The 57671-nt window shown below is 69.0% G+C and carries 50 protein-coding genes and 2 pseudogenes (1 of these 52 running past the window's edge); 11 read left to right on the forward strand and 41 right to left on the reverse strand.

Features of this window, described 5'->3' with window-relative positions; genetic code table 11:
• The 7 genes from A8G15_RS12120 to A8G15_RS12150 all read right to left on the reverse strand — a co-directional run.
• Positions 1–1346: condensation domain-containing protein (locus A8G15_RS12120; protein WP_245687817.1), on the reverse strand; the 1346-nt coding region annotated here is incomplete at its 3' end.
• A gap of 384 nt (positions 1347–1730) precedes the next feature.
• A complete protein-coding gene (locus A8G15_RS12125; protein ID WP_068159396.1) occupies positions 1731–2078 on the reverse strand; it encodes a hypothetical protein in 348 nt (115 codons plus the stop codon).
• A 241-nt stretch (positions 2079–2319) separates the two neighbouring features.
• Positions 2320–3171, reverse strand: coding sequence for an HpcH/HpaI aldolase/citrate lyase family protein (locus tag A8G15_RS12130; protein ID WP_068159397.1), 852 nt, complete (start codon positions 3169–3171; stop codon positions 2320–2322).
• A 6-nt stretch (positions 3172–3177) separates the two neighbouring features.
• A complete protein-coding gene (locus A8G15_RS12135; protein WP_068159399.1) occupies positions 3178–3681 on the reverse strand; it encodes a MaoC family dehydratase in 504 nt (167 codons plus the stop codon).
• The gene (locus A8G15_RS12140; RefSeq protein WP_068159401.1) at positions 3678–4838 is read right to left on the reverse strand and encodes an acyl-CoA dehydrogenase family protein; all 1161 of its coding nucleotides are present in this window, start codon (positions 4836–4838) and stop codon (positions 3678–3680) included. The genes A8G15_RS12135 and A8G15_RS12140 overlap by 4 nt, the downstream gene beginning before the upstream one ends.
• Entirely contained in the window at positions 4835–6892 is a 2058-nt protein-coding gene (locus A8G15_RS12145; RefSeq protein WP_082899837.1) for an acetyl-CoA carboxylase biotin carboxylase subunit, read from the reverse strand. Before A8G15_RS12145 ends, A8G15_RS12140 begins: the two co-directional genes overlap by 4 nt.
• A gap of 11 nt (positions 6893–6903) precedes the next feature.
• The gene (locus A8G15_RS12150) at positions 6904–8508 is read right to left on the reverse strand and encodes a carboxyl transferase domain-containing protein (RefSeq protein ID WP_068159403.1); all 1605 of its coding nucleotides are present in this window, start codon (positions 8506–8508) and stop codon (positions 6904–6906) included.
• A gap of 101 nt (positions 8509–8609) precedes the next feature.
• Here A8G15_RS12150 and A8G15_RS12155 point away from each other — a divergent pair, with 101 nt between their 5' ends.
• A complete protein-coding gene (locus A8G15_RS12155) occupies positions 8610–9257 on the forward strand; it encodes an SACE_7040 family transcriptional regulator (RefSeq protein WP_068159405.1) in 648 nt (215 codons plus the stop codon).
• Positions 9258–9373: 116 nt separating this feature from the next.
• Positions 9374–12751, forward strand: coding sequence for a patatin-like protein (locus tag A8G15_RS12160; RefSeq protein WP_068159407.1), 3378 nt, complete (start codon positions 9374–9376; stop codon positions 12749–12751).
• Positions 12752–12886: 135 nt separating this feature from the next.
• On the opposite strand, the gene A8G15_RS12165 is transcribed toward A8G15_RS12160, so the two are convergent.
• The 5 genes from A8G15_RS12165 to A8G15_RS12185 all read right to left on the reverse strand — a co-directional run bounded on the left by A8G15_RS12165 (position 12887) and on the right by A8G15_RS12185 (position 18870).
• Positions 12887–13150 carry a GlsB/YeaQ/YmgE family stress response membrane protein gene (locus A8G15_RS12165; protein ID WP_082899850.1) on the reverse strand — a complete coding sequence of 88 codons (264 nt, stop codon included), beginning with the start codon at positions 13148–13150 and terminating at the stop codon, positions 12887–12889.
• 119 nt (positions 13151–13269) lie between these two features.
• Positions 13270–14382: an NDMA-dependent alcohol dehydrogenase gene (locus A8G15_RS12170; protein WP_068159571.1), complete on the reverse strand. Its 1113-nt coding sequence runs from the start codon at positions 14380–14382 to the stop codon at positions 13270–13272.
• Positions 14383–14968: 586 nt separating this feature from the next.
• On the reverse strand, positions 14969–16615 hold the full coding sequence (locus tag A8G15_RS12175; protein WP_068159572.1) for an AMP-binding protein: 1647 nt from the start codon (positions 16613–16615) through the stop codon (positions 14969–14971).
• 160 nt (positions 16616–16775) lie between these two features.
• A complete protein-coding gene (locus tag A8G15_RS12180; protein WP_068159410.1) occupies positions 16776–18152 on the reverse strand; it encodes an MFS transporter in 1377 nt (458 codons plus the stop codon).
• A gap of 169 nt (positions 18153–18321) precedes the next feature.
• Positions 18322–18870: a hypothetical protein gene (locus A8G15_RS12185; RefSeq protein ID WP_068159574.1), complete on the reverse strand. Its 549-nt coding sequence runs from the start codon at positions 18868–18870 to the stop codon at positions 18322–18324.
• A 155-nt stretch (positions 18871–19025) separates the two neighbouring features.
• On the opposite strand from A8G15_RS12185, the gene A8G15_RS12190 reads away from it, so the two are divergent.
• Positions 19026–20048, forward strand: a complete 1023-nt coding sequence (locus tag A8G15_RS12190; RefSeq protein ID WP_068159412.1) for an ABC transporter substrate-binding protein — start codon at positions 19026–19028, stop codon at positions 20046–20048.
• Here A8G15_RS12190 and eutC read toward each other — a convergent pair.
• The 10 genes from eutC to A8G15_RS12240 all read right to left on the reverse strand — a co-directional run bounded on the left by eutC (position 20031) and on the right by A8G15_RS12240 (position 30578).
• Positions 20031–20798 carry an ethanolamine ammonia-lyase subunit EutC gene (eutC, locus tag A8G15_RS12195; RefSeq protein WP_068159413.1) on the reverse strand — a complete coding sequence of 256 codons (768 nt, stop codon included), beginning with the start codon at positions 20796–20798 and terminating at the stop codon, positions 20031–20033. The genes A8G15_RS12190 and eutC overlap by 18 nt on opposite strands.
• The gene (locus tag A8G15_RS12200) at positions 20795–22210 is read right to left on the reverse strand and encodes an ethanolamine ammonia-lyase subunit EutB (RefSeq protein WP_068159414.1); all 1416 of its coding nucleotides are present in this window, start codon (positions 22208–22210) and stop codon (positions 20795–20797) included. The genes eutC and A8G15_RS12200 overlap by 4 nt, the downstream gene beginning before the upstream one ends.
• A gap of 109 nt (positions 22211–22319) precedes the next feature.
• Positions 22320–22856 carry a DUF779 domain-containing protein gene (locus A8G15_RS12205; protein ID WP_068159416.1) on the reverse strand — a complete coding sequence of 179 codons (537 nt, stop codon included), beginning with the start codon at positions 22854–22856 and terminating at the stop codon, positions 22320–22322.
• Positions 22857–23042: 186 nt separating this feature from the next.
• On the reverse strand, positions 23043–24566 hold the full coding sequence (gene exaC / locus A8G15_RS12210) for an acetaldehyde dehydrogenase ExaC (protein WP_068159418.1): 1524 nt from the start codon (positions 24564–24566) through the stop codon (positions 23043–23045).
• A 102-nt stretch (positions 24567–24668) separates the two neighbouring features.
• Positions 24669–25961: a sigma-54-dependent transcriptional regulator family protein gene (locus A8G15_RS12215; protein WP_068159420.1), complete on the reverse strand. Its 1293-nt coding sequence runs from the start codon at positions 25959–25961 to the stop codon at positions 24669–24671.
• A 36-nt stretch (positions 25962–25997) separates the two neighbouring features.
• Positions 25998–27476 carry a mycofactocin dehydrogenase MftG gene (gene mftG / locus A8G15_RS12220; RefSeq protein WP_082899838.1) on the reverse strand — a complete coding sequence of 493 codons (1479 nt, stop codon included), beginning with the start codon at positions 27474–27476 and terminating at the stop codon, positions 25998–26000.
• A gap of 1 nt (position 27477) precedes the next feature.
• Entirely contained in the window at positions 27478–28890 is a 1413-nt protein-coding gene (mftF, locus tag A8G15_RS12225) for a mycofactocin biosynthesis glycosyltransferase MftF (protein ID WP_068159422.1), read from the reverse strand.
• Positions 28887–29573, reverse strand: coding sequence for a mycofactocin biosynthesis peptidyl-dipeptidase MftE (gene mftE / locus A8G15_RS12230; RefSeq protein WP_068159425.1), 687 nt, complete (start codon positions 29571–29573; stop codon positions 28887–28889). The genes mftF and mftE overlap by 4 nt, the downstream gene beginning before the upstream one ends.
• Positions 29574–29583: 10 nt before the next feature.
• A complete protein-coding gene (locus A8G15_RS12235) occupies positions 29584–30015 on the reverse strand; it encodes an SRPBCC family protein (protein ID WP_068159427.1) in 432 nt (143 codons plus the stop codon).
• Positions 30015–30578, reverse strand: a complete 564-nt coding sequence (locus A8G15_RS12240) for a CGNR zinc finger domain-containing protein (RefSeq protein WP_082899840.1) — start codon at positions 30576–30578, stop codon at positions 30015–30017. Before A8G15_RS12240 ends, A8G15_RS12235 begins: the two co-directional genes overlap by 1 nt.
• Before the next feature lie 69 nt (positions 30579–30647).
• On the opposite strand from A8G15_RS12240, the gene A8G15_RS29855 reads away from it, so the two are divergent.
• Positions 30648–31625: a GNAT family N-acetyltransferase gene (locus tag A8G15_RS29855; protein ID WP_082899841.1), complete on the forward strand. Its 978-nt coding sequence runs from the start codon at positions 30648–30650 to the stop codon at positions 31623–31625.
• A gap of 112 nt (positions 31626–31737) precedes the next feature.
• Here the strand turns inward: A8G15_RS29855 and A8G15_RS12250 are convergent, their stop codons facing one another.
• From A8G15_RS12250 to mftA, 7 genes are read right to left on the reverse strand one after another with little or no spacing between them, the layout of a single operon-like run.
• Positions 31738–33696: a mycofactocin system FadH/OYE family oxidoreductase 2 gene (locus A8G15_RS12250; RefSeq protein ID WP_082899842.1), complete on the reverse strand. Its 1959-nt coding sequence runs from the start codon at positions 33694–33696 to the stop codon at positions 31738–31740.
• Between the two features lie 3 nt (positions 33697–33699).
• The gene (locus A8G15_RS12255) at positions 33700–34512 is read right to left on the reverse strand and encodes a mycofactocin-coupled SDR family oxidoreductase (protein WP_068159428.1); all 813 of its coding nucleotides are present in this window, start codon (positions 34510–34512) and stop codon (positions 33700–33702) included.
• 34 nt (positions 34513–34546) lie between these two features.
• Entirely contained in the window at positions 34547–36442 is a 1896-nt protein-coding gene (locus tag A8G15_RS12260) for a mycofactocin system FadH/OYE family oxidoreductase 1 (protein WP_245687818.1), read from the reverse strand.
• Between the two features lie 24 nt (positions 36443–36466).
• Entirely contained in the window at positions 36467–37675 is a 1209-nt protein-coding gene (gene mftD, locus A8G15_RS12265; RefSeq protein WP_068159433.1) for a pre-mycofactocin synthase MftD, read from the reverse strand.
• 21 nt (positions 37676–37696) lie between these two features.
• A complete protein-coding gene (gene mftC / locus A8G15_RS12270) occupies positions 37697–38941 on the reverse strand; it encodes a mycofactocin radical SAM maturase (RefSeq protein WP_068159434.1) in 1245 nt (414 codons plus the stop codon).
• A gap of 31 nt (positions 38942–38972) precedes the next feature.
• A complete protein-coding gene (gene mftB / locus A8G15_RS12275; protein ID WP_068159436.1) occupies positions 38973–39272 on the reverse strand; it encodes a mycofactocin biosynthesis chaperone MftB in 300 nt (99 codons plus the stop codon).
• Between the two features lie 2 nt (positions 39273–39274).
• Complete coding sequence (mftA, locus tag A8G15_RS12280; RefSeq protein WP_068159438.1) at positions 39275–39370, reverse strand: mycofactocin precursor MftA; 96 nt, start codon at positions 39368–39370, stop codon at positions 39275–39277.
• A gap of 138 nt (positions 39371–39508) precedes the next feature.
• On the opposite strand from mftA, the gene mftR reads away from it, so the two are divergent.
• The 3 genes from mftR to A8G15_RS12295 are packed head-to-tail and all read left to right on the forward strand — an operon-like array spanning position 39509 to position 41593.
• Positions 39509–40138, forward strand: a complete 630-nt coding sequence (gene mftR, locus A8G15_RS12285) for a mycofactocin system transcriptional regulator (protein ID WP_068159441.1) — start codon at positions 39509–39511, stop codon at positions 40136–40138.
• Positions 40135–40944 (forward strand): mycofactocin oligosaccharide methyltransferase MftM, encoded by an 810-nt coding sequence (gene mftM, locus A8G15_RS12290; protein WP_068159443.1) that lies wholly within the window; start codon positions 40135–40137, stop codon positions 40942–40944. The genes mftR and mftM overlap by 4 nt, the downstream gene beginning before the upstream one ends.
• A gap of 16 nt (positions 40945–40960) precedes the next feature.
• Complete coding sequence (locus tag A8G15_RS12295; RefSeq protein ID WP_068159445.1) at positions 40961–41593, forward strand: GyrI-like domain-containing protein; 633 nt, start codon at positions 40961–40963, stop codon at positions 41591–41593.
• 75 nt (positions 41594–41668) lie between these two features.
• On the opposite strand, the gene A8G15_RS12300 is transcribed toward A8G15_RS12295, so the two are convergent.
• Together A8G15_RS12300 and A8G15_RS12305 are read right to left on the reverse strand one after the other, a co-directional pair.
• The gene (locus A8G15_RS12300; RefSeq protein ID WP_068159448.1) at positions 41669–43330 is read right to left on the reverse strand and encodes an ABC transporter permease; all 1662 of its coding nucleotides are present in this window, start codon (positions 43328–43330) and stop codon (positions 41669–41671) included.
• On the reverse strand, positions 43327–44232 hold the full coding sequence (locus A8G15_RS12305; RefSeq protein WP_068159454.1) for an ABC transporter ATP-binding protein: 906 nt from the start codon (positions 44230–44232) through the stop codon (positions 43327–43329). The genes A8G15_RS12300 and A8G15_RS12305 overlap by 4 nt, the downstream gene beginning before the upstream one ends.
• Before the next feature lie 254 nt (positions 44233–44486).
• On the opposite strand from A8G15_RS12305, the gene A8G15_RS12310 reads away from it, so the two are divergent.
• Positions 44487–45704, forward strand: coding sequence for a lipase family protein (locus tag A8G15_RS12310; protein ID WP_068159456.1), 1218 nt, complete (start codon positions 44487–44489; stop codon positions 45702–45704).
• Between the two features lie 49 nt (positions 45705–45753).
• On the opposite strand, the gene A8G15_RS12315 is transcribed toward A8G15_RS12310, so the two are convergent.
• Genes A8G15_RS12315 through A8G15_RS12325 form a run of 3 tightly spaced genes read right to left on the reverse strand, consistent with a single transcriptional unit; the run spans position 45754 to position 49003 of the window.
• Positions 45754–46419: a MadR family response regulator transcription factor gene (locus A8G15_RS12315; protein WP_068159459.1), complete on the reverse strand. Its 666-nt coding sequence runs from the start codon at positions 46417–46419 to the stop codon at positions 45754–45756.
• Positions 46416–47810 carry a MadS family sensor histidine kinase gene (locus A8G15_RS12320; protein WP_068159463.1) on the reverse strand — a complete coding sequence of 465 codons (1395 nt, stop codon included), beginning with the start codon at positions 47808–47810 and terminating at the stop codon, positions 46416–46418. The genes A8G15_RS12315 and A8G15_RS12320 overlap by 4 nt, the downstream gene beginning before the upstream one ends.
• Positions 47807–49003: an iron-containing alcohol dehydrogenase gene (locus A8G15_RS12325; protein WP_068159585.1), complete on the reverse strand. Its 1197-nt coding sequence runs from the start codon at positions 49001–49003 to the stop codon at positions 47807–47809. The genes A8G15_RS12320 and A8G15_RS12325 overlap by 4 nt, the downstream gene beginning before the upstream one ends.
• Positions 49004–49217: 214 nt before the next feature.
• Here A8G15_RS12325 and A8G15_RS12330 point away from each other — a divergent pair, with 214 nt between their 5' ends.
• The gene (locus A8G15_RS12330) at positions 49218–49694 is read left to right on the forward strand and encodes a hypothetical protein (protein WP_245687819.1); all 477 of its coding nucleotides are present in this window, start codon (positions 49218–49220) and stop codon (positions 49692–49694) included.
• On the opposite strand, the pseudogene A8G15_RS12335 reads toward A8G15_RS12330, so the two are convergent.
• Positions 49675–50181, reverse strand: a pseudogene (locus tag A8G15_RS12335) (gamma-glutamyltransferase); the annotation flags it as partial. The gene A8G15_RS12330 and the pseudogene A8G15_RS12335 overlap by 20 nt on opposite strands.
• A 41-nt stretch (positions 50182–50222) precedes the next feature.
• Here A8G15_RS12335 and A8G15_RS12340 point away from each other — a divergent pair.
• Positions 50223–51596: a recombinase family protein gene (locus A8G15_RS12340; protein ID WP_068159467.1), complete on the forward strand. Its 1374-nt coding sequence runs from the start codon at positions 50223–50225 to the stop codon at positions 51594–51596.
• 38 nt (positions 51597–51634) lie between these two features.
• Here A8G15_RS12340 and A8G15_RS12345 read toward each other — a convergent pair whose 3' ends face one another.
• The gene (locus A8G15_RS12345; protein WP_156665361.1) at positions 51635–52285 is read right to left on the reverse strand and encodes a hypothetical protein; all 651 of its coding nucleotides are present in this window, start codon (positions 52283–52285) and stop codon (positions 51635–51637) included.
• Positions 52286–52469: 184 nt separating this feature from the next.
• On the opposite strand from A8G15_RS12345, the gene A8G15_RS12350 reads away from it, so the two are divergent.
• The gene (locus A8G15_RS12350) at positions 52470–52727 is read left to right on the forward strand and encodes a hypothetical protein (protein WP_068159470.1); all 258 of its coding nucleotides are present in this window, start codon (positions 52470–52472) and stop codon (positions 52725–52727) included.
• Between the two features lie 233 nt (positions 52728–52960).
• Here the strand turns inward: A8G15_RS12350 and A8G15_RS29860 are convergent.
• The 5 genes and pseudogenes from A8G15_RS29860 to mdo all read right to left on the reverse strand — a co-directional run.
• A pseudogene (locus A8G15_RS29860) lies at positions 52961–53402 on the reverse strand (gamma-glutamyltransferase); the annotation flags it as partial.
• A 54-nt stretch (positions 53403–53456) separates the two neighbouring features.
• Positions 53457–53696, reverse strand: a complete 240-nt coding sequence (locus tag A8G15_RS12360; RefSeq protein ID WP_068159475.1) for a hypothetical protein — start codon at positions 53694–53696, stop codon at positions 53457–53459.
• Between the two features lie 89 nt (positions 53697–53785).
• The gene (gene madC / locus A8G15_RS12365; protein ID WP_425415087.1) at positions 53786–55303 is read right to left on the reverse strand and encodes a MadC family VWA domain-containing protein; all 1518 of its coding nucleotides are present in this window, start codon (positions 55301–55303) and stop codon (positions 53786–53788) included.
• Between the two features lie 10 nt (positions 55304–55313).
• Positions 55314–56399: a MadB family AAA-type ATPase gene (locus A8G15_RS12370; RefSeq protein WP_068159478.1), complete on the reverse strand. Its 1086-nt coding sequence runs from the start codon at positions 56397–56399 to the stop codon at positions 55314–55316.
• 111 nt (positions 56400–56510) lie between these two features.
• On the reverse strand, positions 56511–57671 hold the 3' portion of the coding sequence (gene mdo, locus A8G15_RS12375) for an NDMA-dependent methanol dehydrogenase (protein ID WP_068159481.1). Its footprint extends 111 nt past the window's final position; only the last 1161 of its 1272 coding nucleotides appear in the window; the start codon falls outside the window, past its right edge; the stop codon is at positions 56511–56513.

Here is a 57671-nt window from a genome sequence, read left to right on the forward strand (position 1 = left end):
TCCGCACCCAACAACGGGACGCTGCGGACCGGCAGTGACGGGTCGGCGTCGACGAGCGCGGCGAGGAAGTCCAGGAAGCGCGCGTGGTGCGCGGCGTTCTCCTCCGGCGTGTAGCGGTCGGGATTCGCCTCGAAGTCGATGTTGAGGCGATTGCCGTTGACGTTCTCGTAGAAGTTGATGCCGAGATCCTCGACCGTGCCGGTCGAGAGGATGGTGAGTTCGCCCAGGATGGGACCGAACGGGATGCCGCTGTGGAACAGCATCACGTTCACCAGGGGGCCGAACAGCCCTCCGTTCGGATCCGCCGAGTCGCGGCGGATGTCCTCGTGGCGGAACAGTTGGTGCCGCAGCGCGCCGGTCACCGCGACCTGGACCTGGGTGATCAGCTCGCCGACGGTCGTCTCGTGCCCGACCCGAACGGTCAGCGGAACGATGTTGGACAGCATGCCGCCCGATTGCCGGGTCAGCGCGGTGGTCCGGCCGGTGACGGGCAGGCTGAGGACTACGTCCTCGCGCCCGGTCATCTGGGAGAGGAAGGCGGCGACGGCAGCGATGAGATAGGTGGACCGGATGGTGTCGTGACGCTCCACGGCAGCATCGAAACGTGTGGCCAAGGTCTCGGACAGCGTGGCCGACGACAGTTCCTTGCGGGCGGCCGGCGGCGCGATCCGCGCGCTCAGACCGACGCCGTCGTCGAGGCCGGCGATGCGCTCGGCCCAGTACGCCCGGTCGCGTTCGAAGCGGGCGCTGTCGCGGTAGGCCAGCTCGGCCTCGCGCAGGTCCGGAAGGTCGCCGACCACGAGCGGTTCCGCCTCGCGGCCCTCGACCGCCGCCGTGTAGAGCTCCGCGACGCGCTTCATGAAGTTCATGGCGCCGAAGCCGTCGAGGACGACGTGGTGCACCCGGGCATACCAGTAGTAGCGAGAGTCCTCGAGGCGCAGTGCGGCAGCGACGATCAGGCGGTCCGCGACGATGTCGATCGGGCGGCTGTACTCGGCGCGCATCCACTCCGCGGCCGCCTGCTCCGGGTCCGGAGTGTCCCGCAGGTCGATGAGCTGGAGGGGTGTGTCGAGGGACGGATCGACGATCTGGTGGGGCACACCGTCGATCTCGAGGAGCCGCACGAATCCGGACTGGAGATCGCCTGCGGCGATCCGGCTGACCCGTTCGAGCACCTCGGTGTCGAGGTCCCCGCGGAGGTCGACGTACTGCGCGTTGTTGATCGCCACGGACGGGTTACGGTGCTGCGCGTACCACAGTCCGAGCTGCGCCGGAGAAAGCGGGAATGCGCTTCCCTGCAACGCCTGATCAGCGCTGTCGATTCCGTCGATTTCTCGCGGGTCCAACCGTTACCTCGTTTCCGGAACATCTTCGAGTTCCCCACACCACAAACGCCCAGTTCCTCACCCGTACAGACACAGGAACCGACCGCTACTCGCACAAAAGCAACCGATGCTTATCGTCTATAGCCGGTCGGTCCTACTCCGTTTCACCAGCGCACCTGCGCCTACCCCGTACGGACCTCCGGCCCCTCCCCCCGTGCGCCGAAGACCGCCCCCTTCTGCCGGGGGCGGTGAGGTGGGCATTCGGCGCACGCACATCGCCCCAATCTACCGTCTAGTCACACGCCGCCGAAAACGACCGCACGGGACCCGACGCTGCGCGCCGAACCCCGCGGGAGTGAATCTACCGAGCAGTAGCGACACCGGTCGCGTTTTCCGATCAACCGGTCACCACAGGACCGCGATGACCACGTTGAGAATGCCCAGACCGCCGATCGTGTGTGCGAGCGCACCCGTCGATCCGGGGTTCTGCTTCTCCTTCTTCAGGCCGACGATCGCGAGGACCAGGATCGCGACGGCGACGACGAGCTTGATGCCGATCTTCATGTGGTTCAGGTCTGCGCCGTCGGCTTCGTTGAGCCCGACGAGGGCGAGGCCGCTCACGAGCTGGAGGATCGCGCCGTGCAACATGCCGGTCACGACGCGCGGATCCTTCACCACGGCGAGCCAGGAACCGATGATGCCGGCGAGGCCGATGAAGTGCAGGATCAGGAAGATGTTGATGGCGACGTCCATGCCCGCCATCCGAGCACCGGCCAGGGTGTTTTGTCCAGTTAGGCCACGCTCAGCACGTGGCCGGTGTCACTCACCGCCGCGGCGGCGGCCGAGCGTGTCCGGATCGGCGGCACGACGCGTGATCCACGACACGCGAGGGCGCCGCGGCGTCGCCCGGAACCCGCCGGTTCCGGAAGCGACGACGCGGCGCCTCGATGTCACTGCACCCGGCTGCCGGGTTCGGTGGTCGCTGCTTCTTCTGTCAGCGGGCGCCGTCACCACCCGACGGGGCATGCCCCTTGACGCGGGCCTCGACCGAGCGGTGCAGGATCTGCTCGGCGTGCCGGAGGACCGGCGCGTCGACCATCTTTCCTTCGAACTGGAACACGCCGCGTTCCTCGGGCACTGCGGCCAGAACCCGGCGTGCCCACTCGACCTGCTCCTCCGTCGGCGCGTACGCCTGCCGGATGACCTCGATCTGTCCGGGGTGGATCGCGACCTTCGCGTCGAACCCCACCGCGACGGCGTCGAGTGCCTCGGCGCGCAGACCGTCGTGGTCCTTGATGTCGAGATACACCGAATCCAGCGCCCACCGGCGGTAGGTCTTCGCCGCGAGCAGCGACGACGAACGCACGTGCCGCGCGACGTCGCGGTACGAACCGTCCGCGTGCCTGCTGGACTGCCCGCCCAATCCGACGACGAGGTCCTCCGCACCCCACATGACACCGATCGTGCCGGCCGCCAACGAGATCTCCGCGACGGCGAGGGCGCCGGGCGGGGACTCGATCAGCGCGATCACCTCGCGCGGTGCGAGGGACGTGACCTGCTGCGCGGATTCGCACTTGGCGAGCATCACGCGGGTGTACGCGGTCTGTGCGAGCGCCTTCAGGTCCTCGTCGTGTTCCTCGGTGCCGACGGGGTTGACGCGAACCACGGTCCGGTCGGGATCGAGCGGTGTGTCGACGAGGCAGCGTCGCGCATAGTCCTTGTCGGCATGCGCGACGCCGTCCTCGAGGTCGAGGATCACGACATCGGCGATCGCGGCGGCCTTCCCGTAACGCTCGGGACGGTCCGCCGGGCAGAACAGCCACGCGGGACCCGGAATGGTGCTCATGCGTCGTCAGCCTTCCTGTGCCGGATCGTCCGGCCGCTTGTGGACGAGAGTCTGCCGCACCGCGAGGGCAACGACGTCGCCGTGCTGGTTGCGGGCGGTGTGTTCGAACGTCACGATGCCCTGTCCGGGCCGGGACTTCGACTCGCGCTTGTCGGTGATCAGGGTCTCCGCGTACATGGTGTCCCCATGCCGGACCGGGTGCGGGAACTTGATCTCGGAGAAGCCCAGATTGGCGACGATCGTGCCCTGGGTGAGCTGCGCGACGGACAGGCCGATCAAGGTGGACAGAGTGAACATCGAGTTGACCAGCGGCTCACCGAACTCGGTGCCGGCACTGTAGGCGGCATCGAGGTGCAGGGCCTGGGTGTTCATCGTCAACGTCGTGAACAGGACGTTGTCCGCTTCCGTCACGGTGCGGCCGGGCCGGTGTTCGTACACGGCACCGAGTTCGAACTCCTCGAACCACAGTCCACGCTGGACGACCCGCTTGGCGTTGTCCGGAGCGCTCACAGGCCCAGCTCCCGCGCCACCAGCATCAGCTGGACCTCGGTGGTGCCCTCGCCGATCTCCAGGATCTTGCTGTCGCGGTAGTGCCGCGCCACCGTGTACTCGTTCATGAAGCCGTAGCCACCGTGGATCTGGGTGGCGTCGCGCGCGTTGTCCATCGCCGCTTCGGACGCGATGAGCTTGGCGATCGCGGCCTGCTTCTTGAACGGCTTGCCCGAGAGCATGAGCGCGGCAGCGTCGTAGTAGGCGGTCCGGGCCGTGTGCGCCCGCGCCTCCATGCGCGCGATCTTGAAAGCGATCGCCTGGTTGCGCCCGATCGGCCGTCCGAACGCCTCGCGTTCCTTGGCGTACTTCACGGACTCGTCGACACAGCCCTGGGCCGCACCGACGGACAGTGCGGCGATCGCGATGCGGCCCTCGTCGAGGATGCGCAGGAAGTTCGCGTAGCCGCGACCGCGCTCACCCAGCAGGTTCTCGGCCGGCACCCGCACATCGGAGAACGTCAGCGGATGAGTGTCCGAGGCGTTCCAGCCCACCTTGTTGTAGGCGGGCTCGGCGGTGAAGCCGGGGGTGTCGGTGGGCACGACGATCGTGGAGATCTCCTTCTTGCCGTCGCGTTCGCCGGTGACGGCGGTGACGGTGACGATCTCGGTGATGTCGGTGCCGGAGTTGGTGATGAACTGCTTGTTGCCGTTGATCACCCACTGGTCGCCGTCGAGCTTCGCGGTGGTCTTCGTGCCGCCCGCATCGCTGCCCGCGCCGGGCTCGGTCAGGCCGAACGCGCCGAGCGCACGACCCGCGGCGAGCTGCGGCAGCCATTTGTTCTTCTGCTCGTCGTTGCCGAAGCGGTGGATCGGCATCGCACCGAGCGAGACACCCGCCTCGAGGGTGATGGCGACGGACTGGTCGACCTTGCCGAGTTCCTCGAGCGCCAGGCACAGCGCGAAGTAGTCGCCGCCCTGGCCGCCGTACTCCTCGGGGAAGGGCAGACCGAACAGGCCGAGCTCGGCCATGCCCGCGACCACCTCGTAGGGAAACGTGTGGTTGGCGTCGTGTTCGGCGGCGACCGGCGCGACGACGGTGCGTGCGAAGTCCGCGACCGTGTTCTTCAGGTCCCGGTAGTCGTCGGGAAGCTGTTCGGTGGAGAGGTAGCTGCTCATGTGCGGTCCTGGTTCTCGGCTGTGTCGATGGGGACTGAGGAGTCGGTGGGGGCGGGAACGATGCGAGCGAGGAGCTGGTCGACCTTCACCTGGTCACCCGCCGCAACCAGAAGTTCGACGGTGCCGTCGACCGGAGCGGTCAGGGCGTGCTCCATCTTCATGGCCTCCACCACCACGACGGTGGTGCCGGCGGTGACGGTGGCTCCGGCCTCGACGGGCGCGGCGATGACCGTGCCCGGCATCGGGCTGGTCAGTTCCGCTTCCCCCGCGTGCGCATCCGCGCCGCGGATGTTCGGTTCCCGGGACTCGCGCACCGGCCAGGTGCCGCCGTTGCCGGCCAGCCACACGTGGTCGTCGTCGACGGCGACCCGGAACACCGAACGCCGCCCGTCGAGGGTGACGGTCAGGACCGCCCCGTCGAGCTCGGCGGTCAATGTGCGCGCGGCACCGTCCTCGATGCGGGCCGTCGCGGCAGCGGGAGTGCCGGTGATGTGCACGTGATCGGTGCGGGTCGGGGTCTGCAACCGGACGGTGGTCGGCGCCGCGGCCCCGATACGCCAGCCGCTGGGCCGGTCCCACGGATCGACCGGCGCCGCGGTCGTCGCGACCGGCCAGCGCCGCAGCCAGTGGTGAGCGGCGGCAGCGACGAGCACCTCGTCGGGAGTGCCGGGAGCTTCGTAGTCCCCGAGCCTCCGGTCCAGCAGGCCCGTGTCGAGCGCGCCGGCCTTCACGTCCGGGTCGGCGAGCAGGAACCGGGCGAAGTCGATGTTGGTGACGACGCCGAGCACCGCGGTCTCGGACAGCGCGCGGTCGAGCCGGCGCAGCGCGGACGCCCGGTCCGGGCCGTGCGCGATCACCTTCGACAGCATCGGGTCGTAGTCGCTGCCGACGACGGTGCCCTCACGCAGCCCGGAATCGACGCGGACGCCCGTACCGGATGCTTCCTCCAGGCCGAGGACGGTGCCGCCGGTCGGCAGGAACCCACGCGCCGGGTCCTCGGCGTAGACGCGGGCCTCGATTGCGTGCCCGGTCAGGGTGATGTCGTCCTGCGCGAAGCCGAGCGGCTCGCCGGCGGCGACGCGCACCTGCCATTCCACCAGGTCCAGGCCCGTGACCAGCTCGGTGACCGGGTGCTCGACCTGCAGACGCGTGTTCATCTCCATGAAGAAGAACTCGTCGGGTGCGTCGGCGGAGACGATGAACTCCACCGTTCCCGCGCCGGTGTAGTCGACGCTGCGGGCGGTGTTGCACGCCGCCTCGCCGATGCGGGCCCGGGTCGCCTCGTCGAGCAGCGGCGACGGCGCCTCTTCGATGACCTTCTGGTGGCGGCGCTGCAGGCTGCATTCGCGTTCGCCGAGATGCACGACGTTGCCGTGGGTGTCGGCGATGATCTGCACCTCGATGTGGCGGGGCCGCTGCACGAACCGCTCCAGGAACAGCGTGTCGTCGCCGAACGCGGAGGCCGCCTCACGACGCGCCGACGCCAGCGCGCCGGCCAGCTGACCGTGTTCGGTGACCAGGCGCATGCCCTTGCCGCCGCCGCCGGCGGACGGCTTGATCAGCACCGGGAAGCCGATGTCGCCGGCGGCGGCGGTCAGTTCGTCGTCGGTCAGGCCCGGCCGGGAGATGCCGGGAACGACGGGCACGTCGAACGCGGACACGGCGTTCTTCGCGGTGATCTTGTCGCCCATGGTCTCGATCGCCTTGGCGGGCGGGCCGAGGAAGATCAGCCCGGCGTCGGCGCAGGCCTGCGCGAACGCCGAGTTCTCCGACAGGAAGCCGTATCCCGGATGGATGGCCTGTGCACCGGAGATGCGCGCCGCCTCGATCACCTTCGCGATGTCGAGGTAGCTGTCGCGGGCGGCGGCCGGGCCGAGCCGTACCGCGGTGTCCGCCTCCCGGACGTGGAGGGCTCCTGCGTCGGGGTCACTGTAGACGGCGACCGAACGAATACCCATGCGGCGCAACGTCCGGATCACCCGGACCGCGATCTCACCGCGGTTGGCGACCAGAACGGTATCGAACATGCCGGTCCCACCGGCGGTGTCGCTCATGCTCATCTCACTCACATCCGGAAGACGCCGTAGGAGACCGGCTCGAGCGGCGCGTTCGCACACGCCGACAGGGCCAGGCCGAGAACTTCTCTGGTATCGAGGGGATCGATGATGCCGTCGTCCCACAGTCGCGCCGTCGAGTAGTAGGGGTTGCCCTGCGCCTCGTACTGATCGCGGATCGGCGCCTTGAACGCCTCCTCGTCCTCGGGCGACCACGGCTTGCCCGACGCATCGAGCTGCTCGGATCGGACGGTCGCGAGGACGGAGGCGGCCTGCTCGCCGCCCATCACCGAGATCCGGGCGTTGGGCCACATCCACAGGAATCGCGGCGAGTACGCCCGGCCGCACATCGAATAGTTGCCCGCGCCGTAGGACCCGCCGACCACCACGGTCAGCTTCGGCACCCGCGCGCACGCGACCGCGGTGACCATCTTCGCCCCGTGCTTGGCGATTCCGCCTGCCTCGTAGTCGCGGCCGACCATGAACCCGGAGATGTTCTGGAGGAACAACAGCGGAATGGACCGCTTGTCGCACAGCTCGATGAAATGCGCTCCCTTGAGCGCGGATTCGCCGAACAGCACGCCGTTGTTGGCGACGATTCCCACCGGGTGGCCGTGGATCCGCGCGAACCCGGTGACCAGGGTCTTGCCGTACTCGGCCTTGAACTCGCGGAAACTCGAACCCGGCCCGGCCGGGTCTCCGTCGACGACCCGTTCGATGACCTCGCGCACGTCGTAGGGGGTCCGCGAATCGGTCGGCACCACGTCGTACAGGTCGGACGGGTCGGTCGCGGGTGCGAACGTCGGCGCCACGTCCCACGGGCGGGGGCTGCGCGGCCCGAACGTGGCGACGATGTCGCGCACCTTGTCCAGGGCGTCGCGGTCGTCCTCGGCCAGATGATCGGTGACACCGGACACCTTCGAATGCAGGTCGCCGCCGCCGAGTTCCTCCGCGGTGACCACCTCGCCGGTCGCGGCCTTCACCAGCGGCGGGCCACCCAGGAAGATGGTGCCCTGGTTGCGGACGATGACGGCTTCGTCGCTCATCGCCGGGACGTATGCGCCACCGGCGGTGCACGAGCCGAGGACCGCAGCGATCTGCGGGATGCCCTTGGCGCTCATCGTCGCCTGGTTGTAGAAGATGCGACCGAAGTGCTCGCGGTCGGGGAAGACCTCGTCCTGACGGGGCAGGAACGCTCCGCCGGAGTCGACGAGGTACAGGCACGGCAGGTTGTTCTGCAGCGCGATCTCCTGCGCGCGCAGGTGCTTCTTCACCGTGATCGGGTAGTAGGTGCCGCCCTTGACCGTCGCGTCGTTCGCGACGATCACGCATTCGCGGCCCGAGACGCGGCCGATGCCGGCGATCATGCCCGCTCCGGGGCACTCGTCGTCGTACATGCCGTTCGCGGCCAGCGGCGCGATCTCGAGGAACGGGCTGCCCGGGTCGAGGAGAGCGTCGACACGGTCGCGGGGCAGGAGTTTGCCACGTGAGACGTGGCGTTCACGGGACTTCTCGTTGCCACCGAGGGCTGCGGTCGCAAGGCGTTCCCGCAGCTCACCGACGAGCGCGGCGTGCTGCTCGCGGTGGGTGGGGAGAGTCGTTCGAGGGGTTGTCACAGCATCGTCCTCGTCACTGGAGTTAATCTTCGATAACTGAAATCGAGGTTAACTGTGATTAACTGAGTTGTCCAGATGTATCGGAAACGGAAGGGGAACCGATGTCGGAACCCGACGTGCGGGACGCCCCCGAGACCCCCGCGATCACACCCGAAGAGCGACCCGCGACCCGGCGCAGCCAGGCGAAAGCGGACAGGCGACGGCAACTGCTCCAGGCCGCGGCGCGGCTCGTCGCCGAACGCGGCTTCGCGGGCGTGCGGCTCGAGGATCTCGGTGCCGCGGTCGGCATCAGCGGTCCGGCGGTGTACCGGCACTTCCCCAACAAGGACGCGCTGCTGGTCGAACTGCTGGTCGACATCAGTCGTCGACTGCTCGCCGGCGGAACTGCGGTCGCCGCCGATACCACCGACCCCGTCCGCGCACTCGTGCGTCTCGTCGACTTCCACCTCGACTTCGCGCTCGGGGAACCCGATCTCATCCGTGTCCAGGACCGCGAACTGCAATCGCTGCCCGACGATGCACGCCGCGAGGTACGGCAGACACAGCGGCGCTACGTCGAGATCTGGGTGGATGTGCTGCGACGCATCGATCCGGCGCTGCGCGAATCGGACGCGCGGACGATGGCACACGCGACCTTCGGGCTCATCAACTCCACACCCCACAGCGCGATCCCCTATTCACCCGTCGCGGCACGGGTGGTGTTGCGGCGGATGGCGCTGGCCGCACTGCGGACCGGCACCGGGGACTGACCACGCACCTCGGCCACGGGGCGGGCAGAGAAATCGGGTAGTCGACTACTCGTGTGCCCCGGCAGTGCCGGCGGGAGACTCGAATCGGCGTCGTCTCCCCGCGAAAGGTCGGCCCCGTGTCCACTCCGCCCCGCCCCTCCGAGAACCTGGTGAGTCGCCTGCGATCGGTTCCGACGATGCAGGCGCCTCCGCGGGTGCCCACCAACGGGTCGTCCCGCGCCACTTCGACCGCTACCGCCGGCGACCGGAAGACCGCTGCCTCCGGCAAACCGGCATCGCCACATGTTCGGCAACTGCGGCTGGCCGTCGCCATGCGTGGCGGCGTCAGCCTGGCCGTCTGGATGGGCGGCGCATGCAGCGAGCTGGTGCGTCTGCGCCTGGGTTCGCTCCCCCACGGCCCGGAGACCGCCGGTGCAGGCGTGTACCGCGAACTGCTGAAAGCGTGCGGCTACGACCAGCCGGTCGATATCGATGTGATCGCCGGCACGAGCGCCGGTGGGCTCAACGGCGTTCTGCTCGGCTGGCACCTCGCCCATGGTGCGAGCTTCGGCGACGACGTCCGCGACATGTGGCTCCGGCTGGCGGATCTCGGCGATCTGTCCCGCCGTCCGCTGTTCGACGGCAACACCTCCCTGTTGCGCGGTGACGACTATTTCTTCCCGCAGGTACGGGCCGCGCTCGAAAAACTCCGGCGCCTGAGCTCGCCCGACGCGCGGGCGCAGCATCCGTTGCGACTGCTGGTCACCGCCACCCGGCTGCGACCGCGCACCGACGCCGTCTTTCCGGGTACGGGACCACGGCTCGGCGCCGCGGAGTCGCGCTCGTTCTTCCGGTTCCGCTACCAGGGGACCGAACGTGAGTACCAGGACTGCAACGACTTCCTCGACGCGGAACGGATGGCCTACGTCGCGCGCACCACATCGTCATTCCCGGGCGCCTTCGAGCCGGCGACCGTGAATCCCTGCGATCCAGGATCGAGCGATCCGGACGCAGCGGGGGTCAACGTTCACGGCGTGAGCTCCGAAACGCGCGTTACCCCGGCCGATCCCGACGACCAGAGGCTCGAGCTCATCGACGGCGGGGTTCTCGACAACGTGCCGCTGACCTGGGCTGTGCGCGCGGTCGCGGGGATGCCCGCCGAGCAACCGGTGAACCGGTGGCTGCTCTACCTGCAGCCGGATCCCGGTAACCACGTGGAGAATTCGCCGCACACCGACTCGGCGACCCGCCTGGTGAAGTCGTTGCTTCAGACGACCCGGCTGAAGGGCAACGCCGAGTCGATCCTCGACGACGAGGAGAACCTCCGCCAGCTGGCCGCCGCGGAGAGCCGTGAGCAGGCGGTCCTCCTCGGCATCGATCCCGCTCTCACCTCGGCCGGGCGTACCGGCCAGGTTGCCGCGAAGATCGGTACGTACCGGATCAGAGCCGGCCTCGCCGAACTTCGCAGGCTGCAGCGCCTGGCGAGCGCCCCCTTGAGCGTCGTCGGACTCGACCCCCTGCCGATCCCCGACACGGAGCTGAGTCTGCGCGCCGCGTTCGACGCCTACGACCGATCCGACGGCGGACCGCTCACGCACACGGCCGAAGCGAACCCGGGAGATCTCGTCCTGCCCGAACACGCGGACGAGGTGCACGTGGGACGGGGCGCGCGAAGTCCGCTCGTCGCAACTCGGTCGGCCACCCTGTTGCTGCACGTCCTACGGCAACTCGAAGCGACTCGGGATGCCCGGATCAGCGAGGAGGAACTGAAGGATCTGCGCCACGAAATCTACGATCTTCGGTCCCGTTGCGAAAAGGCGGTCGCACGGCGGGACCGACTGCTGCTCGAGACGATCGCACACGAACCCTGGCGCACCCCGGAGTCGTTGCTCGCCAAGGTTTCACACCATCCGGACGCCGAACACGTGGAACAGCGTCGAGGAGACGCCGAACCACCCGACGGGACGTGGAAACCCGAGCCGTACCGCGACCTGTGGGACGACGTCGTCCAGAAGGCGGTCGCGGTGGCGAACCTTCTCCACAAGTCCCTCCCGGAGAAAACCCGGGTCGAGCCGTTGACGGCGGTGCTGCGCGGAGCCACCGGCACGAACGCCGCCGACCGCGCCCTGCGCCGGCTCGAGATCACCACCGGCGCGTCGCGTCCCGACCCGCTGGGAGCCTCGATCGCACCCCGGCTCGTGGTCGCCTCCGCCGCCGAAGCCAGCCCGCTCGAGGAACGGATCTACGGCAGGCAGTTGCAGGCGCCCGAAAGGATCGACTGCAAACTCAACGGCAACCAGGTGGGCAACTTCGCGGCGTTCCTCAGCGCACGGTGGCGTCAGAACGACTGGTTGTGGGGACGGATGGACGGAGCACAGAGCCTGGTGAGCCTGATCACCAGCCGAGACCGCGTGTGCAGGATCGATGCCGCAACGTTGAGGAAGATCTTCTTCACCGATCTGCCCGAAGACCCCCACTACCGTCGGCTGCTCGAACAGGAGTGGCGGAACGGGATGTACGCCGGCGATCCGGTCCGCCTGGCCGGGCGTGCGATCACGACCCGGCTGCACTGGGACATCCTCAGGCACGAACTCGAGCATCTGCGGAAGCTGGACAACCGAAAGCTCGGCAAGGACCGGCCCCCGAGTGCCTCCGGGAGGGAATTGCGTTCGCCGGAAAACGATTTCGCCGACGATCCGGAGCCGCAGCTGAAACTGCTCGCGTCCGTCGGCGGCGAATCGGTACCCGATCTGCTCCGCCGGCCCGATCTGCGCCGGACCCAGCTCCAACTGGCGTTGGTGGCACTCGGGGCGGTGTTCCCCGACGGCTGGAAGGGCAAGTTGAGTTTCGGCGTGTCCAGTGTCACCGCCGGGCCGCTGGCGATCCTGCCGCTGCTACTGGCCGTCCTGGCCCCGTGGGGAATGGTCGTGTCGATGCTCGCGCTCGGGGCACTCACGGTGCTGCTCACCGGGCAGACGATGTCGCCCGCACAGATCCCGTCCCTGCTCGGCATCGTGATGGTCGCCGTGTACCTGGCTCCGAGATTCTGGAAATGGCGCGACCCCCGATTCTTCGTGGGGGCGCTCGGGGTCGCGAGCATCGTGACGTTGCTGGTGGTGGGACGGAACTGGAAACCGTGGATCCTCGGCCAGTCCTGGACGAACGAATCGCTCGCCGTCACGTTCGCCATCGCCGGTGTTGCGGCGATCGCGGTGGGCGCGCCGATGGTCGCAACGATGGCCGGCGCCGTGTCCCACGCCCTGCGAGCGCACGAGCGCAGCTTCCGCTGGCTCCTGCCGGTCGGCGCCCTCGCCCTCGCCGCCGCGGTCACCCTCGGTCTGACATGCGTGTTCCTGAGGTTGTTCGGGCCCGACTCCGTCAGGACGGACCCGATAGGAACGTATCCCGTGTGGGTCGCCGCCGCCCTGGTGTGGGCGTTGCTCGCAACCGGTTTCTGGGGATTGCTGGGCGCACTGTCCGTACCCCGGGCCGGCCCGGCACCCGACCGACGCTGAACTGCGCCGCGCCCGGTCTGTGCAGCGCGGCCGCGTTCCAACAACATCGCCGCAGCACTCCCGTGGGAGCGCTGCGGCGACGTGTGTGATCCCACCCGCCGGCAAGACCGGGCGAGCGCGGTACTGCGACCTGCCTCAGCGGTTTCTGGTCAGCGAGGTGTAACCGAGCGTCAGCACGGCGGCTGCGGCGATGGAGATGATCCAGCGGATCCAGTCGATCCCGCCGGTGTCGCCCTTGTCGAGCAGCCCCTCCCACACCCAGTAGCCGATCAGGGCGCCCGCGATACCCAGCACGATCGTGATCACCCAGCCCATTGCCTGCTTGCCCGGGATCACGAGGCGGGCCAGCACGCCGATGACCGCACCGAAGATGATCGTGCCGATGATGTTCCCAATCATTGCGAGCTCCTTTTCGTCCGACATGAGCCGTACGGACGGTATGTCACCGATGATCATGAAGATAGCGACACGACCGGATCGGCTGGAAGGAACCGGGTAAATCGTTCCCGGACCGTGCCCTATTCCGCGTGCACGATGACGCCCCGGATGTTCTTTCCGTCGCGCAGGTCCTGATAGCCCTGGTTGACCTCCTCGAGGGTGTACCGCGTGGTGATCAGCTCGTCGAGTTTCAGCTGCCCGGCGTCGTACAGCCGCAGGAGCCGCACGATGTCGTACTGCGGGTTCGCCGACCCGAACAGCGATCCCTTGATGGTCTTCTGGAACAGCGTCAACTCGCAGCCCGAGACGTGCACGGTGAGTTTCTCGGGGTTTGCCAGGCCGGTGATCACCACGGTCCCGCCCTTGCCGATCACGGACGTCGCCGCCGAGACGACCTCCTCGTCCACGGTTCCGACGAGGATCAGGGCCTCGTCGGCCCCTTGACCCCAGCTCAGTTCGTTCACCTTCGCAGCGGCTTCTGCCGCGTTCGCGAATGCGTGGGTGGCACCGAACTTCAGCGCCTGGTCGCGCTTCATCTCCACCGGGTCCACCACGACGATGTACTTCGCGCCCGCGTGCAGGGCACCCTGGACGGCGTTGATCCCCAGGCCACCGATTCCGTAGATCACCACGATGTCACCGGGCCGCACATCCCCCGCGTACACGGCGGTCCCCCATCCGGACGGCACACCGCAACCGACGAGCACCGCGGTCTCGAGCGGCAGCCAGTCGTCGACCTTGACGACCGAGTGCTGGGAGACGGTGGCGCGTTCGGAGAAGGTCCCGAGCATGCACATGGCACCGAAATCGGTGCCGCCGGAGTGGAACCGGAACGATCCGTCGGGCATGGAACCCTCGAGGATGGTGGCACCCATGTCGCACAGGTTCTGCCGGCCCGTCGAGCAGTATCGGCAGGTGCCGCAGTTGGGGATGAAACTGCACACGACGTGGTCGCCGGGCTCGACCTTGGTGACGCCCGGGCCGACCTCCTCGATGATGCCGGAGCCTTCGTGGCCGCCGACGATCGGGAATCGGGGCGGAAGGTCTCCGTCCGTCAGGTGCAGATCGGAATGACACAGGCCCGCTGCGGTGTATTTGATCAGGACCTCACCCGGGCCCGGTCCGTCGAGGTCGAGTTCCATGATCTCGAACGGTCGTCCGGTTTCGAGCAGCACTGCCGCCTTGGTCTTCATCGTCATCTCCTCGGATCGACGTCGGATCGACTCCCCGAGTTCAGTGTGTCACGGATCACATGTACTGCCCGCGGGACGGGGATACCGGGATGCACGAACCCGGCACGTCCGCCCGGCTCCCAGCACTGACGTCCGACCACGGGCGCCGGCGCCCGAAGACGACTTGCCGTGCGCACCGCCGCTCCGCGTCGGGCGTCTTGCGATCGGTTTCGCGGGGGGGCGTTTCGCCGGTGGCTCGGAATCGCCGAGCGGTGGCGGTTCGGCACGTTGGGGCGATGTACCGAACCGAGGCCGATCCTGCACCTCTCGGACCGATCCCCACGACCTTCGTCGGCGCCTTGGCCGCGCAGGACTCATCACGCACAGGGAAGGCGGTCATGGGGAACTAAACAGCCTGCCGCACAGTTGCGTTCAGGACACCGATCGGCGGAGCCCTGTTCGTGTTCGTGTTCGAGTAGGCGGCCCGGACGTTCCGGGCTCGCACCGCGTTCGCCGTCGTCGCAGCAGTGTCCTGTTCCCAGCTTGTCCTGGGCGATCGTCCACCTCGCGTTGCGAATGGCCGCGTACTTCGAGGCGGCGGAACCGCCTAGCGGCCGATCAGATCCAGCGACACCTGCCGCATCTCGACCTTCCGGATCTTCCCGGTGACCGTCATCGGGAACTCGTCGACGATGTGGACGTAGCGCGGGATCTTGTAGTGGGCGAGCTTGCCGGTGCAGTACTCCCGCAGCGAATCCACGTCGAGGGGTTCGGCGCCCTCACGCATCCGGATCCACACCATGAGTTCCTCGCCGTACTTGTCGTCGGGAACGCCGACGACCTGGGCGTCGAGGATGTCCGGATGGGTGTAGAGGAACTCCTCGATCTCGCGCGGGTAGATGTTCTCGCCGCCGCGGATCACCATGTCCTTGATGCGGCCGGTGACCGAGACGTATCCGTCGGCGTCCATGACACCGATGTCGCCGGTGTGCATCCACCGCGCCGCATCGATCGCCTCGGCGGTCTTCTCCGGCTGGTTCCAGTAGCCGAGCATCACCGAGTACCCGCGCGTGCACAGCTCGCCCGGTTCACCGCGCGGCACGGTCAGCCCGGTTGCCGGGTCGACGACCTTGATCTCGAGGTGCGGTCCGACGCGGCCGACCGTCGCGGTGCGCTGATCGATGCTGTCGTCGCTGCGGGTCTGGAGCGACACCGGGGACGTCTCGGTCATCCCGTAACAGATGGACACCTCGGTCATGCCCATGCGTTCGATGACCTGCTTCATCACCTCGACCGGGCACGGAGAACCGGCCATGATGCCGGTTCGCAGGCTCGTCAGGTCGTAGCCGTCGAAACCGGGGTCGGCGAGTTCGGCGATGAACATCGTCGGCACGCCGTAGAGCGACGTGCAGCGCTCCTCGGCGACGGCCGCGAGCGTCTGCGCCGGCTCGAAGGACGGCCCCGGAATCACCATGGTCGCGCCGTGACTCGTGCAGGCGAGGTTGCCCATGACCATACCGAAGCAGTGGTAGAACGGCACCGGGATGCACACCTTGTCGTCCTCGGTGTAGTGGCACAGCTCCCCGACGAAGAAGCCGTTGTTGAGGATGTTGTGATGGCTGAGGGTGGCCCCCTTGGGGAAACCGGTTGTCCCCGAGGTGTATTGGATGTTGATCGGGTCGTCCGGAGACAGGCCGGCCTGTGCGGCGTCGAGACGGGTACGGTCGGCGGACAGTGCGGCCCGGCCGGCCTCCACGATGTCGTTCCATTCCGGGTATCCGAGCAGGACGACCTGTTCGAGTTCCGGGCAGTTGCCACGCACCTGGGCGATCATTCCGGCGTAGTCCGAGGTCTTGAAACTCGGTGCGGCGACCAGCATCCGGATGCCGGCCTGGGTGAGCACGTACTGCAGTTCGTGCGACCGGTAGGCGGGGTTGATGTTGACCAGGACGGCGCCGATCTTGGCGGTGGCGTACTGCACCAGCACCCATTCGGCACAGTTCGGAGCCCAGATGCCGACGCGGTCGCCCTTGCCGATGCCGGCATGCAGGAGACCGAGCGCGAGTGCGTCGACCTCACCGGCGAGTTCGGTGTAGGTCCAGCGCCGGCCGGTGGGGCGGTCGACGAGGGCGTCGCGGCCTCCGTGTCGGGCGACCGTGCGATCGAAGTTGTCTCCGATCGTGTCGCCGAGCAGCGGAACCTCCCACGCCCCCGAGGCGTAGCTGGGAAGTTCGGGTGTGGGGATGCCGGTCATCGATTTCTCCTGGGGTGTGCGCAGCCCGGGTGGGTGGGACTCGTCCACCATCCTCACCCTTTCCGGGCCACCGGTGTTCGGATTCCGGACAGCTGCCGCGATCACGGCAGCAGAGAACGGCGCCCTCCCCGGGGGGTGACGGGGAGGGCGCCTGCGCGATCTACAGAGCGCGATCGCGGGTCTCGACGAGCGCCCTGGTGCAGACGAGGCTCAGGACGCCGAGGACGGCGAGCATCAGGCCGATGGCGATGCCCCCGTAGGAGGCGGCCAGCGGTGCGGCGAGCATCGGCGGGATGGCGCCGCCGAGGACACCGGCGAGGTTGTAGCCGAGGCCGGCACCGGTGTAGCGGTAGCGGGTGTGGAACATCTCCGGGAGCAGCGCGCCGCAGGGACCGTATGCGATGCCGAAGATCGACAGGGTGACGATCATGCCGATCACGAACGCCGCGGGTGAGCCGGTGTCGAGCAGCGGGAACAGCGCCAGTGCCCACACCACGGAGAAACCGCAGGAGATCATGATGACCCGGCGACGGCCGACCCGGTCCGAGTACAGGGCGGACAGGACGATCGCGGCGCCGAACACGAGCGACGAGACGATGCCGACGACGAGCACGAACGGTCGCGAGAACCCGAGGGTCTTCGTCGCGTAGCTGGTCAGGTACGCGGTGCCCATGTAGAAGAAGGCGAACATGATCGCCAGCGCACCGGCCGAGAGCAGGATCTCCTTGGTCTGGTAGCGGAGCGCGTCGAGGAACGGGAGGGTGCGCTTCTCGGCCGTTCCGGTGGGCGCAGCCGCGCGGGCCGCCTCCTCCGCACGGAAGACCGGGGTCTCCTCGATGGCGAGCCGCATGTAGAGGCCGATGGCGACGAGAACGATGCTGAACAGGAACGGGATTCGCCAGCCGTAGGTGAGGAACGCTTCGTTGGTGTCACCGAGCGCGAGGCCGGTGAACAGGAACGTGCCGCTGGAGAGGGCGAAGGCGATGGCCGGTCCGAGCTGCGGGAACATCGCGTACAGGCCGCGTTTGCCGGGCGGGGCGTATTCGGCGGTGAGCAGGGTCGCGCCCGCCCATTCACCGCCGACGGCGAAGCCCTGGGCGAACCTCAACAGCACCAGGATGATCGGGGCGGCGACGCCGATGGTGTCCGCTCCGGGCAGCAGCCCGATGAGCAGTGTCGACACGCCCATGAGCAGCAGCGTGGACACCAGGGTCTTCTTGCGGCCGATCCGGTCACCGAAGTGTCCGAACAGCATGGCGCCGACCGGCCGGGCGATGAACGCGACCGCGAAGGTCGCGAACGCGGCGACGGTGCCGGCGGTCGCGCCGAGCGCAGGAAAGAACACTGTCGGGAACACGAGCGCAGCGGCGGTGCCGTAGATGAAGAAGTCGTAGAACTCGATCGTGGTACCCATGCAGCTGGCGATCGCGACTCGCCGGATGCCGGGGCCGCTCGTGGTGGGTGCGGGCGCCGCGGCTGGGCGCCGGCTTCCGGGCGCGACCGGGGGTTCGCTCCCCGGTGTCGACACAGTGGTCACGGTTGTCCTCCGTTGATTTTCCGTCCGGGCCGCGGCGGCGTCCGCTGCGACTGGATGGAAAGGTAGTGACCCGCCTCACTCCGCACTACCCCCGAAAGGGGGGTGTATGTGAGGCGGGTCACATAGTTCGCTTAACGAAGGACAGCGCCCCGGCGAAGGGCGCCGTGCGTCAGTTGCCCGAGGCGCCGGCCAGTTCGGCGCGCATCTCGTTCCACACCGTGGCGTAGGAGTCGATGTTGCCCGCGGTCGCCCACGTCAGGGCGCCACCCTTGACCTTGCCGAGCGCCTCGGCGAACAGGTCCTGATACCGGGACAGGCGCGGCACGAATGCGGAGACATCGTCGAAAACGTTCTGCGCCTTACGATCCAGCGCGACGAGCGCGTCGACGAAGCCATCCGCCTCCACGTCCGCGAGGAGCTTGCCGAACTCCTCGTCGAGCGCTCCGAACTGCTCGAACAACTCCGCGATGGAGTCCTCGTCGATGGACACCCGCTCGGCGTCGAGCTGATCGTCGAGCTCCGACCGGCCCTTGTCGCTCAGCGAGATGGCACCGCGGTTCTCGGTGGCCTTACCCTGCTCGATCAGCGCGTCGTAGGCGGCCTGCCCCGCGCTCACCCCCACCCCGAGGTGAGCGGCGATCACCTCCGCGGTGACGGCCTTCTTGAGCGACACCGTCTGCAGCAGCGCCAGCTCGTCGACATTTCCTGCGAACGCCATATCCCACTCCTCATCGCCCGGCCCGCGGGCGGGATCCGTCCCGTCCGGTCGGACGGTGCCTCGATTGTTGCCCACCGGGTCCGGTCACGGGGAACCCGACCTCGGCGCGGGGACGGCTGCTGCGCTGCGAGGTTCTGAAGATAGGCTGCCCAACCATGCGCATACGCTCCACCCGTCGCGGCCGGTTCGCCGCCGCGGCCCTCCTGCTCACCGTCACTCTCGCCGCGTGCGGCAGCACCGACTCCGGCGCCGGTGGCTCGGCCGCCGGGAACACCGAGGTCGCCACCGGCGGCCGGCTGTTCGCGACCGCCGACGAGGAGACCGCGAAGCTCGGCAGCGACGCGGCGCCGGGCGAGTTCCCGCGCACGGTCACCCACGCACTCGGCGAAACCGAGATCCCGGCGAAGCCGGAACGCGTCGTGGTCCTCGACAGCGGCGAGCTCGACGCGGTGTTGTCGCTGGGCATCACCCCGGTCGGCATGGCCGCCCCGGAAGGCGCTGCCGGGCAGCCCTCCTACCTCGCCGACAAGCTCGAGGGCGTCGCCGACGTCGGCACGACCAACAACCTCGACCTCGAGGCCATCACCGCGTTGAAGCCGGACCTGATCCTCGGCAGCAAGCTGCGGGCGGACAAGCTGTACCCGCAGCTGTCGACGATCGCCCCGACCGTGTTCGCGATCCGCCCCGGCTTCCCGTGGAAGGAGGACTTCCTGCTCGTCGCGGATGCCCTCGGTGAGGAAGAAGCCGCCGAGGCGCAGCTCAACGCCTACCAGAGCCGTGCCGACGAGGTACGCGAGTCGATCGACGGCGATCCGAGCATCTCGCTGGTGCGGTTCATGTCCGGCAAGACCCGCCTCTACGGGAACCTGTCGTTCATCGGCGTGATCCTGCAGGACACCGGCCTGCGTCGCCCGGAGATCCAGAACATCGAGGAACTCGCCGTGGAGGTGAGCCCGGAAACGATCACCCAGGCCGAGGGCGACTGGGTCTTCTACTCCAGCTACGGCGCCGAGAACGCGCAGGCCGAGGTCCTCGACGGTCCGCTGTGGGCGAGCCTCGGCGCGGTGCGGAACGGACAGGCGGTGGCGGTCAGCGACGAGACGTGGTTCCTGGGTCTCGGTCCGACCGGCGCCATGCGGGTTCTCGACGACCTCGAACAGCTACTCGCCGCCGGCTGACCCGGCGGTCGTCTCTCCCGGGCCGATCGCGCGGGAGGTGTCCTTGAGATCGACCCCGGATCGGCCGAGCCGCCGCGCGCCGGCGACCAGCCCCGCGACGACCCGCGCCGCCGCCTCGTAGCCGAGACCGACCGGCGGGTGGATGTTGGACACACAGTTGCGTTCGGCGTCCACCCGCCCCGGCCTCGGCTCGTGGGTGAGATACACGCCGAGACTGTCGGCCACCGACAGTCCCGGGCGCTCCCCGATCACCACGAGCACGGTGCGCACGCCGAGCGCGGCACCGATGTGGTCGCCGAGCGCGACCCGCGCCGCCGTCGCGATCACCGGGGGCGCCACCGTCAGATGCCGTGGCAGGGCCGCGACGATCGCGGTGACCAGCGCCGTGCCGTGCTCGGCCAGCGCCCGCGGGGACAATCCGTCTGCGAGAACGAACCCGACGTCCGCCCCGGTCACGGGAACGTCGCCGAGGTCGTCGGGGATCCTTCCCAGATCGGGGCGTCGCAGGTACTCGCCGCGGTCGCGCACCCGGCTGCGCACCACCAGCGGATCACCGATCCCGATGGTGCCCACCTGCGCGGCAAAGGTTTCCACGTCGAGGGGCTGATGGACGGCGTCGCGGGCGGCGGCGTGCGCGGACCGGAATTCGAGCAACTGCGCGGTCGGGACACCGTCGCCGACACGCCCCAGGCCGATGCGCGCCTGCGTGGCCGCGCGCAGTGGCCCCCAGAAGTCCCCGCCCGCGCTCATGCCGCGCCACCGGTGAGGGCACGCAGCGGGGACGCGGCCGGATCGACGGGCAGGATCCGCCCGTCGTCGTCGGCCATGCCGAGCCCGCGCAGCCAGTGCTCGAACTCGGGGGCCGGCCGCAACCCGAGCGCCCGCCGCACGTACAGGGCGTCGTGGAACGAGAGGGACTGGTAGCCGAGCATCACGTCGTCGGCTCCGGGCACCGTGATCACGAACGACACCCCGGCCACACCGAGCAGCGTGAGCAGGGTGTCCATGTCGTCCTGGTCCGCCTCGGCATGGTTGGTGTAGCACACGTCCACCCCCATCGGCAGGCCCAGCAGTTTGCCGCAGAAGTGGTCCTCGAGACCGGCCCGCACGATCTGCTTGCCGTCGTAGAGGTATTCCGGCCCGATGAATCCGACGACCGTGTTGACCAGCAGCGGATCGAACTCCCGCGCGACCGCGTATGCCCGGGCCTCGAGCGTCTGCTGATCGACCGGACGGCCCCCGGTGCCCAGATGCGCACCGGCGGACAGGGCCGACCCCTGACCGGTCTCGAAGTACATGACGTTGTCGCCGGCGGTGCCGCGCCCGAGGGAGCGCCCCGCCTCGTTCGCCTCCCGCAGCAGCGCCAGGTCCACCCCGAAACCGGTGTTCGCGCCCTCGGTGCCGGCGATCGACTGGAACACCAGATCGACCGGGGCACCGGCCTCGATCAACCCGAGGGTCGTGGTCACGTGCGAGAGCACGCACGACTGGACCGGAATCTCGAAACGTTGCCGCATCTCGTCGAGCAGGTGCAGCAGGTCCGCGGTGGCCCGCGGCGAATCGGACGCCGGGTTGACGCCGACGACCGCGTCGCCGCAGCCCATGAGCAACCCGTCGAGGGTCGCCGCGGCGATGCCACGCGGGTCGTCGGTCGGATGGTTGGGCTGCAGGCGGGTCGCGAGGCGACCCGGCAGGCCGACGGTGGTGCGGAACGCGGTGGTGACGGTGACCGCCCGCGCCACCGCCACCAGATCCCGGTTGCTCATGAGTTTGCTGACCGCGGCCACCATTTCGGGCGTGAGACCCGGCGCGAGCGCATCCAGGACGGCAGCGGCGTCGGGTCGCGCCGCGATGTCGAGCAACCGGTCGCGCAGGCCGCCGACCGTCAGGGACGCCACGCCGTGGAACGCATCGCGGTCGTGCCTGTCGAGGATCAGCCGGGTGACCTCGTCCGACTCGTACGGCACCACCGGCTCGGCGAGGAACCTGTCGAGCGGGACGTCGGCGAGCGCCCACTGTGCGGCGGCGCGCTCGGCGTCGGATTCTGCTGCGCACCCGGCCAGTTCGTCGCCGGAACGCAACGGGGTGGCCTTGGCGAGCAGGTCGACGAGCCCGTCGAAGCGGTAGGTCGTGCCGGCGAGTTGCTGGGTGTAGATCGTCACGTCCGGTCCGGTCCTCCGCCTCGTCGGGCCGACGGCCCCGTCGGTGCCGCCGCGCCCTCACCGTACGGACGTCCGGTACCCGCCGCGTCAGCACGCGGTCACGGATCGGTTACGAGGTGGCGTTTCGCCCGGGGGGCACCGGGCAGGCGTCGGCGGCGTCGGCGGTGACGGTCGGCTCGGCCGCCGGATCGGGGCGGATGCCCGCCTCCCAGTCCCTGCCGAGCAGCAGCGGTACGCCGGAGAGTGCGGTGTTCTCGTCGTCGGTGAACACGACGCCGCGGCTGAGGAACCGGACCCCCTCGGGTGCTTCGACGCTGAACCCCGAGCCCCGGCCCGGGACGACGTCGAGCACGAGCCTGGTGTGCTTCCACGCCTCGAACTGGGAACCGGAGATCCACACCGGCACGGCATCGCGGCCATCGGGAAGGTCGGGGGCGGTATCGCCCACGCCGAGCCGGAGGTCGAGCACACCGAGCAGCACGTCGCGGTCACCGATGATGAACTCGCCGTCCGGGTAACACATCGGCGCCGAACCGTCACAGCAGCCGCCGGACTGGTGCATCATCAACGCCCCGTGGCGATCGGTGAGGCGTCGCAGAAGGGCGACGGTGTCGGCGGTCGCGACGACGCGCGGCGGAGCGGGCATGTGTGCATTCCCTTCTGACGTTTCCCTACGTTGTTCGCTGCCCACCACCCGTTCGCTACCCACCACCACCCGTTCCCGAGCGAATGTATCCCTCGTCTCCTTCAACCGACGGAACGATACATTCGCTCGGGAAACCCGGTGCGCGGGCGGGAAACCCGGTGCGCGGGCAGGTGGATGGGCGGTCGATCAGAAGAAGCCCTGGGCCTTCGGCGCGTAGGACACCAGGAGGTTCTTCGTCTGCTGGTAGTGGTCGAGCATCATGTGGTGGTTCTCGCGGCCGATACCGGACTGCTTGTAGCCGCCGAACGCCGCGTGCGCCGGGTACTGGTGGTAGGTGTTCGTCCACACACGGCCGGCCTGGATGGCGCGACCGGCCCGGTAGGCGACGCCGCCGTCGCGGGACCACACGCCGGCACCGAGCCCGTAGAGGGTGTCGTTGGCGATGGAGATCGCGTCGTCGAAATCGCTGAACGAGGTGACCGACACGACGGGACCGAAGATCTCCTCCTGGAAGATCCGCATGGTGTTGTTGCCGCTGAACACAGTCGGCTGCACGTAGTAGCCGCCGGACAGGTCGCCGCCGAGGTCGGCGCGTTCACCACCGGTGATGACGGTGGCGCCCTCGTTCTTGCCGATCTCGATGTAGGAGAGGATCTTCTCGAGCTGGTCGTTGGAGGCCTGCGCACCGATCATCGTGTCGGTGTCGAGCGGGTTGCCCTGACGGACCGCCTTCGTGCGGACCGCGGCGAGCGAGAGGAAATCGTCGAAGATGTCCTGCTGAATGAGCGCGCGGGACGGGCAGGTGCACACCTCGCCCTGGTTGAGCGCGAACATCGTGAAGCCCTCGAGCGCCTTGTCCTGGTAGTCGTCGTTCGCCGAGAGAACATCGGAGAAGAAGATGTTCGGGCTCTTGCCGCCGAGCTCGAGGGTGACCGGGATCAGGTTCTGCGACGCGTACTGCATGATCAGGCGCCCGGTGGTGGTTTCGCCGGTGAACGCGATCTTGCGGATGCGCGGGCTCGACGCGAGCGGCTTGCCCGCTTCGACACCGAAACCGTTGACGATGTTCACCACCCCCGGGGGCAGCAGGTCACCGATGACCGAGATCAGGTACAGGATCGACGCCGGGGTCTGCTCGGCCGGCTTGAGGACGACCGCGTTCCCGGCGGCGAGCGCAGGGGCGAGCTTCCACACGGCCATGAGGATCGGGAAGTTCCACGGGATGATCTGGCCGACGACGCCGAGCGGCTCGTGGAAGTGGTATGCGACCGTCTCGGAGTTGATCTCCGAGATCGAACCTTCCTGCGCGCGAATGGCTCCCGCGAAGTAACGGAAGTGGTCGACCGCGAGCGGAATGTCCGCGTTGAGGGTCTCGCGGATCGGCTTGCCGTTGTCCCACGACTCGGCGAGCGCGATCGACTCGAGGTTCTCCTCGATACGGTCGGCGATCTTGTTGAGGATCACCGCGCGCTCCGCGACCGAGGTCTTGCCCCACGCCGGGGCAGCGGCGTGCGCGCCGTCGAGCGCGAGTTCGATGTCCTCCTCGGTGGACCTGGCGACCTCGGTGAACGGCTGCCCGGTGACGGGGGTGACGTTCTCGAAGTACTGCCCCTTGACCGGCGCGACCCACTGGCCGCCGATCCAGTTGTCGTACCGGGACTGGAAGGACATCAGGGCGTCGGGTGAACCGGGGCGGGCGTACACGGTCATCGGTGGCTCTCCTGCGTGTCGTCGGGCCGCACGTGTGCGGGGCGATCGGGTCATCCCCCTTGCGGGGTGTGATCCGGAACACTAGGAGCGCCGGGGTTGCAACTACGTTGCGAGTTGCCGATCCAACAGATCCACTTTGGCCTTGACCTGCGCATACATCGCCGAATTCGGATCGAGGGTGGTGAGGTACGCGGACCAGGCGGCGAGGTCGGCGCGACCGTGCACCGACGTGGTCCACCGCGCCAGCAGGTGTGCGTCGCCGGTGCGCAGCAGTGCCGCCTGCATCCGGGTGCGCAGTTCGTCGCGGATCTCCTCGACGCCGGGTGCGGCCGACCCGGGCAGTACCGGCCCGGTGTAGAGCCGCACGGCCGTCGCGGTGTCGCCGCGGTCGAGAGCGCCGCGCACGTCCGCGACGTCGGTGACGAGATCACCGAGCAACCGGTACGGACGCGATCCCACACGGTCCGAGCCGAAGGCCTTGCGCAGCCGCGACATCTCGGCGCGGATCGTCACCGAGTCGAGTTCGCCTTCGTCGAGCAGGACCGCGAGCCGGTCGGCGCCGAGACCTTCCGGATGATCGGCGAGCAGGAGCAGGATCTCGGCGTGCCGCTGCGACAACGGAATGCGCTGGCCGTCGCGATGCAGCATCGGCCGGCCCGACCCGAACGTCTCGAGCCGGGGCACCGACCCCGTCAGCAGGTGCGGAGCGCTGACGAGGTGCAGCCGCAGTTCGGCTTCGGCGGCGGCCACGGTCGCGCGGACGAGTTGCAGCACTTCCGGCACGGCCACGCGCGGGCCACCGGTGATGTCGATGGCGCCGAGGATGCGACCGCTGACCGGATCGTGCACCGGCGCCGCCGAACAACTCCACTCGTGCACGGTGCGGTTGAAATGTTCGGCAGCGAAGATCTGCACCGAATGATCCAGCGCCAGAGCCGTTCCGGGAGCGTTGGTTCCGACGTGGTCTTCGCTCCAGTCGGCGCCTTCGACGAAGCTCATCGACACGGCCCGGTCCCGGGCGGAGTGATCGCCCTCGACCCACAGCAACCGCCCGCGTTCGTCGCTGATCGCGACGAGCAGGCCACCGTCGGCAGCGTCCTCGACGAGGAGTTTGCGCACCACGGGCCGGATCAGCGCCATCGGGTGTCCCGAGCGGTACTCCTCGAGATCGATGCCGGCGAGCAGACTCGGCTGATCCACGGAGTCCGGGTCGATACCGCGTTGGACGCTGCGCAGCCACGAGTCGCGCACGACCGAGCGGACCGTCGCGGTGTCCTCACGCGCATCCAGGAAGGACCGGTGAGCGGAGGACATGCGCAACGCGTGTGCGGCGGCGTCGTCCCCGGGTCGCAGCGCCACCCAGGGGTTCGCCGACGGGCTCGTTCGTTCGGTCATCTACCGGCGTCCTCCTTGCCGACACTGTAGTCCCGATCACACCGGTGGTGTAAAGCGCCTGGTGTGCCTTCGTGGCGCCTCCGACCGCCACAAAGACACACCGAAGCGGTGGGCGAGCATCACGGCGGTCGCGTGAGGGCCCCGGCTCGGCACCTCGGGGAACACGGAGGTGTCGACGACGCTCAGGCCGTCGATGCCGCGGACCCGGCACCGCTCGTCGACGACCGCTCCCTCGTCGTCGCCCATCCGGCACGTACCGGACAGGTGCAGCGACGTCCCGAGAGTCGTGGTGAGACCGCTCGCGTCGACGAGGTCGGTCATCGCGGCGAGCATGTTCGATGCGAGGCGGACGCCCTCGCGCAGGTCGGCGCGATCCTGCGGATGCCCGAGATACCGATAGTCCAGGACGGGCGCGGACCGGGGATCGGCGCGATCGAGCACGATTCGGCCACGACTGCGGGGCCGGGTGAGCACGACGCCGAACACCGGGTCGGCGACGCCGCTTCCGGGAATCGCCGCGCCGAACGGCACGGTGTAGGGCCGCAACTCGAGAGTGCCGGTGTGCAGGACCGTCTCGAGCAGGGGCGACCCAGTGGGCACATCGCGGCGGTAGCGGTACCCGATCGCGACCTCGGGATGGTCGGTGAAGTCCCGGCCGACCCCGGACAGGTTGTGCTGCAATGTGATTCCGATCCGCCTCAGCTCGTCGGCGGGTCCGATCCCGGAGAGCATCAGAAGCTGCGGCGAGCGCACGGCGCCCGCGCAGACCACGACGTGGTCGGCAGTGATCGTGCGGGCGCCGGTCCCCTCCGCGACCTTCACCGCCACCGCGCGACCGTTCGCCACGACGACACGCAGTACCTCGGTGCCGGTGGTCACGGTGAGGTTCGGCCGGTGCAGCACCGGCAGCAGATACGCGAGCGCAGGACCGACGCGCATCCCGTCGCGGATGTTCAGCGGGACACGGCCGACACCGTCGGGACCGGGGGCGTTGAGATCGTCGACGGTCGCGAATCCGGCCGAGACGGCGGTCCGGTGGAACGCGGCGGACACCGGGTGCAGCCGATCCCACGGGACCCGGGCGACCGGCACGGGACCGTCGCTGCCGTGCAGGTCACCGGGGAAGTCGGTGTCGGTTTCCACGGCGCGGAAGTCGGCGAGCACCTCGTCGTACGACCACGACGCCGGCCAGTGGGCGAGATCACCGGGCCGGGCCCGCACGAAGTAGGCGCCGTTGACGGCTCCGGAACCGCCGAGGAGGCGTCCCCGCGACACGGTCGTTCCGGTCTCCGGAGTCGGCCGCGCCGGGAAGGTCGCTGCCCACCTACTGCCTGGGCCAACGGGAATGGTTGCAGCATCGAGGATTTCGCGGGGAGTATCGGCCACGGACCGATATCCGGGACCTTCTTCCAGGAGCAGCACGGACCGGTCCGGGTCGTCGCTGATTCGCGCCGCGACCACCGACCCGCAGCTTCCCCCGCCGACCACCACCACGTCGGCATGCGCCGGCAGCACGTCAGTTCCGGATGTCGGGAATCAGCGCGGCCGGATCGCGGGCGTCGAGCGCGCCCTTCCACAGCCCGGCACCGTAGGCGAGGTCGTCGAGGCGCTTGTAGAGCACGTAGCGCGCGGGGTCGAGCCCACCCTCCTCCCGGTGGCCGAACCAGTCCCAGAGTCCTTCCGCGACAGCGAAGGCCACGACCGCACGGCGCACCCGTCCGGAGAACAGCGACGCAACGAGCGTGACCGGCCAGTAGTGCCGGCACAGGGCGGACGCGAGTTGCCACATGCCACCCGCGAAGCCCTGCGCGGTGAGTACCGCGGCGATGCGGGTGGGCTGGTCGAGTTCGGAGAACATGCGCCGCAGCCGCAACAGGGTCACGACCAGCGAGACCGCGGAGCCGATCACGCCGATCCGGGTGCAGGTTGCGGCGGCGACGCACGCGAACAACGTCCACACCGACATCACCATCGGAGCGACCGAACCGGAATGCCGGGCCGCGAGCGGGGCGGCACCGGTCCCGTAGAAAGCCTTGCGGGTGAACCACTTCCGGAAACCGATCCGATGGTCGTGGGCGACCCGCGCGACCGGCTCGTAACGCAACCGCCAGCCGGACTGCTGTAGGCGCCAGCACAGGTCGACATCTTCCGCGACGTGCATGGACTCGTCGAACCCGTCGAGTTCGACCAGCACCTCCCGGCGTACGACCATCGCGGCGCTGGGCACGTACGCGACCGGGCTGCCCGCGACCACCGCGGCTTCACGGCGACCGAGATCCAGCGACGACCGCGCATGTTCGTAGCGGGCGAGCGGGGCACTGTCCGGGTCCAGCGCGACGATACGCGGCGCGACGAGCGCGACCGCGGGATCCGTGAAGTGCCCGAGAATCGCTTCGAGCCAACCGATGCGCGGCACCACATCGGAATCCAGAAAGGCAACGAACGGTGTTGTTGCCGAGCGCATTCCGGTGTTACGTGCCGCCGCCGGCCCCCGCGACCTCTCGTGACGCAGGACCGTCACCTGCCCGGTCGTGGGTGCGACGAAGGGCATCGCGGAGCCGTCGTCGACGACGATCACCCGGATCGACTCGAGCGCCTTCAGCACGCGGGCCAGCCCGTCCGGGTTGTCCTTCGCCGGGATCACGACGGTCACGTCCGCGGTCGAGGGCAGGGCAGTGGGCCGGGGGTTGCCGACCCCCGAGTCGAGGAGCCGGCGAGCCACCACCGCAGTCCGGGAGTCCACGACTCTCAGGTAACCGTCGTCGAGCATGGCCGCCGCAGCGGGCGCGAGTTTGAGCATGCGGGTCGGCGACCCGCCGATGAGGACGCGGCCGTCGGAGAACGCCCGCACGCGCGGGTCGATCCGGACACCGAAGCCGTCGGGCAGTCGCGACGTCGGAGTGCGCGTCGATGCGCCGCCCTGTGTCACCGGAGTCTCCCCTCTGCACCGGGCTGCCAGCGGGCAACCTGTGCAGTCGCACGTTCGACCAGGTCTGCGAACATCCGGGCGCCCCGTTCCGCGCTGGCGGCCGTCGGGTCGCCCAGTACCCCGTTCGCCGACACGGCGACGATACCGCCCTCGCGCAATCGGGGCAGCAGAGTCGCGATGGATTCCGTCGAACCCGCCTCGGCGTGCTCCATCGCGACGACCTCGGGGGCCAGATGCAGCAGCAGACTGGTCTCGGTGTCGCCGGCGTGCGCGTCGCCGCCCGGAACCGCGCACGGCAGCCACGCCGCGTCCCGGCCTTCGTAGCGCAGCAGGGCAACCGCTTTCGCGAGAGCCTGGGCGTTGCCGCCGTGTCCGTTGACGAACACGACGCGCGCGGCCCACCGGCACACCGATCGGCCGTACTCGACGAGCAGGGATTCCATGACCTCGGCGCCGATCGAGACGGTGCCCGCGAACGCCTCGTGTTCGCCACTGGCTCCGTAGGCCAGCGGCGCGGCGAGCGCGACGCCGGGCAGGGCTGCGGCGACGGCGGTGGCGATGCGCGTGTCGGTGTCGAGCGGCAGGTGCGGCCCGTGCTGCTCGAAGGCGCCGACCGGAACGGCGACGGTCGCGTGTCCCGGCGCGATGTCCGGCCAGCGGGCGGTGTCGAGGTTCCGTTTCACCGGCCCGATGTTATGCGGTGCCGCTCTCCTGTTCGAGCGCGCGTTCGATCCGGGCCAGTGCCGCCTGCCAGTGGCTGCGCTGCCGCTGCCGTTCATCGGGGCCGGCGAGGCGTTCCTGGTGGAATCTCAGGACTGTCCCGGTGGCGGTCGCCTGCACCGCCACCTGCACCGTGGTGTCATGACTCCACCCGGGCGGACGCCAGGTCAGGCGCACCCGGTCGCCCTCGCGTCGGCTGCGCAGCTCCCCGGTGGTGCCGTCGTCGGACTGCCACTGCTCCCCCTTCTCGCGCGGGATCACCGCGGCGGTGCCGAGCCAGTGGCTCGGTTCGCCGACGATCACCGACCAGACCGTGTCGACCGGGTACGGCAGTGTCTTCGAGACACCGATCTGCCAGCCGGCGTCCTTGGTTCTGCCGACGGCGCCGGCTCCGGAGTGGGTCATCAGTTCTCCTTCCTTCGATGTGCGCGGACCTTGTCCCGGTTGCCGCACCGGGCCATCGAGCACCACCGGCGGCTGCCGGCGCGCGAGGTGTCGACGAAGACGAGCGCGCAGTCGTCGGCGGCGCACCGTTTGACCCTGGCGGCGCGCGGACCGGTGAGCAGGTCGACGGCGTCGCGGGCGAGCGTCGACAGTGCTCGGTCGCCGGTGATCGGCACGACCACACCGGGCGTCCCGAACTGCGGCGCGATGTCCGGCCGGGCGGCGGCGTCGTCGAGGGTCGTGGTGTCCGTACCACTCGGCTCGTGGCCGTCGATGCACCGATTCAGGCTGCGCCACACTGCTTCCCGAACGTCCTTGGCCTGCGCGAGATCGTGTGGACCGACGCGGACGTCGACGACCGGCACGCCCGTCCGGGTGGCGATCCAGTGCGCGAGGTCGTCGGGCGTGTGGAGCGACTCCCAGCGCGCACGCTCCTCCACGCCGCCGGTGTAGACGAAGTCGACGCACAGGGATCCGGAGTCGACCTCGAAGTCGATTCCGTCGGACGATCGGAGCATCACCATGTAACCACCTTAGATGGTTACAGCGATTGCGCAACATGTTCGGGTGAACACGACGCGTAGGCTGCCCCCGTGCTGATCGAACCGCGCAGCCTCGACGATCCGGCTGTCCTCGAACTTCTCGGCGAACTGCAACTCGAATACGTCCACCGCTACGGCGGCCAAGCCGACAACGCCCTGCTCCCGGACGAGTTCGTCGCACCCCGCGGCACCTTCCTGCTCGCATGCGACGACGGATGCCCCGTCGGCATCGGCGGCTGGCGCACCCTCGACTCCTCCTACCCCGGTATCCGCGCCGACGACGCCGAGATCAAACGCATGTACGTGCGGGACACGACGCGCCGCCGCGGGTTCGCCCGCCGTATCCTCGGCGCCCTCGAACGCACCGCCACCGATGCCGGGCGCCGCCGGACCGTCCTCGAAACCGGTACCGCGCAACCCGAGGCGATCGCCCTGTACGAGTCGTGCGGGTACACCCCGATGTCCGAGCGGTACGGCCGGTACGCGTACACCGATTTCGCGCGCTACTACAGCAAACTCCTGCCGCCACTGCGCCTGGCCACCTCCTCGGATCTGCCGCTCCTCCAGGACATCGAACGGGCCGCGGGCGCACCGTTCGCAGACCTCGGCATGACAGCGGTCGCCGACGACGAGCCGCCGAGCATCGAGGAACTGCAGCACTACTGCGATGCCGGACGTGCCTGGGTACATCTCGATTCGGAGAACCGGCCGGACGGTTATCTGCTCGCCGATGTCGTCGACGGCAACGCCCACGTCGAGCAGGTGTCGGTGCATCCCGACCACGCGCGCGCCGGTATCGGAAGGATGCTCCTCGAGCACGCCGTGAGGTGGGCCCGCGACCACGGCCACGACGCGATGACCCTCACCACCTACGTCGACGTGCCGTGGAACGGGCCGTACTACGCCCGACTCGGGTTCCGCGTCGTCGACGACGCGCACCTCACCCCGGAGCTCCGGGAGATCCGGGCGGCCGAGGCGCGCCACGGCCTGGACCGGTGGCCGCGGGCGGCGATGCGACGCGAGCTCTAGACCGGCCGGAAGGCATCCGCCCGGCCGCCGGCCCGTGTGCACGAGCGGACGACCGGGGACCACGCGGATGAGTTTGTCAGGACCTCGACGGGACCGGTTCCCGGGGTCGTCGTCACAGCGCGGCGGCCGCGCGCATCCCCTCGATGATCGCCGAGTCCAGCCGTCGTGGCGTCACCGCATCGCCGACGCAGATCAACCGGAAATTCTCACCGTGCAACTCGTGCCACAGCTCGTCCACCGGTTCCTGATGCGTCGCAACGACGACGTGATCGACAGTGCAGCAGCTGGTTTCGCCGGTGAGGTGATTCAGCAGGGTCACCTCGACGCCGTCGCCGGTCTCCGCGACCGCAGCGACCACCACGTCGGTCACCTGGTCGATGCCCTTGTCGTGGGCGCGCCGGATCCAGCCGTTCATTTCCAGGGTGAGGCCGAGGTCCTGTCCGACGATCATGCCGCTGGTGCACACCGTGACCACGCACCCGCGGTCGGCGAGCAGTTCGGCGACCGACGTCGCCTGGTGGAACCCGAGGTCGTCGACGACGAGCACCCGCCCGGCCGGTTCGGCGTGACCGTCGAGCACGTCGCGCACATCGACGACCCGACGTGAGGTCCCCGCCCAGTCCGGCCGTCGGGGCCGGGCGCCGGTGGCCACGACGACCGCGTCCGGCCGGTGCGCCCGGACTGTCGCGGCGGCGGCGTCGGCGCCCGTGCGGATCTCGACGCCGAGCCGGCGACACTCGGCCTCGAGAGCGGCCACCGCGCCGATCAGCTCGCCGCGGTGCGGGGCGGTCGCCGCAGAACGAATCTGACCGCCCGGCAGGGTTTCCCGTTCGAGGACCGTGACGGTGTGCCCGCGCTGTGCGGCGGTCACGGCGGCCTGCAGACCCGCCGGTCCCGCGCCGACCACGAGGACACGCGCGGGCACGGCCGGGGCGGGCAACGGAATCTCCTCGTAGCCGGCGTGCGGGTTGACCGCGCACCCGATCGGACGCCCCAGCCCGACGCGGCCGATGCAGTCCTGATTGCAGCCGATGCACGGGCGGATCTCGTCGCCGCGACCGCCGAGGGTCTTGCCCGCGAACCCGGGGTCGGCGATGTGGGCGCGCACCGCCCCGACGAGATCGCAGACCCCGTCGGTCAGGGCGTCCCGGACCTGATCCGGGGTCGTGAACCGGCCGACCCCGACCACGGGCAGGTCGACAGCGGCACCGATGGCATCCGGCACGAACAGCGAATAGCCGTGTGGTGTGGACATGGGGGCCTCGACGAGATGCAGGGTTTCGGTGGCGACTCCGACGGACGTGCTCAGGTAGTCGACGGTTCCGGTCGCCTCCAGCAACCGCGCGACGTGCACGGCGTCGTCGATGCCGAGTCCGCCGGGTGTTCCGTCGTGCCCGCTGAGCCGGACCCCGAGGACGAGCCCGGGGCCGATCGCCGCGCGCACCGCGGTGACGATGTCGAGCAGCAACCTGGCACGGCGGTCACGGTCGCCACCGTAGCCGTCGGTGCGCGGGTTGGTGCCGGGAGCGAGGAACGCGCGCAGGATCGACGCCTGCGAACACTGGATCTCGACGCCGTCGAACCCGCCGTCCGCGCAGCGGCGGGCGACGTCCGCATAGCCCGCGACGAGTTCACCGATCTCCCGTTCGCCGATGGCGACGGGCACCTCACGGAACAGCGGGTCCGGGTCCGGTGCGGGCGCCCACAGCGGCCGGCCGGTGTACATGCCGGTGCCTTGCGCGCCGTTGTGGTTGAGCTGGGCGAGAATTCGGGTGTCGTGGGCGCGTACCGCGTCGGTGAGACGCCGGTATCCGGGCAGCACGTCCGGGTCCCAGCCACGGATCAGCTTCTCGTACGGCCGATCCGAGGGGTGCACCGTGTGCTCCTCGGTGACGATCATCGCCGCTCCCCCGCGGGCCCGCGCGACGTAGTAGGCGATGTGCCGGTCGGTGATCTCGCCGTCGACGGCGAAGTTCGTCAGGTGCGCGGGGAAGACGATGCGGTTGCGCAGCGTGACCGGGCCGAGCCGCAACGGTTCGTGCGGCTCGGCGCCGGTCACGTCGCGCGGCACCGGTCAGACCTTCGAGTTGCCTTGGTCGAGCGCCATCTGGCTTCCGGTGATGGTCTTGGCACGGTCGCCGGCGAGGAACAGCACCGCGTCGGACGTGTCGTCGGGGTCGGCGATGGGCTTCTCGGTGAGGATCGGCGCGAAATTGGGCAGCCAGTGCGGGTACTTCTCGAACATCTGCAGCGCGCCCGGATCGGTGCCCATCGGTGTGTTCACGCCGTACGGGTGGATCGAGTTGACGCGGATACGGTACTCGCCCAGTTCCTTTGCCGCCGTCTGCGTCATACCGACGAGTCCGAACTTCGCCGCCGCGTAGTTGATCTGGCCGGGCATGGCCTTGAGCCCCGCGACCGAGCTGACGAGGATGATCGATCCGCCGTTGCCGGCCTCGATCATCGCGGGGGTCGCCGCCTTGAGGGTCTTGAACACACCGGTGAGGTTGATGTCGATCAGTTCCTCGAACTGGTCGTCCGGCATCTCCCAGAAGCGGTTCCACGAGCAGATGCCCGCGTTGGCGACGACGACGTCGAGGCGGCCGAACTGGGCGACCCCCTCGTCGACGACGGCCCTGAGCGCGTCACTGTCGCGGACGTCGGCGATCCGGGCGAGGATCTTGCCGCCGGCTTCCTCGACGAGCCGTACCGTCTCGTGGAAGTCGTCCTCGGTGGCCTGCTCGTAGCTGATGTACTTCGACACGGGCCTGGCGATGTCGACGCCGATGATCGAGGCACCCTCGCGTGCGAAGCGCAACGCATGGTTGCGGCCCTGCCCGCGCGCGATGCCGGTGATGAAAACGACCTTGCCGTCGAACTCGCCCATGTGGCGTTCTCCTTCGGTCCGTATATGAAACAGGTTACAGTTCCGCGGCGACACGATACCCTTCCCGGATCGCTTCCCGCACCGTCCGCGGTGCGACACAGTCGCCGACTCCATTGCGCCCCACACCGGCGAGTTTGTCATCCGGTAATCCCGCTGAGCAGTCCACGAGCAGCGCACCCGGGACGGTGGTCGCCCTCCCCGTGATCGGGTGCGCCAGATGAACTCCCGCCGGGTCGACCGCGCGCACCGTGACACCGCGGTACCGGGTGATGCCGGCACGCCCGAGTCGTGCGTTCGCGCCGACCAGGTCACCGGTGGGCGCGAGCCGCGAACCCGCGACCGGATCGCACGTCGCGTAGTGCACCCGGTGGCCGAGCCCGGCCAGGTGTTCGGCGACCGCGACTGCGACGGGCCCGCCGACCGGATCCCACACGAGTATCGTCCGCGGCCCCGCCGGGGGGTGATCCAGAACCCCGCGTGCGGTCGTGTAGCAGGCGGCGTCGGCAGCGACCGGAAAGCCGGGGGGCCGGGGCCGGCTGCCGGTGGCGAGCACGATCGTGTGCGCGGCGGCGTGAGCAGCGTCGAGGTCGGCCTCGGTGACGGTGGCGCCGGCGCGCAGGTCGACCCCGGATTCGCGGCATCGGTCCTCGAGCCAGTCCGCGAGGGCCGCGAGCCGGCCGCGTCCGGCGCCGGCGGCCGCGGTCCGCAGCATGCCGCCGAATCGGTCGCCGCGCTCGCGGACCTGCACGCGGTGCCCGCGGGCGGCGAAGGTGCGCGCCGCCTCGAGACCGGCGGGACCCCCGCCGACGACGAGAACGTTGCCGGACCGGCCCGCAGGCGGGTCGATCTCGGACTCGTGCCCGGCTTCCGGGTTGCCGACACATCCGACCACCGGATTGTGGAAGTCACGGACGAGGCACGCCTGGTTGCACAGCACACACGGTCGCGGCGCCCGTCCGTCACGCACGGTCGCGACGAGCTCGGGGTCGGCGATCTGCGCCCGGGTCATCTCGACGGCGTCGCAGACCCCGTCGTCGAGCGCCCGCTGCGCATGGCCGGCGTCGACGATGCTGCCCTGCAGCACGACCGGCACGGCTCCGTCGACGGCGACGCGGATGCGGCGGCAGGTGTCCTCGTTGAACCCGGGCTCGGTGTGCGCGTCGGGCCGGTACGCGCCGGGGGTGAACAGGCCGCCGCGCACCACGGTGAGCAGGTCGAGACGCGGTGCCAGCCCGGCCGCGTACCCGGCGGCGAGTTCGGGAGTGATACCGGCCCAGGGCGCGTTCTCGTCGCAGCTCAGCCGGAGCGCGAGGACCCGGCCGGGACCGAGTTCGCCTCGGACGGCGTCGATCACCCGGCGCAGCAGCAGCGGCCGCTCGGTGCCGTAGCGGTCGGTACGCAGATTGGTCAGCCCGGAGAGGAACTGCCGCAGCAGCGCACCCGGGCCGGCGTCGAGTTCGACGCCGTCGACGTCCGCGGCGACCGCGATCGCGGTGGCTCGGCGGAACCCGTCGACCACCGCGTCGATGTCGGCGACGCTCATCTCGGCGGGAAGTTCCCGCGTCGCCGGGTCCGCTACCCGCGACGGTGCGTGCAGCGGTGATCGGGTCCAGGCACTCGATCCCTGCAACCCGGTGTGACCGAGTCCGGCGAGCACGAGCGTGCCGTGTGGCCGGCACGCGGTGACCACCTCACTCCAGCCCGCGCCGCACTCCTCGGCCAGCGGCGCCCGCTCGTACGGATGGTCGGCCGGGTGCACCGACGCGACCTCGGTGACGACGACACCTGCACCGCCGCGTGCGCGGCGGGCGTAGTAGTCGACGTGGCGCCGCGAGAGTGACCGTCCCGCAGCAAGATTCGTCTCGTGCGGACCGAAGATCACCCTCGCCGATGCGGTACGTCCGGCGAGGGTGATCGGGTCTGTGAGCACGGAGTCTCGTATGTCCGGGCTCGATCAGATGCCGAGGTCCCGGCGGAACCCGTCCGGCACGAAGACGTCGTCCGGGGTCAGATCGTGGATCGAGTCCTTGCCCAGTCCCACCAGCGCGGAACCGATTCCGCCGCTGAGGATGTCGAGAACGTTCTCGACACCGGCCTGACCGTTGGCGGCGAGACCCCACAGATAGGCGCGGCCGATGAGCACCGCCCTCGCACCGAGCGCAAGGGCCTTGACGACATCGCTGCCGCGACGGATACCGCCGTCGAGCAGCACCTCGACGTCCTTGCCGACCGCCTCGACGATCGCCGGGAGCGCCCGGATCGGGGCGGGCGTGCCGTCGAGGTTGTTGCCGCCGTGGTTGGACACCGAGATCGCGGTGACACCGGCGTCGACTGCCCGCTTGGCGTCGTCGACCCGCATCACACCCTTGAGCATGAACGGACCGTCACCCCACTGCTCACGCAGCCACGCGACGTCCTCCCAGGTCGGCAGCGGGGTCCCCATCCATTCTCCGTAGGCACCGAAGAAGGTGGGTGCCGCGCCACCGGGCGGGGTGAGATTCGGCGTCGTGAGATCCGGCAGACCGAGCGACTTGGCCCACTGCAGCATCCACTTCGGGCGGGTGATGCCCTCGGGCGCGAACTTGATCATCGCCTCGAGGTTCATCTTCTCCGGGATCGCCGGGCTGCCCCAGTCGCGGCCGTTCGAGAACGACCAGTCCAGGGTCATGATCAGGCCCTTGGCGCCGGCCGCGCGGGCGCGTTCCATGCGCTGGACGAGCACGTCGCGGCTGCCCACCCAGTACATCTGGAAGAAGGTCTTGTCGTTGACCGCGGCGACGTCTTCGATGGACTTGCTCGCGAACGACGACAGGCCCATCGCGGTGCCGCGGGCCGCAGCGGCCCGCGCCACGGCGACCTCACCGTCGGGGTGCACCGCCTGCACACCGGTCGGCGAGATCATCACCGGCAGAGACACTTCCTGCCCGAGGATGGTCGTGCCCATCTCCCGTTTGCCCGAGAGCCCGGCGACATGCGGAGCGAACCCGAGCTCACGGAACGCGGCAGTGTTGTCGTCGACGGTCAGGCCCGCTTCGGAGCCGGCGACGAGCGCACCGTAGACGGATTTCGGCAGCCGCTTGCGGGCGCGCTGCTGCGCGATCGCGACGGTCTCGAACCAGGGGTCCTGGGCCCACGGGTTCTTCAGCCAGGAAGGCTTGGCCATTGTCTGTGGTCTCCTCGAGAATTACAGTCCTGCGAGCGGGTTCTCGTCGCAGAACTTGGCGGGGGGCTTGGTGAGCAGGGTCAGCGGAACCGGCGCCTGCGGGGTGCGGCGCTCGGCGCGCTTGCCGGTACGCGAATGGTCGACGCTGGACTGCGGCACGGTTCGATCGGCCTCGAGCGCGGGCTGCCCGTAGCCCTGAACGCATTCGGGGTCCGGGCCGTCCATCGGCAGGCCGGTGAAGAACTTCGCGGCCATGCAGCCGCCGCGGCACGCGTCGAAGAAGTTGCACGAGCTGCATGCGCCGGCGGACTGCGGTTCGCGCAGCTCACGGAACAGGTCGGAATTCTTCCAGACGGAGGCGAACCCGCCGTCGGTGAGGATGTTGCCGGCGTGGAAGTTCTCGTGGATCGCGAAGGGGCACGCGTAGACATCGCCGACCGGGTCGATCAGGCACACCACGCGGCCGGCGCCGCACAGGTTCAGGCCGGGCAGCGAACCGGCGCCGCTGTCGGCGCCGAACGCGGACAGGTGGAAGAACGAGTCTCCGGTGAGCACACCCTCGCCGTGCGCGACGAGCCAGTCGTAGAGCTGCCGCTGTTGTTCGTGGGTGGGATGCAGATCGTCCCACACGTCGACGGCGCGCCCGGACGGGCGCAGTCGCGTGATGCGCAGGGTCGCACCGTATTTGTCGGCGAGAGCCTTGAACTCGTCGAGCTGGTCGACGTTCTCGCGGGTGACGACGACGGAGATCTTGGCGTCGCGGAACCCCGCCTCGGACAGGTTCTCGAGCGCACGCACGGCCATCGCGAACGAGCCGGGGCCGCGGACAGCGTCGTTGACCTCGGCGGTCGCGCCGTCGAGGGAGATCTGCACGTCGACGTAGTCGGAGGCGGCCAGTCGCGCGGCGACCTTCTTGTCGATACGCACGCCGTTGGTGGAGAACTTCACGCCCACCTGGTGTTCGGTGGCGTAGTCGACCAGTTCCCAGAAGTCCGAGCGCACGGTGGGTTCGCCGCCGCCGATGTTGACGTAGAAGACCTGCATGCGCTGCAGTTCGTCGATGATCGCCTTGCACTGCTCGGTGGACAGCTCGTTCGGGTCGCGTTTCCCGGACGAGGACAGGCAGTGCACGCACGACAGGTTGCAGGCGTAGGTCAGTTCCCAGGTCAGGCAGATCGGGGCGTCGAGGCCCTTCTCGAACTGGTCGACGAGGCGACCCACCTTGGGTGGCGCGGTGGTGACGGGCGGTTCGAGCAACGAAGTCATGGGCTGGTCCTTGCGTGGGCTGGTCCGGGTCTCAAGCGGGGACGATCATGTGGGAGTCGGCCAGCGTGCCCAGGGCATGCAGATAGGGCCGCTCGGCGTTCTCGTCGATCCCGTGGGCGCGCAACGCGTCCCGCACCGAGTCGTGCTGGTCCAGCGACCGGACGACGTCGACGATCACGGTGTTCTTCAGGAACGACAGCTTGCGGGTGCCGAAGTGGTAGAGCAACGCCCCGAACGGCTCGGGGCGAAGCGCTACCTGCGGGTGGAGCCGCCACGTGGCGCCCGGATCGAACTGTGCAGTTGCCACGGCGGTGGCTCCGGGTGCGGACATGATCAGTACACGCCGCACATGCCGTCGATGGAGACCTCTTCGACGAGGGACTCCTCGATCAGCTCGGACTCGATCACCGCGTTGTCACGATCGGACATGTTTCCTCCTCGGTTCTTCACACTGTTTCTGCACTCCACCAGGGAGGAGCAGGAGGCCACAGCCGGGGTTGCACTGTGACTCGGTTCACCACTGTAATGGCATCGAGTGCAGAATGTCATCCATGGATCGAGGGAAAAATGCGTAGCCGCCGGAAACCGTCCGCTCGGACAGGTAGGCGCCCCTCCACAACGAGGGAGGGACTCAGCGCCGTCGGCATCGAGTTGTTCCGCGAACGCGGATTCGACGAGACCAGCGTCGACGAGATCGCCGAAGCCGCCGGGATCGCCCGGCGCACGTTCTTCCGGTACTTCCCGTCGAAGAACGCCGTGCCGTGGGGCGACTTCGACGAGCACCTCGCGCACATGCGCGCGCACCTGGCCGAATTTCCGGACGACACTCCACTACCCGAGGCCCTGACCTCGGCACTGCTGGACTTCAACACCTTCCCCGAGTCCGAGGCTCAGCGGCACCGGGCCCGGATGGAGCTGATCCTGCGCAATCCGACACTCCAGGCGTATTCGTCGGTGATGTACCAGGGATGGCGGCAGGTCATCGCCGAGTTCGTCGCGCGCCGCACCGACGCCTCGTCCGACGATCACTTCCCGCGCACCGTCGGCTATCTCGTACTGGCCGTGGCGGTCTCGGCGTACGAGCAGTGGCTCACCGACGATTCCGCCGAACTCCCCGATCTGCTGGCCTCGGGGATGCGCACGCTCTACAGTGGGCTCAATCCCCCGGCCGTACCACCGAACGAGGCTGCGTCTTGACCGTGCTCGATTCCCTCGCCCCCTGCACTCCCGGACGCTGGACGCACGACCACGTCACCGTCGAGCGCGTCGACGCCGGACCGTTGACGTTGCGGCGCAACGACGGCCGCCTGCACGTGACGCATTCACTCGGTCCCGCCGATCTCAGCGAGCGACTCGTCGCCGGCGTCACCGCGTCCATCGAGGACGCCGATTTCGGGCAGGACGAGTTCGAACTGACGATGGTCGGGCTGGTGCGTTCGACCGTCCCCGACGCACTCGACGCCTGGGTCACCTACTACCGCAACTCGCTGGGCGAACTTCTGGACGGCACAGCGGATTTCGCTCCCATCCACGACAAGGCCGAGGAACTGGCGCGCGGTCGCGTACTGGACCTCGGGTCCTGCTTCGGGTTCCTGCCGCTGCGACTGGCCCGTGCGGGCGCAGCGGTGACCGCCACCGACATCCTCCCGGGCACCATGTCCCTCCTCGACGCCGTCGCCCCTCGCCTGGGCCTGCCGGTCGACACCCTCGTCTGCGACGCCGCGCACGTGCCGGTTCCCGATCGCAGCGCCGACACCGTCACCGCGATCCACCTGCTCGAGCACGTCGACGACACGATCGGCGACGCGGTGGTCGCCGAGGCGCTGCGCATCGCGCGGGAGCGGGTGGTGATCGCGGTGCCGTGCGAGGACGAGGCCACCGCGTGCCACGGTCACGTGCGCACCTTCGACCTCGACGCACTGCGACGACTCGGGGAATCCACGGGCCGCGACTTCGAGGTGTTCGAACATCACGGCGGGTGGCTGGTACTCGACGCATCCTGACGAACCGAGGAGAACCATGACCGGTGCCCCTACGAACGGCAAGGTCGATTTCAAGAAGACCCTGGACACCTACCGGGCCGCTCGCGGCGAGTTCCGGGTCGTGGACGTGCCGGACATGCAGTACCTGATGATCGACGGCCACGGCGACCCGAACACCTCGCCGGAGTTCACCGCGGCCGTCGAAGCGTTGTACCCGGTGGCGTACAAGCTGAAGTTCGCGAGCAAGCGGGATCTCGGGCGCGACTACGTGGTCCCACCCCTGGAAGGGCTGTGGTGGGCGGAGAACATGGAGTCGTTCACCACGGCACGGGACAAGTCGCGGTGGGACTGGACGATGATGCTCTTCGTGCCGGACTGGATCGGACGCGAGGAGTTCGCCGGTGCCGTCGACCGGGCAGGAGCGAAGAACGGGCCGGCGCGTCTCGGCGACGTGCGCCTCGAAACGCTGACCGAGGGCACGTGCGTACAGACACTGCACGTCGGTTCGTTCGACGACGAGACCGCCGTGCTCGAGCGTCTGCACCACGAGTTCGTCCCCGGCAACGGATTCCGTATGGCGGGTAAGCACCACGAGATCTACTTCAGCGATTTCCGGAAGATCGCGCCGGAGAAGCAGCGCACGATCCTGCGGCAGCCGGTCGCACGCTGAGCTTCCGTTCTGTGTGGATTCGTGTCCGCCACGCGAACACGAATCCACACAGAAGACGAACCGTGTTCGGAGCTGTCATTGCACGGAGATGTCGCGGCGACGCAGTGCCGCGACGCCGGCCGCGGCGAGCAGCACCGCCACGACGGTGAGCACGATCAACGGCATTGCGCGCAGGTCGGCGGCCGGCAGTGCCGGGACGTGGACGAACGGCGACAGATCCATCACCCACTGCGGCAGGTTCAACAGCGGGCCGATCTGGCCGATGAGCACCCACACCGCGAACAAGGCCCACGCGACGCTCGCCGCGCGCCGGGGAAGGGCGCCGACGCACAGAACCGTCGCGGCGGCCACCAGCAGCACGGCCGGGACGAACGCGAGCGAGGCCGGGAGCAGATCGCCGAGCGGCCCGCCCGGGTCCCCGATCGCGACACCGTACGGAATCGCAACCGCGACACCGAGAACGATGTGCAGGACCACGATTCCGACGACGACCACCGCGACGTGCGAGAGCATCCACCGGATGCGCCCCAACGCGGTCGACAACAGCGGTTCGACGCGGCCCGACGTCTCCTCGCCGTGCATGCGCAGCACCGACTGCACCGCATACGCGGCAGTGAAGAACGACATCATCAGGAAGATCACGGCGAAGTAGGCGTCGGTGAGCGCTTCGGCGCCACCGCCGAGCTGGGTCATCATGTCGGCGACGCCGCCGCCCTCGTCGAGGAAACTGTCCATCTCGTTCGCGACGCTGCCGTAGGTCGCGCCGAGCACGACGATGCCCAGCGCCCACCACATCAGCGTGGTGCGCTGCATGCGCCACGCGAAGCCGAGTGCGGTCGGCAGGTGCGCCGCCGCGCGGGCCGGCCCGGGACGCGGTTGCACGAGCCCGGCACCGTGATCGCGGCGGCCGGTCAGCGCGTAGGCGAGCCACACCGCCGCCACCGCGAATACCGCGAAGATCGCGAACACCCACCACGCGTCGACGTCGTACGGCCGGACCTGCTGGGCCCAGCCGATCGGGCTCAGCCACGAGGGCCACGCACTGGTGACCCGGATCCCGCTCTCGTCGACGCTGCCGGTGGTGTCACCGACCGCGCGCAGCAGGAACGACAGGCCGAGCGCGGCCCCCGCGAGCCCGTTCGCGGCGCGGGATCCCTGGGCGACCTGCGCCGTCACCGCCCCGACCCCGGCGAAGGCGAGGCCCGTGGCACCTGTGGCGGCTCCGAGCGCGACCGAACCGGCGACCGGCAGGCCGAACGCGACGGAGACGACCGCGAGAAGCACCGCCAGCACGACGTCGGTGGCGAGCGCGACCAGCAGCGCGGCGGTGAGCATGGCCCGGCGCCCGACGACGGCGGCACCGACCAGTTCCGCACGCCCCGTCTCCTCGTTCTGCCGGGTGTGCCGCACCACCATCATGGAGTTCATCAGTCCGGCCGCGAGGGCCAGGAACAGCAGCGTCTGGGCGGTCACGACCGCTCCGAGGCTGTCGCCGGACACCAGACCGTTGGTGGCGAGCACCACCGGGGACACTGCGGAACTCGCCGCGATCAGATGCAGATCCGCAGGGGTCGGGTACAGGTCCTTCAGGCTCCACACCGACACCGCGTACACGAGCACGAACGCCACCAGCCACACCGGCACCTGGACGCGGTCCCGGCGCAGTGCCAGCCGGATCAGCCGGCCGGTGCCGGCGTAGGCGGGACTCGTGTGCCTGCCGGTCGCAACCGTGGTCATTTCCTGCTCCCGTCCGCCACCTCGTCCCCGTAGTGCCGCAGGAACAGCTCCTCCAACGTCGGTGGTGTGCAGGTCAGCGAGGTCAGGTCGAAGTCGAGCAGGCGCCGCAGCACCGCGTCGAGCTGCGCGGTATCGACCTCGCAGCGCACCCGCAGTCCGTCGATCTCGAGGTCGTGCACGCCCGGGTGCTCACCGAAACCGGCGGCGGAACGGGCGGTCTCGGCCCGGATCGAGGTGCGGGTCAGGTGCCGGAGTTCGCTCAGCGTTCCCGATTCGACGGTGCGTCCCCGCCGGATGATGGTGACCCGGTCGCACAGGGCCTCCACCTCGGAGAGGGTGTGACTGGACAGCAACACCGACCGGCCGTCGGCGACCGCCTCGCGCACGCAGTCCCGGAACACCTCGTCCTTGAGCGGATCCAGCCCGGACGTCGGCTCGTCGAAGAGGAACAGTTCCACGTCCGAGGCCAGCGCGGCGACGATCGCGACCTTCTGCCGATTTCCCTTCGAGTAGGTCCGGGCCTTCTTGGTGGGATCGAGATCGAACCGTTCGAGCAGGTCGTCGCGGCGACGTTCGTCGATGCCGCCGCGCAGCCCGGCCAGCAGGTCGATGGCTTCGCCGCCGGTCAGATTCGGCCACAGGTTCACATCACCCGGCACGTACGCCAGCCGCCGGTGCAGGTCGACGGAGTTGCGCCACGGGTCACCGCCGAGCAGCTCGACCCGCCCCGAATCGGCGCGCAGCAACCCGAGCAGGATGCGGATGGTGGTGGATTTGCCGGCGCCGTTCGGGCCGAGGAAGCCGTGTACCTCCCCGCGGCGCACCTCGAGGTCGAGTTCGTCGAGGGCCCGGGTCGGGCCGAACGATTTGACGAGTTCGAACGCGGTGAGTGCCGTCGTCATCCTCGGCACGTTACTCCCGGACGGGGGAATGACGGGGGTGCTCCGCGACAGATTGTGTCGGGTCGCCGGAACGCCCTGCCCGTCACGGCGCGGTCGCGGTTCTCGACCGGCCGGGAACGGCGCGGTCTCGGTCCCGCAACGCGGTGGAGGTACATTGTCCGATTCGTAACGAACTGTGGCCGGTGGTCGATACCGAAACGAATCGTTGTTTCCCGTCACCGCATGCCGGGGTTGTCGTCAGTGGAGGTTGTTCTGTGGGTACCCGACTTCGTCGTGGAGTTCTGACCGCGGCCGTGTGCGCCGCGGCGGCGGTCGCAACCGTCGCATCCACCACGCAGGCCGCCGCCACCCCCGTGTACCCGCCGCTGCCGGCGGACCCCTTCTACCGTGTGGTCGCGCAAGCCGACGCCTCCGCACCGGGTGATGTTCTCGGCATCCGGCGCATGCCCACCCCACCGGGGATCGTGGGCGCCGACACCTGGCAGATCAGTTTCCGCTCCACGAACTCCCAGGGTCATCCGATCACAGCGGTGACGACCGTGTTCGCTCCCGTGGGCAAGGCGCCCGACGGGCCGCTGCTCTCGTTCCAGCACGTGATCAACGCCCTCGGTCCGCAGTGTGCACCGTCGCAGACGCTGTGGACCACCGACCCGAACCTGGCGGTCCGTGAGGCCGTCGGCCTGAACGTCGCGTTGCAGCGCGGATGGACGGTGGCGATCCCGGACCATCTCGGACCCACCAGCGCCTACGGCGCCGCCAAGCTCGGCGGCCAGATCACCCTCGACGGCATCCGGGCGGTCCAGCGCGCAGCCGAACTCCAGGTCGCGAACAGCCCGGTCACGCTGGCCGGGTACTCCGGCGGCGGAATGGCCACCGGGTGGGCGGCCGCGCTCGCACCGAGCTACGCCCCCGAACTGAACATCGTCGGAGCCGCGATGGGCGGCGTCCCGATGAACCTGCGGAAGATGGCCGACGGTATCGGTACCGAGCCGCACCCGGTGTTCGGGCTGGCGTTCGCCGCGGCGCTCGGACTCGAACGCGAATATCCGGACCGCATCAATCTCACCGGACAGCTCACCCCTGCCGGGCTCGCCATGCGCGACGGGCTCACCGCGGCGTGCACCAACGACATCCTGCGGATCGGGGCGGGCGGGAGTCTGCCGCAGGTCAGCCCGATCAGCCGGTTGACCGACGAGCCGGGCGCGCTCGCCGTCGTCGACGAGAACAGCCTGGAACTGTTCCCGGGCGTGCCGGACATGCCGATCTTCGAATGGCACAGCCCCACCGACGCTCTGATCCCGGTCGATTCGATCGTCGCCACGCTCGCCCGGTACTGCGCTGCGGGCGCCCGGGTCCAGAGCCTCGAGACTCCCACCCCCGATCACATGTCGGCGGCGGTGCTCGGCCTCGGGCAGGCGCTCGACTTCCTGAACAAGCGGTTCGCGGGCGAGGACACCCCCAGCACCTGCTGACCGTCCGGTCAGGTCTTCCGGGCGGTACCCGCCGCCCGGAAGACCCGTCTCAGATGAGCCCGCGCTTGCTCGCCGCGTACACCGCCTCGGCACGTCGGCCGACACCGAGCTTGCGCATGATGTTGCTCACGTGGAACTTCACCGTGGTCGCCGAAATGAACAGCTGCTCACCGATCTTCGCGTTCGACAGGCCCGCGGCGAGCAGTCGCAGCACCTCGAGTTCCCGGTCGGTGAGCTGCTCGGTGGGCGCGACCTTTCCGCTGAGGGTGCGCACCACCGCCGCGGCGCTGCGCGAATCGAACGCGCTCTCCCCTCGCGACACCGCACGGATCGCGCGGACCAGTTCGGTGGTGTCGACGTCCTTGACGACGTAGCCGCGCGCGCCGGCGTGCACGGCTCGCACGACGAGCTGCTCGTCGAGGAAGGTGGTGAGCACGAGCAGACCGATCCCGGGATGCGCGGCGGACAACTGGCTGCACAACGTCAGCCCTTCGTAGTCCGATCCGGCAGAGAGCTTCAGATCCATCAGCACGATGTCGGGACGCATCCGGTCGACGAGCACGAGGGCCTCGTCCTCCGCCGACGCCTCCCCGACGACCTCGAGGTCCGGTTCGCGGTCGAGGATCGAGCGCAGCCCCTGCCGGAGGATCGCATGGTCGTCCACGAGCACGATCCGCACGGTGTCCCGACGGGTCCGCGGCGAGGTCACCGTCATGACTGTTCTCCTGTTCTGGCCGCATCCGTATCCTGCGGAGCGTTTTTCGGGACGGGAATACGTACAGCGACCCGGACGCCTCCGATCCGGGCCCGCCGCACCTCGAGCCGTCCACCGAACTCGTGGGCGCGGGCCTGCATGTTCGCCAGGCCGCGGTGCCGCCCGTCGAGGTCGCTGCCTGCGGCCAGGCGCAGCATCACGCGGATGCGCGCGGGATCGCCGTCGCCGTCGTCGGCGACGGACAGCAGCACCGACTCGGGACCGTACGTCAGCCGCAGCACCGCACGGGTCGCGTTCGCGTGCACCACGGCGTTGAACAGTGCCTCCCCCGCGATGCGCAGCAAGGCGTGCTCGACGTCGCCGGACAGTTCGACGGGGGTGCCGCCGACCCGGATCACGATGTCCAGTTCGCCGGGGGTGTGCGCGACCCGCAGCTGCTCGAGCATCTCCGGCAGCGACGACCGATCCGCGTCCGACGGATGGTTGAGCGCATAGATAGCCGACCGCAGCTGCTCGACGGCACGGCGGGTCAGTTCCTTCGCCAGATCGAGACGCTCGGACCGTTCGCTGTCGGGAATATCGCTGCGGCACACCTCGATCTGCATGCCCGCCGACAGCACGGCCTGCGTGACGCTGTCGTGCAGTTCGCGCGCGATGCGGTGCCGCTCCTCGTCGAGCGCCTGATGCCGGTGAGCTGCACCGAGCTGCCGTTGCGTCCGCTCCAGTTCACGCAGGGTCGCTTCGAGCTCGGCGTTGCGCGACTGCAGGTCGGCGGCGGCCCGGTTCGCTTCACGATAGGCCTCCTCGGCACGTTCGAGCAGGAGCTGCCCGCGCTGGTACAGCGCCGAATTCTGCAGGGCCACAGCGGTTTGACTGGCCAGGATGGACAGCACCGCGCGATCGGTCGCATCGAGGGTGCGATGCTCCGGGGTCCACGCCGCGATCGCCCCGGCGACACCGCCACCGAGCACGATCGGCACGAACGCATGATGACCGTCGACGATCGGGTCGCGTTCGACGGTGCCGGACCGGATGTCGTCGAGGCAGCGCACCACCTCCTCGGGAAGCGGTGGCCCCTCGACGTTGTCGACGAGGAACGGGGTGGCGTCGGGTCCGAGCACGAGGCGCCGGGGCCCGGCGTCGGGCAGCATGCCGTCGGTGAGTGCGAACACCACCCAGCGGGCACTGAGATGCGCGCGGGCGGCCTCGGCGACCGCGCAGATCAGCGTTTCGGGGCCTTCGACAGTGCGCACCAGCGCCCGCGAGATGAGTTCGAGGGCGTGCACGACCCGTTCGAGACGTTCGGCAGCGCCCCGGTACTGCGGATAGAAAGTGGGCTTGCCCGACCGCAGACCGGTGAGCTGGGACAGATCGGGGGCCGCCGGGTTCACAACGCCGCCCGGAACAGCGCGACCATCTGTTCGTGGGTCGCCGCGCGCGGGTTGGTGGACATGCACGCGTCGCGCAGGGCTCCCGCGGCGAGCCGGGTCAGATCTTGTTCTCGCACACCGAGTTCCCGCAGTCCCCTGGGCACCCCGACCTCCCGTGCGAGGCGTTCGACGCGGTCGGCGACGGCGAGTGCGGCCTCCTGGTCGGGACCGCGGTGCTCCTCCAGGCCCAGCGCCGCGGCGATCGCCACGAACGGCGCCGGGTCCGCGGCGGCGTTGAACCGGATCACGTGCGGGAGCAGCACGCCGTTGATGACGCCGTGCGGCTGGTCGAGCAGGCCGCCGACCTGATGGCTCATCGCGTGCGCCGCGCCGAGAATCGCATTCGTGAATGCCAGGCCGGCTTCGAGGCTCGCCTGCGCCATGGCGGTACGGTGCGTCATCTCGTGAGGTTCGTCGATGGTGTGGACGAGTGTGCCGGTGACCATCGCGACGGCCCGCAGCGCGTGATGATCGGTGAGCGGATTGTGCGCGCGGGAGACGAATGCCTCGATGCCGTGGGTGAGCGCGTCCAGCCCGGTCGCCGCGTTCAGGTCGTCGGGCATGGTGGTGAGCAGCCGCGGGTCGATGACCGTCAGGTCGGGCACCAGGGACCGGCCGATGATGGTGATCTTGGTGTTGCGGGTGGTGTCGGTGACGACGCAGAACTGCGACACGTCTGCGCCGGTACCGGATGTGGAGGGCACCATCACCATCGGCGGGATCGGCAGGGGCGCCCGGTCGACTCCCTCGTAGTCGAGGATGCTGCCGCCGTTCGCGGCGAGCACCGCGATACCCTTCGCCGCGTCGATCACCGAACCGCCCCCGAGCCCGACCAGCACGTCGCACCCCTCGGAGCGGTAGAGCTCGTGGCCGGCAGCCACCTCGAAATCCTTCGGATTCGGCGTCAGCTCGCTCCACACCACCGGGGTCAGGCCCTGTTCGTCCAGGTGGCGGCGAAGTTCGTCGACCCACCCTGCCTCGACGAGCCCGGGATCGGTGACGAGCATCGGCCGGCCGCCACCGAGACGCACGGTCGCGTGCGCGGCCTCGGCGAGCGATCCCGCGCCGAACACGATCTCGGGGGCATGGAACTTCGCGAGCGTCGGTGTCTCCCGGCGCCCGGCGGTCCCCGATTCGCTCCGACGTTCCGGTATGGCGACGGCCACTGCTGCACTCCTGACGGTCCCCGGCGATCCGGCGTGTGATCCAGCTTACGGTCCTTCGAGCGTAGGCCGGGTGGGCGGCCGGGGCACCGGGTCGACGGGTAGGGCCGGTACCTGCCCGATCGGGTAGGTGAGGGGACGACTCGTCCGGATCGGTCGCTGCACCGAATACCTGTCGGGAGGACGGCGCCGAGGAGGCAGAGCCATGAACGTTCCCACCGCGGGATTCTTCGAACGGGCCGCGAGACGGGTGATCCTGCCCCGGATGCCGCACACGGAGGGGCCCGGCGCCCCGGCCGGACTCACGATCGATCGCGCTCTGGAGTCGGTGCCGCGCCCGAGCCGGGTGGTCGCGTATCGCGACGAGGACACCGACTGTGTCGCCCTGGTCGTCGGGGACGCGACCGGAGCCGACGACGTTCCGGTCCACGCCGTCCCCGAGGAACAGCTGATCCTGGAGGCCCGGCGCAGTCACGAACCCGTCGAGATCCTCGTGGGTGTACCGGAGGGCAGCGACGCGCGCGTGCAACAGCGCGAACTGCATCGTCAGCTGTCCGACGGCGGCCCGCTGCGCTCCGTGCTGGTGTACTCGGGGGCACGGTCCGTCGTGGTGCGGTGGTGGCCACCGGCCGGTCCGGGCACGGCACCGGACGTGCGTCCGCTCACCCGTGCTCGCCCATGACCACGCCTTCCCGGCGCGGGTCGGCACCTCCGACCCAGCCGTCGTCCTCGCGCCACAGCGCGCTCAGACCGCTGGACTGCGGCGCGACCGACACCTGATGTCCGCGTTCGCGCAACGCGACGACGAGCGGGTCGTGGGCACCGTCGTCGGACCCGTCGACGGCGGGGTGTTCCCCTCCCACACCGGTGACGGGGGTGTTCGCGGCGCCGAACGAGACGGCCGAGACGGCCTGCTGCGGGTCCAGGTCCCAATCGAGCATGCCGACGAGGGTCTTCACCACGAACTGGATGATCACCGAGCCGCCGGACGAGCCGGTGACGAGTACCGGGTTGCCGCGGGTGCCGTCGGGACCGCGCTCGAACACGAGCGTCGGCGACATCGAACTGCGGGGGCGTTTGCCCGGTTCGACGCGGTTCGCGACCGGCACGCCGTCCTTGTCGACGGACTCGGCCGCGAAGTCCGCGAGCTGGTTATTGAGCAATAAACCCGACCAGATACCATCATGGGTGCACGGAAGGAACACCCGCCATGAGCACACCACGCGCCGCAATCTACGCCCGGATCTCCCAGGATCAGAAGCACGACGAGCTGGGCATCGGACGCCAGGAATCGGGCTGCAGGAGGCTCGCCCGGACGCTCGGCTGGGACGTGGTCGACGTGTATGCCGACAACGACATCAGCGCCTACAGCGGCAAGCGCAGACCCGAATACGAGCGCCTGCTGGCCGACATCGCAGCGGGCCGCGTCGACGCCGTGCTGTGCTCGCACCCCGACCGGCTGTACCGCCGCCTGCTCGAACTGGGCCGGTTGATCGACGCCGTCGAACACCACCACACCGCCATCCGCACGGTCAGCGCCGGGGAAGTCGACCTGACCACACCGACCGGCAGGATGAACGCGCGCATCGTCGCGAGCGTCGCGCAGCACGAGGTCGAGCTGAAAGCCGACCGGCAGAAGCGCGCCAACCAGCAGCACGCCGAACTGGGGCACTGGCGCAGCCGCAAGCGGGTGTTCGGCTACGAGCACGGCGGGAAGGAACTCGTAGCGACCGAGGCCGACGCGATACGCCTTGCCGTGCAGGACATCCTGACCGGCACACCCACAGCCGAGATCGCGCGCCGCTGGAACGCTCAAGGCTTGACCACCTCGCATGGCAAGACGTGGGATTCCGGCTCGGTAACGCTGGTACTCAAGAACCCTTGCTACTCGAGGCAAGTCGTCCACCAGAAGCGCATCCTGCACGGCGTGGTCGGCCAGTGGCCGGAAATCTTGCCCTACGAGCAGCACGAGGCACTCAAAGCGTTCTTCCAGACCCGCAGCAAGCCGGCCCGTCCCCGCAAGTGGCAGGGTTCCGGACTGTACCTGTGTGGCAGGTGCAACGACGGCCAGACCCTCATGTCCGGGACACAATCACACGGTGCAGGGCCGTTCTACCGTTGTCCGGTCGGCTTGCACCTGGGCCGCAAGGCAGCGGACCTGGATTTCTACGTGAACGAGCTTGTGGTGCACCGGCTGTCGCGGCCGGATGCGTGGGATCTGGTGAGGAAGCAGCACCAGCTGGACGTGAAGGCGCTGCGCGCGGAACGTGAAGGCTTGGAGGCCCGACGCAATCAACTTGCGCGCATGTTCGCCACGGGAGAGATCGAACACGCACAGCTCAAGGCTGGCACCGACATTCTGACCCCGCAGATCGACGCGCTGGATGCGCAGATCAATGCTGCCGGTCTCCGCTCACCGTTGACCGGCATTCTCGATTCCGGGGATGTACGGAACGCCTACGCAGAATTGTCCGCCGATCGCAGGGCTGTGATAATCGATGCGTTGATGACAGTCACCGTCCTGCCCTGCCCTCGAGGACGCCGGAAATTCGCACCGGAATTCATCGATATTGCATGGAAGTAGAGCGTGTCCGCCACCATCACCTGAGGCCGTCCATCCAGCTACCGAATCTGCCTGAGGCCATCCGTCCAGTCGCCGAAATTCAAGGTCACGATAGGAATCTCGGCTGCATCGGCAAGGGCAACCCGGAACTCGTCCCTCTGCCCCCACCAGTCGTGCACGAAGAACTTCATGTGCTCAAGCAACAAGAAGTAGTCCAAGGGTATCGATTGATCGGCGTTTGATGGATCAGTGATCGCGACAACCAGCAAGCCGAATATCACGCTTGTACTGAGTCGGATACTTCCGTTCTCGCCAATAAGTCGGTTGGGGAGACCCGAATTCGGGTCATACCTTACAAGCTCGAATCCATCGGGGAGTTCATCCCCGTGCCCATGTGTGCATCGATGAATGTGATACACCACATCGGCGATATCCATCTTCCACCGTTCCCCGTTGTGCCGAACAGCGAACCGGGTATTCTCCGGATCGATTCCCGGCATTCCCATCCGACCGAAGACATCGTAGTTGTCGCGTATGAAGGTCTTGAAGCGCGCAGTAACGCCCAGGCTCGGATACGCCTTCTTTGCAGTTCCGTCGACCGCGTTGCACGCGTGCAGCATTGCGGACTCCACATCGTCCGCAATCCACTCGTCGAGTGCCTTCTGAACAGACCTACCAACCTTCACGAACCGGCCCCACCCTTCTCCCACGCCCCACTGTCCGCACTGAAAGTACACGGGTCCTCCGACACGCTCAGATGTCGGCGAACACAAGCGTGCGATCCGGATGCGCAACACCATGCCACCCGATTCGCTACGCTGCTCCGACTTGCTCGATTAGTCCGCTAGCGTCATCGCACCCATTGGTGAACAAGCAAAGAAGAAAGGGAACGACATGTCAGACGCAAACGACATTTACGAGAAGCCTTCGGTGCAAAAATTCATTGATGTACAGATTTCACTCACGGAAGAATTAATACGGAAATCCACATCTGACTCCGACGCCGCCCAACAGAAAAAGAGGATAGCCGAACTCGCCGAGGAGTATCTGGAAGCCGTGGGCAAAGTTCGGACCGACGGACTCGAAATACTGCTCAACACGATCGACCCCACCATCCCGACATTTCAGTTCGTTCCAGCGGACGAAATCTGACAGACACTCCAGAGCACGACACTACGCAAATACGCAGTACGGGATCGACAAGACTGCGTCCTGAGCGATTCACCGTTCCGGCCTGTCCAACCACGGACCGGTACGCCTACCTGCAACTTTCTAATGCTCCCACAGGAATTGCGGCCAGCATAGAGGAGAAGCGCCAGACCAGGGCCAGTCACAATTGCGGTAATTTCACTGGGTAATTACTCCCCCACCCTTTCCTTTCGTGCGCCGTCGTACGCCTGGACCTGCCCGGTCGCCCCGTCGAAGTAGACGAGGAAGGCACCGCCGCCGATGCCGGAGGACTGCGGTTCCACCGGCCCGAGGACGGTCTGCGCGACGACGAGCGCGTCGGCCGCCGTAGCGGAGCACCTCGCACGCCGCCTGCGTCGACACGGGATTGGCGGTCGAGACCGCGAAATCCCCCACGTCGACCGCGAACATCCCGTCGCGGTATCCGGTCGCGATCTCCGGGTTGGTGGACAGATCGCGGCCGGTTTCCTGCGGCGCGGGCGGCGCCGTGAGCGGCGTGCCGTTCGGTGCGGCCGTGCATGCGGCGGACGCGTCCGGTGCGTCGTCCGCCGCCGACGTACACGCGCCGAGCACTCCGACGGCGGCCACCACTGCGATCGCTGCCCGGACACCCGACCGGACCTCGGCTGGCATCGTCACCCGTCCGACGCTAACAGCGGCCGATCGGTCGCCGGGCCGGTTCGACGCGGACGCTCACAGATCGAACTTGGCGGCATACCGGACGAGCGTCTCGATGTGACCGCGGGCCGCATGCAGGTCGAAGCGGGCGTCGCTGAGCAGGTCCAGCATCTCCCGCAGAGTGGCCTCGCCGGCGCTGGGCAGGTCCCGGTCGAACATCTCGAGCGTCTCGACGAGGTCGCCGACCCGCCGATCGAGGGCTCCCAGGTCGCGCCGCAGTGACTGCGCGCGCTCTTCCACGGTGCGGTCGGTCATCGCAACTCCCCCCGCCCAACAGGTGCGCCATCGGGTTTGGGTGCACCGTATCGCCCGGACCCGCGTCCTGCAGCCGAAACCGGGTGGAGTCAGCGCAGGGCGTGGCCGAGTTCGGCGGCGCGGTCGAGGAGCTGGGCACCGTCGCGCGCGACCACGACGCGATCGCACACCTGCGCGTAGTCGGGCATCGCGCACGTCGCCTGCTGCCAGTACCGTTCGGGCTCCGGCGTGATCCAGGCCAGACGGTGCACGCGGCGGCGCAGGTCGGCGAGGCGGTCCGCGCGGGCGGGCAGGCCGTTGCAGCGGCCGTCGCCGACGACGAGTACCGAGGTGCGCGAATCGAAGAGTCCGGCATGGTCCGTGAGCAGTTCGTCGAAGACCCGGCCGTAGTCGCTGGACGCCTCGAGATCCACGGCCGGATGCGCGAGCACCCGCGCCAGCGCCCCGTCGCCACCCCCCGCGAGCAGCTGGGGGGTCACCTCGACGGGCCGGTCGACGAACGCGACGACCCGGCACCGGTGCGCGCGGCCGTGCATGGCCTGCGCGAGACGCAGCGTGAACGCGGTGACCGGCCGCACCGACAGCGACACGTCGGCCAGGACGAGCAAGCGCACCTTGTCCGGCCGGGGCGAGCGGACCACCAGGTGGAACGGCACCCCCTCGGTGCGCATCGAACCGCGGGCGGTGCGGCGCAGATCGAGGCGGCCCCGGGCTCGTTCCCGCGGCCTGGGCCTGGCCGGGCCGCGCATGCGGCGCAGCACCTCGTGGCAGGCCAGGTCGATCTCGGCGCGGTGCGCAGCCGTCGGATCGTCCGGAGCCTCCGCCGGGTCGTCCACCGGAGCATCGACCGCCTGCGCGAGAGCTGCGACGAACGCCTCGACCGCGTCGACGAGCCGGTTCAGCTGCGCCTCGGTGAGCTGTTCGTCGCTGGTGTCGCCGCCGTACGCGCGGTGCGGGTCGTAGGCGTCGAGCCAGGCCAGGATCGCTGCCGGATCGTCCCACGACAGCGAACCCGACACGGCCGCACCGGGATTCGCGGACAAATCGCCGACGGTCGCGGTGGCGGCACGATCGACGTCGACGGTGTAGGTGACGCCGCGGCGCCCGGAATCCGCGCCGGTGTCCACGGACAGGTCCGCGTCCGTCGACGTCATGGACACGTCGTCGTCGTCCTTGTGCGGGTTGAAACCCTTGTCCGCCTCGGGGGTGTCGAACCGGTCACCGACCTCCGCGGCACGCTCGTTGTATTCGGCGTAGCGGGCGAGTTGCTGCTCGTCGTCGATTTCCAGTGCGGCAGGCAGTGATTCCGCGAACTGCGCGCGCAGCGGCGCGTCGCCGTCCTCGGCGCCGACGGTGACCGCGGGGAGGAACAACGCATCGAAGGCGCGGTCGAACCCGGCCTGCTCGTGAGCGTACTTCGCGCACACCGCACGCAGGGCCGCACGCAGGACGTCGCGATCGCGGGCACCGACCAGGCCGAGAACCCTTCGCACCTCGATGGTTTCGGCGGGCGACGAGGCGACCCCGTGGCGTCGCAGGACGCGCGCGAACACCGCCGCGACCACGTCGAGGGGATACGAGGGGCGGCGCGCATCGAGTTCGCTCACAGGCACGGTGTCACCGCCTCGCGCCGACACGGGCGGCGTCGCCCCCTCCACCACGGCCCCGGAACACCGCGGTGGTGGTGTTCGCCGGCCGGGACGCGACCGTCACCCGTTCGGTGGGGTGCTCGCCGGCGACCGGTTCGTCCGGGCGGGTCTGCGCGGCGGGTTCCGGCGCGCCGTCGAGCCGGGTCCGGGCGAGGGTGACGTCGCCGGTGTACTTGAGCAGTGCCGCGAGCAGGATGTCGCGCACGTTGCGGACCGCGCCGTCCGGGACCGCGCCCGGGGCGGTGTGCGCGTTCAGGACGGTGGCTGCGCGGGCGGCGTCGATGACCTCGGAGATGGACGGGCTCTTGCGCAGCGGGAGGTCGCGGAGGGTGCGGGCGAACTCGACGACGTCGGCGGCGGTCGCGGCCGGCACCTCGGGGGCGCGGGCGGTGACGATCTCGCGTTCGCGTTCGGGGGTCGGGTATCCGACGTGGTAGTGCAGGCAGCGCCGTTTGAGCGCGGCGGACAGCTCGCGGGTGTCGTTGGAGGTGAGGATGACCCAGGGCGCCGACCGGGCGGTGAACGTGCCGACCTCGGGGATGGTGATCTGCCGCTCGGCGAGGATCTCGAGCAGCAGCGCTTCCATGGATTCCTCGGTGCGGTCGACCTCGTCGACGAGCAGAACCACCGGCTCCGGCGAGAGGACCGCCTCGAGCAGCGGGCGGACGGCGAGGAACGCCTCGGAGTACAGCCCGAAATCCTGCTCGGCGAGGAACCGGGAGGCGTCGGCGATATCGGGGTACGCGGCGAGCCGGTCGCCGATACGGTCGCGCAGCATCTGCACGTGCAGCAGTTGTTTGGCGTAGTCCCACTCGTACAGGGCACGACTGTCGTCGAGGCCCTCGTAACACTGCAGGCGCACGAGTTTGCGTCCGCCGGCGGCGGCGAGGGCCTTGGCCAGTTCGGTCTTGCCGACCCCGGCGGGCCCTTCGAGCAGCAGCGGCCGGTCGAGCACGGTGGCCAGGTGCACGACGACCGCGAATTCGTCGTCGGCGATGTAGTCGTGGCGGCGCAGCGCGTCTTTCAGTTCGGCTCCGTCGGCGAACGTGGTCATCGAATACTCCTGGGGTGCGGTCGGAACGCGCCCGGGGCGGGCAGGGGGCACCGCCCCGGGCGCGAGATCGGAGGCCGGGTCCGTCGGTCCGCAGGACCGGTTGACGCAGTGTCAGTAGGACCGGTTGATGCAGTGGTCGACGACCGGGATCATCGATTCGACCGTGACCTCGCGGGGGTTGCCGGGGGTGCACCAGTCGCCCTGGATGTGCTCGGAGATCGCCCGCACGGTCTTCTCGTCGCCGCGGATCACATCACCGCGACCCTCGTACTTCTTGGTGTTCATCTGGTTCTTCTCGTACGAGTCGGTGCGCACGGACCCGAAGTTGTCGGGGATCCCGACGTCCTTGGCCAGCCGGATCGCGGCCTCGACCGCGGCGTCGGCGGCCTGCACGGTGGTCATGTTGCGGGTGTCGACTCCCATCGCGGTCGCGATGCGGGCGTACTGCTCGTAGCGCGAGGGCAGGTTGTACTCCCACACCCGGGGCAACGCGATCGCGTTGTTGAGGCCGTGGTGGCTGTCGAAGAACGCGGAGACGGCGTGCGAGATCGAGTGCACGATGCCCAGACCGCCGGAGTTGAACGCCTGCGCGGCGATGTACTGGGCGTTCATCATGCCTTCGCGGGCCTTGAGGTTGCGCGGTTCGAACACGGCCTCGCGCAGGTTCTTCGCGACCAGCTCGATGGAGTAGAGCGCGTTGCCCAGCGACGGCGCGAAGTCCAGGCGCGAGACGTACGGCTCGGAGCCGTGCGCGAGGACGTCGAAGCCGCAGTAGGCGGTGAAGTGCTGGGGGCAGCTGTAGTACAGCAGCGGGTCGTCGATGGCGAGGGTGACGATCGTCGCCTCGTCGAAGCCGACCCACTTGTGCGGGTGGTCCATGTCGGAGGTGTCGGTGATGACATACGCCCACGACGTCTCCGAGCCGGTGCCGGCGGTGGTGGAGACGGCGATGTGCGGCGGGTTCTCCTTGTTGGTGGACTTGGCGAAGCCTTCGAACTCGTTGATGTTGCGGCCGTCGTGGGCGATGACGACGCGAGCGCCCTTGGCGGCGTCGTGGCTCGAGCCACCGCCGATGGAGATGATCGAGTCGCACTTCTCCTGCTGGTAGAGGGCCGCGGCCTCCATGACGTTGTAGTCCTTGGGGTTGGACTCGACCTTGTCGTAGAGGACGACCTCGACACCCTGGTATTCGATCTTGCCGATCAGTTCCTCGATGATGCCGGAGCCGCGCAGACCCGTCGTCATCAGCAGGGTGCGCTTGAATCCGAGGTT

The organism is Rhodococcus phenolicus, assembly GCF_001646785.1.
Classification (GTDB): Bacteria; Actinomycetota; Actinomycetes; order Mycobacteriales; family Mycobacteriaceae; genus Rhodococcus; species Rhodococcus phenolicus.

Coding starts and splice junctions, on each gene's coding strand:
- A8G15_RS12125 (WP_068159396.1), bottom strand. CDS start 2,078: ATGGACGTCGCCATCAACATCTTCCTGATCCTGCACTTCATCGGCCTC.
- A8G15_RS12130 (WP_068159397.1), bottom strand. CDS start 3,171: ATGAGCACCATTCCGGGTCCCGCGTGGCTGTTCTGCCCGGCGGACCGT.
- A8G15_RS12140 (WP_068159401.1), bottom strand. CDS start 4,838: ATGAGCAGCTACCTCTCCACCGAACAGCTTCCCGACGACTACCGGGAC.
- A8G15_RS12145 (WP_082899837.1), bottom strand. CDS start 6,892: ATGAGCGACACCGCCGGTGGGACCGGCATGTTCGATACCGTTCTGGTC.
- A8G15_RS12155 (WP_068159405.1), top strand. CDS start 8,610: ATGTCGGAACCCGACGTGCGGGACGCCCCCGAGACCCCCGCGATCACA.
- A8G15_RS12165 (WP_082899850.1), bottom strand. CDS start 13,150: ATGATTGGGAACATCATCGGCACGATCATCTTCGGTGCGGTCATCGGC.
- A8G15_RS12170 (WP_068159571.1), bottom strand. CDS start 14,382: ATGAAGACCAAGGCGGCAGTGCTGCTCGAAACCGGACGACCGTTCGAG.
- A8G15_RS12175 (WP_068159572.1), bottom strand. CDS start 16,615: ATGACCGGCATCCCCACACCCGAACTTCCCAGCTACGCCTCGGGGGCG.
- A8G15_RS12185 (WP_068159574.1), bottom strand. CDS start 18,870: ATGGCGTTCGCAGGAAATGTCGACGAGCTGGCGCTGCTGCAGACGGTG.
- A8G15_RS12190 (WP_068159412.1), top strand. CDS start 19,026: ATGCGCATACGCTCCACCCGTCGCGGCCGGTTCGCCGCCGCGGCCCTC.
- eutC (WP_068159413.1), bottom strand. CDS start 20,798: ATGAGCGCGGGCGGGGACTTCTGGGGGCCACTGCGCGCGGCCACGCAG.
- A8G15_RS12205 (WP_068159416.1), bottom strand. CDS start 22,856: ATGCCCGCTCCGCCGCGCGTCGTCGCGACCGCCGACACCGTCGCCCTT.
- exaC (WP_068159418.1), bottom strand. CDS start 24,566: ATGACCGTGTACGCCCGCCCCGGTTCACCCGACGCCCTGATGTCCTTC.
- A8G15_RS12215 (WP_068159420.1), bottom strand. CDS start 25,961: ATGACCGAACGAACGAGCCCGTCGGCGAACCCCTGGGTGGCGCTGCGA.
- A8G15_RS12235 (WP_068159427.1), bottom strand. CDS start 30,015: ATGACCCACTCCGGAGCCGGCGCCGTCGGCAGAACCAAGGACGCCGGC.
- A8G15_RS12240 (WP_082899840.1), bottom strand. CDS start 30,578: ATGGTGATGCTCCGATCGTCCGACGGAATCGACTTCGAGGTCGACTCC.
- A8G15_RS12255 (WP_068159428.1), bottom strand. CDS start 34,512: ATGGGCGAGTTCGACGGCAAGGTCGTTTTCATCACCGGCATCGCGCGC.
- mftD (WP_068159433.1), bottom strand. CDS start 37,675: ATGGCCAAGCCTTCCTGGCTGAAGAACCCGTGGGCCCAGGACCCCTGG.
- mftC (WP_068159434.1), bottom strand. CDS start 38,941: ATGACTTCGTTGCTCGAACCGCCCGTCACCACCGCGCCACCCAAGGTG.
- mftB (WP_068159436.1), bottom strand. CDS start 39,272: ATGTCCGCACCCGGAGCCACCGCCGTGGCAACTGCACAGTTCGATCCG.
- mftA (WP_068159438.1), bottom strand. CDS start 39,370: ATGTCCGATCGTGACAACGCGGTGATCGAGTCCGAGCTGATCGAGGAG.
- mftR (WP_068159441.1), top strand. CDS start 39,509: ATGCGTAGCCGCCGGAAACCGTCCGCTCGGACAGGTAGGCGCCCCTCC.
- A8G15_RS12295 (WP_068159445.1), top strand. CDS start 40,961: ATGACCGGTGCCCCTACGAACGGCAAGGTCGATTTCAAGAAGACCCTG.
- A8G15_RS12300 (WP_068159448.1), bottom strand. CDS start 43,330: ATGACCACGGTTGCGACCGGCAGGCACACGAGTCCCGCCTACGCCGGC.
- A8G15_RS12305 (WP_068159454.1), bottom strand. CDS start 44,232: ATGACGACGGCACTCACCGCGTTCGAACTCGTCAAATCGTTCGGCCCG.
- A8G15_RS12315 (WP_068159459.1), bottom strand. CDS start 46,419: ATGACGGTGACCTCGCCGCGGACCCGTCGGGACACCGTGCGGATCGTG.
- A8G15_RS12330 (WP_245687819.1), top strand. CDS start 49,218: ATGAACGTTCCCACCGCGGGATTCTTCGAACGGGCCGCGAGACGGGTG.
- A8G15_RS12340 (WP_068159467.1), top strand. CDS start 50,223: ATGAGCACACCACGCGCCGCAATCTACGCCCGGATCTCCCAGGATCAG.
- A8G15_RS12350 (WP_068159470.1), top strand. CDS start 52,470: ATGTCAGACGCAAACGACATTTACGAGAAGCCTTCGGTGCAAAAATTC.
- A8G15_RS12360 (WP_068159475.1), bottom strand. CDS start 53,696: ATGACCGACCGCACCGTGGAAGAGCGCGCGCAGTCACTGCGGCGCGAC.
- A8G15_RS12370 (WP_068159478.1), bottom strand. CDS start 56,399: ATGACCACGTTCGCCGACGGAGCCGAACTGAAAGACGCGCTGCGCCGC.